The sequence below is a fragment of the Streptomyces sp. NPDC033165 genome (assembly GCF_055577965.1).
In genome coordinates this window covers 390447-447012 of record NZ_JBVIPK010000002.1, presented here as the reverse complement: position 1 = coordinate 447012, position 56566 = coordinate 390447, and the positions used below count along the sequence as shown (strand labels likewise).

Below are 56566 nucleotides of genomic sequence, written 5' to 3'. Positions count from 1 at the left end.
GCTGCGGTGCGGATTTCATGATGTCCGGACGTCCGGACGTCGAACGGGAGATCGCACCCGCAACGTGTCTGGGCGCGTCCGGTCTACGCCTGGCGGGAAGCGAGTTCCACGACGGTGATGTCGGCCGGGGCGCCGACCCGGACCGGCGGTCCCCAGGCGCCCGCGCCGCGCGAGACGAAGAGCTGGGTGTCTCCGTAGCGTTCGAGCCCGGCGACGGTGGGGTTGGCCAGCTCGGCGAGGTAGTTGCCGGGCCAGAGCTGGCCGCCGTGGGTGTGGCCGGAGAGCTGGAGGTCGACGCCGTGCTCGACGGCGTCGTGGATGACGACCGGCTGGTGGGCGAGGAGGACGGCGGCCCGGGCGCGGTCCCGGTCGCCCAGCGCACGGACGAAGTCGGGGCCCTGGCCCTCGGTCTCGCCCGCCACGTCGTTGACCCCGGCGAGATCGAAGCCGTCGATCTCGGTGCGGGCGTTCTCCAGGGGGATCAGCCCCAGTTCGCGGACGTGGTCGACCCACTGCTCGGCGCCGGAGAAGTACTCGTGGTTGCCGGTGACGAAGTAGCTGCCGTGCCGGGCCCGCAGGGCGGACAGCGGTTCGGCGGCGGTGCCCAGGTCCGCCACGGACCCGTCGACGAGGTCCCCGACGACGGCGACCAGATCGGGCGAGGTCGCGTTGATCGTGTCGACGATGCGACGGGTGTGGGCGCGGCCGAGGATCGGGCCGATGTGGATGTCGCTGACCACGGCGATGCGGAAGCCGTGGGCGGCGCGGGGCAGTTTGGCCAGCGGCACGGAGACCCGCTTGACGCTCGGCCCGCGCAGCACGTTGTGGGTCCCGTACCCGACGGTGGCGAGCCCGGCGGCGGCCGCCGCGCCGCCGACGACCCGGGAGACGAAGAGACGGCGGGAGGGGCCGGGGGCCGCCGGGCGCTCCGGTTCCGCTCCCGATTCCGGTACCCGTTCCGGTTTGGCTTCCGGTGCTGGTTCCGGTGCGGTCTCCGGGGTCGTACGTGCGGAGGCTTCCGATGAGGCGGGGGCGCCGGCGGATGCGACCGGGACGAGCTCTTCCGTACGGGGACGGGTCTCACCCGGGACCTCGGCAGTGGTTCCGGAAGGTGTTCCGATTTCCGGCGCCGGACGCGCGGTGACCGGCTTCGCCGCCGCCTTGTCACGCCGCGCGAGGACCCGCAGGAGCACCGGACGCACGAGCTCGCCCACGAACAGCGCCAGCGTCAGGTACAACAGGCAGGCCAGCCACAGGAAGCCCGGCCAGGCCAGCACCTGCTGGAGCCAGAAGGGCGCGCCGATCCGGCCGGAGGTCATGGCTCCGACACTCAGCAGCGGCAGCACGAACGCGGCGGCCGTGCCCGCCTTGCGCATCGTGCTGCCGGGTGCGGTCGTGTCGCCGACGAAGCGACGCCACACATAGCGGTGCACGGCGGCGAGCAGCGCCAGCACCACGAGCGCCACGAGCGCGAACACCACTGCGGCCATCCGTGCCTACCTACGCCTTCTCGTCCTCGTCAGTGCGTTCGTCGCGCAATGCCCGGACACCACGCAACCCGATCGCGCCGACCGCCGTCCCCAGAAGAAAGGACGTGATGGCGAGCAGCAGGTGCACCCAGAAGTACCCGGTCGGTTCGCCCGCGTCGTCGAAGGCGAGCCCGCTGCCGTCCTGCCACAGGTTCTTGACGAAAGTGATCCAGATGAACCAGCTCCACACCCCGAACACGAGCAGGAACCAGGAGGCGGGGCGGCTGAGCTTCATGGGTCCAGTATCGCCGCCGCTCTCCGGAACCCTCGCCCGGGGTGGTGTCCGGACACGGCCGTCCCGGCGGTCCCTGCGGCGGGTCAGCCGCTCCGGGTCCGCATCCACATCTTCGCCCTGTACGTTTCCGACCGTGCCTGCTCTGAAAAAGATCGCCCTGACGGTCACCTCCGCCGTTTTGCTGTCCGGTTTGGCCCTCAGTCCCGCGTCGGCGGCCGACAAGAACAAGAGTGACGACAAGCAGCCCAAGCCGCCGGGCACGATGTCGAGCCTCGGCGGCGAGCGGCTCGGCAAGCCCGGCACCCAGGTCGCCCTGGGTCCGGGTGCGCCGGTGCTGCCCAAGGGGCTGACCGGCCGGTCGTGGATCGTGGCGGACGCGGAGAAGGGGGATGTGCTGGCGGCGCACAACGCCCACTGGCGGCTGCCGCCCGCCTCCACGATGAAGATGCTGTTCGCCGACACGCTCCTTCCGGCGCTCCAGCCCACCACCCTGACCCACAAGGTGACGGACAGTGACCTGGCGGCGGTGGGTGAGGGCAGCAGCCTCGTCGGGATCAAGGAGGACCACACCTACACGGTCCACGACCTGTGGCTGGGTGTCTTCCTGCGCTCGGGCAACGACGCTGTGCACGTGCTGGCGCAGATGTACGGCGGCATGCCCCAGACGGTCTCCGCCATGCAGAAACACGCCGAAGAGCTCCAGGCGCTGGACACCAAGGTGGTCTCACCGGACGGGTACGACGCGCCCGGCCAGGTCTCCAGCGCCTACGACCTGACCCTGATCGCCCGCAGCGGGATGCAGAAGAAGGACTTCCGCGAGTACGCGGCGACGGCGTCGGCCGACTTCCCCGGCGAGAAGAAGAAGGGGAAGAAGCGCGAGACCTTCGAGATCCAGAACACCAACCGGCTGATCACCGGGGACACCGGCGTGGACCCGTACAAGGGCATCGCGGGCGTCAAGAACGGCTACACCACCCACGCGGGCAACACCTTCACCGGCATCGCCGAGCGCAATGGCAGGGTGCTCCTGGTGACGGTCATGAACCCGTCGCAGGAGGAGAGCCACGCCGTCTACAAGGAGGCCGCGAAGCTGCTCGACTGGGGCTTCGCCGCGAGCGGCAAGGTGACCCCGGTCGGCGAGCTGGTGCCCCCGAAGTCCATCGACACCGGGAGCGGGACCACGACCGGCGGCAAGGGCGCGCAGCCAGCCGCCGGGGCGGACCAGGGCTCCGGCGGCCAGGCGGAGGCCGCGCACGCGTCGGCGGCCGGCGGCTCCAGCGGCGTCGGGATCGCCCTGGCGGTCGTCGGCGGAGTGCTGGTGGTCCTGGCGGGCGGGGTGTTCCTGGTCAACCGGCGGTGGCCGCTGCGCCTGCCCCGCCGCTGACGCCCGGGCCGGGCCGCCCCGGGTGGGAGGCCCGGCCGGTCACCCCGTGCTGGGAGGCCCGGCCAGTCCGTCCCTCAGCCCGCCCGGGTCGAGCCTCCGGGCTCCGGCTCCTCGCGATGGCCCTCGTCCTCGGTCTCGCCTTCTCTCTCGCCCTCCCCCTCACTCCCGCCTTCGCTCCCGCCCTCGCTCCCGCCCTTGCTGCCGGTCGCTGTCCAGGCGGCGCAGAACAGCAGCAGCTTGGCGGTGAAGTTGATCCACAGGAGCAGCGCGATCGGGACGCCGAACGCGCCGTACATGCTCTTGCCCGCGACGCCCTTCATATAGCTGCCGAGCAGCAGCTTGAGCAGTTCGAAGCCGACCGCGCCGAGCAGGGCCGCGACCACCAGCCGCCGCCGGGGCGGCTGGACCCCGGGCAGCAGCGTCAGCAGGTAGAGCATCAGCAGGAAGTCGGCGACGACCGCGACCGCCAGGGCCGCCACCCGGAGCAGCACGCCGCCCGCCCCTCCCCCGGAGATGCCGAGCTGGTCGGCGGTCCAGCCGACGGCCGTCGAGCCGACCGTGGAGACCGCCAGGGTGGCGAGCGCCGCGCCGCCGAGGCCGACCAGCAGCACCGTGTCCTTCAGCTTGGCGACGACCGGGTTGGCCTCCTGGACGTCGTCCAGCTCCCAGACCGCGCGCAGGCACTCCCGCATCGAGCCGACCCAGCCGACACCGGTGAACAGCAGCAGCGCACCGGCCACCAGACCGACCGTGCCCGCGTTGGCGACCAGACCGTCGATGCCGAGCTGGTCGGAGATGCCGGGCACCTGCTCGGCGAGCTTGTCCTTGATGGTGGCGAGCTGCTTGTCGCTCAGCAGCGCGGCGGCGATCGCCGCGCCGACCGCGATCAGCGGGAAGAGGGCCAGAAAGCTGATGAAGGTGATCGCCGCCGCCAGCCTGGCCCAGTGGACCCGGTCCAGCGTCTCGTAGGAACGCCACGCGTGCGTCTCCATCAGCCGGGTGACCAGGGGCCCGATGACCGGGAGTTTCTTGAGCCAGTCCATGACCTACCGCGTACCCTCCTGGGCCCGGAACACCAGCGGCCCGCCCCGGACTCTTCCCGACGGGTGCGGGAGTTCCCCGGCACGTGGGGCTGACACTCCCTCCATCACCCGTTCCGGTGAGCATCACCCGTTCCGGTGAGCGAATTCACCAATGCCTCGAATGGGGTTTACCGGACGATACGGTCACCCCCATGTCCGTCGACACGGTGTCCTTGACCGGCTGGGGCCGCACCGCCCCGACGACCGCCGTGCGGTTCCGCCCGCGTACGTACGAGGAGGCGGCGGCCGTCGTCCGCGGCCGGGGCCCCCGGGGCGCCATCGCGCGCGGGCTCGGCCGGGCGCCCGGTGACGCGGCGCAGAACGCGGGCGGTTCGGTGCTCGACATGACGGGCCTGGCCCGGATCGGCGCGGTCGACCCGGTCGCCGGGACCGTGCGCTGCGAGGCGGGGGCGCGCCTGGACCGGCTGCTGCGGGTGCTGCTGCCGCTCGGCTGGTTCCCGCCGGTGCTGCCGGAGACCGGCAGGCTCACGGTGGGCGGGGCGATCGGCTCCGACGTACACGGCCGCGACCACCGGGAGGCCGGTTCCTTCGCCCGGCACGTCAGCGCCCTGGAGCTGCTCACGGCCGACGGCGAGGTGCGTACGGTGCTGCCGGGCACCGCTCTCTTCGACGCGACCGCCGGGGGCCTCGGCCTGACCGGCGTGATCCTCTCGGCCACGCTCCGCCTCCGGCGTGTCGCCTCTTCGCTGATGTCCGTCTCCACCGAGCGCGCCGGGGACCTGGACGAGCTGCTGGCCCGCTTCACGGCGGGCGGCGACCGGCTGCCGTACGCCTCCGCCTGGGTCGATCTGCTGGCCCGGGGCCGGGCGACAGGGCGCGGAATCATCACCCGAGGGGAGCACGCACCCCCGCATGTGCGCCCGGCGCACGACCGGCGCATTCTGCGTGCCCCGCGCACGGGCACGGCAGGGGGCCGGGGGCTCCCGGCCGCCGCCGGTCTGCTGTCGCTGCCCGACGGACCGCTCGGCCGCGCCTCCGCCGCCCTCTGCAACGAGGTCCGCTATCGGAGTGCGCCCCACGCGCGGACCGGGGAGCCGCGGCCGGTCCCGGCCTTCTTCCACGCCCTGGACGCCCTCCCGGGCGTCAACCGGCTGCACGGCCGGGGCGGCCTGGTGCGCTACCGGTTCGGTGTCGGGTACGGGCAGGAGGAGACCCTGCACCGGGTGGTGCGCCGGATCGCGGCGCACCGGGCCCCCGCGCTGCGGGCGGTGCTCCAGCGGTTCGGGGCGGCGGACCCGGGCCTCTTGTCGTTCCCCGCGCCCGGCTGGACGCTCGCCCTCGATCTGCCCGCCGCCCTGCCCTCGCTCGCCCGCCTCCTGGACGGACTCGACGAGGAGGTGGCGGCCGCCGGGGGCCGGGTCTGCCTGGCGGCCGATTCCCGGGTGCGGCCGGAGACCGCGGCCGCGATGTACCCGCGGCTGGCGGAGTTCCGGGAGCTGCGGGAGGCACTGGACCCGACGGGGGCGTTCCGCTCCGACCTGTCGCGCCGGCTCGGGCTGTGACCGCCGAACCCTCGACGTCCGCCCTGGCTCTGCGCCCTGCCCGCTCTTGACGTCCACCCCTCGCCCTCTGCGCCCTGCCCGCTCTTGAACTCTCAGCCACCCTGCCCCTCTTGAACAGGAGTGTTCCGTGAAGGACGCCTTCGGTGCCCCGCAGTCCCTGCTCGTCCTCGGCGGCACCTCCGAGATCGCCCTGGCCACCGCGCGCCGCCTGATCGCCCTGCGGACCCGGCGGGTGTGGCTGGCCGGGCGCCCCTCCCCCGCGCTGGACGCGGCCGCTGCCGAGCTGCGCGGGCGCGGGGCGGACGTCCGTACGGTCGGCTTCGACGCACTGGACCCCGCCTCGCACGAGGTGGCCCTCGGCAAGGTGTTCGCGGAGGGGGACATCGACGTGGTGCTGATGGCGTTCGGGGTCCTCGGCGACCAGGCGCGCGACGAGGAGGAGCCGATGGCGGCGGTCCGGGTCGCCCAGACCAACTACACGGGGGCGGTCTCCGCCGGACTGGTGTGCGCCGGCGCACTCCAGGCGCAGGGACACGGTTCGCTGGTGGTGCTGTCGTCGGTGGCCGGGGAGCGCGCCCGGCGCGCGGACTTCATCTACGGGTCGAGCAAGGCGGGCCTCGACGCGTTCGCGCAGGGGCTGGGCGACGCGCTCCAGGGCACCGGGGTGCAGGTGATGGTGGTCCGCCCCGGCTTCGTCCGGACGCGGGCCACGGCGGGGCGGCCCGAGCAGCCGCTCGCCACCGGCCCGGAGGAGGTGGCGCGGGCGATCGTCACGGGGCTGCGGAGGCGTTCGGAGACGGTCTGGGTGCCCGGGTCGCTCCGGATGGTGATGACAGCGCTGCGGCACGTCCCGCGGCCGCTGTTCCGGCGGCTGCCGGTCTGACCCGGGGCCGTACGGCTGAGTCGGTCAGGGGCGCAGGGACGCGGCGGACGGCGTGTCGACCACATAGCCGCCCTGGGCGGGGACGGCGGGCGTGCCGCCCCCGGCGCCGAACGGAAAGTCCTTGATCTTGCGCCACACGGCGTCCGGGCCCTGCTCGTACAGCGCGAAGGAGCCGCAGGTCCAGGCCGCCTCGTAGTCGGCGAGCTCCTCGTAGGCCCGGTCCATCGCCTCCTCGGCGATGCCGTGGGCGACGGTGACATGCGGGTGGTACGGGAACTGGAGCTCGCGCACCAGCGGCCCGGAGGCGTCCCGGACCCGCTTCTGGAGCCAGGAGCAGGCCGAGGCGCCCTCGACGACCTGGACGAAGACGACCGGCGACAGCGGGCGGAAGGTGCCGGTGCCGGAGAGCCGCATCGGGAACGGGCGGCCGGCCGTGGCGATCCGGTCGAGGTGCGCCTCGATCGCCGGGAGGTCGGCGGCCTGCGCCTCGGTCGGCGGGAGCAGGGTGACGTGGGTGGGAATGCCGAAGGCGGCAGGGTCCCCGAAGCTCGCGCGGCGCTCCTGGAGCAGGCTGCCGTAGGGCTCCGGGACCGCGATCGAAACGCCGAGCGTTACGGTCCCCACGTCGTTCTCCTCCACCGTCGATGGTCGATTCTCGGTCATGCCGCGCGGGCCGGGTGCCCGCCCCGCGCGTCCTGTCGCCGCAAGTGTGACCCCTGCGGCCGTGATCTCGCCAGGGCCCTTGGGCTCAGTGCTTCGCGGGCAGGAAGCCCATCCGGTCGTACGTCTGCGCCAGGGTCTCGGCGGCGACGGCCCTGGCCTTCTCCGCTCCCTTGGCCAGGATGGAGTCCAGCGTCTCCGGGTCGTCCAGATATTCCTGGGTGCGGGCCCGGAAGGGGGTGACGAATTCCACCATGGCCTCGGCCAGGTCGGTCTTCAGCGCGCCGTAGCCCTTGCCCTCGTACGCCCGTTCCAGATCCTCGACGGGGCTGCCGGAGAGGGTGGAGAGGATCGTGAGGAGGTTGCTGACGCCCGGCTTCTTCTCAGCGTCGAAGCGGATCACCGTGTCGGTGTCGGTGACGGCGCTCTTGACCTTCTTGGCCGTGGCCTTCGGGTCGTCGAGGAGGTTGATGAGGCCCTTCGGCGTGGAGGCCGACTTGCTCATCTTGACCGCCGGGTCCTGGAGGTCGAAGATCTTCGCCGTCTCCTTGAGGATGTACGGCGCCGGAATGGTGAACGTCTGCCCGAACCGGCCGTTGAACCGCTCCGCGAGGTCGCGGGTCAGCTCGATGTGCTGGCGCTGGTCCTCGCCCACCGGCACCTGGTTCGCCTGGTAGAGCAGGATGTCCGCGACCTGGAGCACCGGGTAGGTGAACAGGCCGACGGTCGCGCGGTCGGCGCCCTGCTTGGCGGACTTGTCCTTGAACTGCGTCATCCGGGAGGCCTCGCCGAAGCCGGTGAGGCAGTTCATCACCCAGCCGAGCTGGGCGTGCTCGGGAACATGGCTCTGGACGAAGAGCGTGCAGCGCTCCGGGTCCAGTCCTGCGGCGAGCAGCTGCGCCACGGCGAGGCGGGTGTTGGCCCGCAGCTCGGCGGGGTCCTGCGGCACCGTGATCGCGTGCAGGTCCACGACCATGTAGAACGCGTCGTGGGTCTCCTGCAACGCCACCCACTGGCGCACCGCGCCCAGGTAGTTGCCGAGGTGGAACGAGCCTGCGGTGGGCTGGATCCCGGAGAGCACACGCGGACGGGCGGCCGCACCGGTGCGGCCTGTCTGCGGCTGGTCGGCGGGGAGCGAGGGGCGATCAGAGGCCATGGCCCCATTGTCTCAGGTGCCCGGGCCATCTCCGGCAGCCGGTGCGGGGCATAGCGGGCGCGTCCCCGCACGATCCCGGGGCACAGGAGCGCACAGCTGAGACGAAGGGCACATTCCGGCCGCTGGGCGTGCGACGGCGGGCGCGCCGGGCGGCGAAGGTTTCCCGGCGCGGGATCCGACCGACGATACAAAGTGGGCACCACCCTCCGCCCACGCCGCACGACGAACGGAGATCCCGTGTCGACCACGGAAACCGCCATCGCCTCCGCCGAGGCGCACAGCGCGCACAACTACCACCCGCTGCCGGTCGTCGTCGCCTCGGCGGACGGCGCGTGGATGACCGATGTCGAGGGCCGCCGGTATCTGGACCTGCTGGCAGGGTATTCGGCGCTCAATTTCGGCCATGGCAACCGTCGGCTCATCGACGCGGCCAAAGCCCAGCTGGACCGGGTGACGCTGACCTCCCGGGCCTTCCACCACGACCGGTTCGCCGAGTTCTGTACGCGGCTGGCCGAGCTGTGCGGGATGGAGATGGTGCTGCCGATGAACACCGGGGCGGAGGCCGTGGAGACGGCGGTCAAGACCGCCCGCAAGTGGGGCTACCGGGTCAAGGGCGTGCCGGACGGGATGGCGAAGGTCATCGTGGCCTCGGACAACTTCCACGGCCGCACGACGACGATCGTCAGCTTCTCCACGGACCCGGAGGCGCGGGCCGACTTCGGCCCGTACACACCGGGGTTCGAGATCGTTCCGTACGGGGATCTCACCGCGATGCGGGAGGCGATGACGGAGAACACCGTGGCGGTGCTGATCGAGCCGATCCAGGGCGAGGCGGGGGTGCTGGTGCCGCCGGCCGGCTATCTGCCCGGGGTGCGGGAGCTGACCCGCGAGCGGAACGTGCTGTTCGTCGCGGACGAGATCCAGTCGGGCCTGGGCCGGACCGGGAAGACGTTCGCGCTGGAGCACGAGGGCGTGGTGCCGGACATGTACGTGCTGGGCAAGGCGCTGGGAGGCGGAGTGGTGCCGGTCTCCGCGGTCGTCTCCTCGGCGGACGTGCTCGGGGTCTTCAGGCCCGGCGAGCACGGCTCCACGTTCGGCGGGAACCCGCTGGCGTGCGCGGTGGCGCTGGAGGTGATCGCGATGCTGCGGACCGGTGAGTACCAGCAGCGGGCTGCCGAGCTGGGCGACCACCTCCACCGCGAGCTGGGGCTGCTCGTCGGCGGCGGCGCTGTGGAGGCGGTGCGCGGCCGGGGCCTGTGGGCGGGCGTCGACATCGCGCCCGCGCTGGGCACCGGCCGCGAGATCTCCGAGAGGCTGATGGAGCAGGGGGTGCTGGTGAAGGACACCCACGGCTCCACCGTCCGGATCGCCCCGCCGCTGGTGATCAGCAAGGAGGACCTGGACTGGGGCCTGGACAAGCTGCGTACGGTGCTGAGCGCCTGAGCCGGTCCCTCACGAGCCCCCCGGAGCCTCAGGGCCTCAGAGGATGACATGGGGCAGGAAGCGGGCGTACTCGTCCGTGACCGGCCCCGACGACTCCCGGATGCCGAGCCCCGCCGCCTCGTCCTCGACGACCCACGCGCCGAGCACCACCCGGTTGCCGTCGATGTCGGGCAGCGGGGCCAGCTCCTGGTAGCAGCACGGCTCGTCGCGCAGGACGGGCGGCGAGCCGGGGCCGTGCAGGTCGACGCCCGCGCCCTCGCGGCCGAGCAGCGGTTTGGAGACGTATCCCGCCCCGCCGGGCCCGGCCAGCTCGCGGGGGCCGTCGAGATAGGCGGGCAGCAGGTTGGGGTGGCCGGGGTAGAGCTCCCACAGGATCGCCAGCAGCGCCTTGTTGGAGAGCAGCATCTTCCAGGCGGGCTCGATCCAGCAGGTGGTACCGCTGCCGCCGCCGTTGTCGAGGGTGTCCAGCACCTGCGGCCCGAAGCGGTCCGTGGCCAGCCATTCCCACGGGTAGAGCTTGAAGCAGCTGCGGATGAAGCGCAGCCGGTCGTCGACGAACCGGCCCGACAGCCGGTCCCAGCCGATCTCCTCGACGGACAGCGCCTCGGTGTCGATCCCGGCCTGCTGGGCGGTCTCGCGCAGATACGCGACCGTCATCAGGTCCTCGCCCGCCTCGTCGCCGTCCGAGTGGACGAAGTGCAGCGGACCCGGCGGCAGCAGGGGCGCCTGCCGCTTCCAGGCGTCGACCAGCCGCTCGTGCAGGGAGTTCCACTGGTCGGCACCGGGGAAGCGGTCCTCCATCCAGAACCACTGCGCGCTCGCCGCCTCCACCAGCGAGGTCGGGGTGTCGGCGTTGTACTCCAGCATCTTCGCCGGGCCGCTCCCGTCGTGGCGCAGGTCGAACCGCCCGTACACCGAAGGCAGTTCGGCGCGGCGGCGCCAGGACTCGGCAACCAGCGAGGCGAGGCGCGGGTCGGTGATGCCGAGGTCGGCGAAGCGGTCCCGCTCGACGATGTGCGCGGCGGCGGCCAGGCACATCGTGTGCAGTTCCTCGACGGTCTCCTCCAGGGCCTCGACCTCGGGCAGCGAGAAGACGTAGTAGGCGCTCTCGTCCCAGTAGGGGCGCAGCGAGTCGTCCGGGTAGCGGGTCAGCGGATAGACGACGCCCTGGGACTCGACGGTCTCCTGCCAGCCGGGGCGCGGCTGCGTGGTGCGGCGCTCCATGGCGGTCAGCCCCCGCCGGACCGGGCGCAGCCGAAGCCGCCGCGGTCGACCGCGGACTTGTCGAAACTGCCGCCCTGCACTTTGCCGTCCGAGCTGTCGCCGCCGTAGTAGTACGAGCCGCGGCCGGTGCCGCCACCGGAGCCGCCGCTGCCTCCCGAACCGCCACCGCTGCCGCCGCGGCACTCGTAGCTGGGCAGGGTTTCACGGGTCGTCCGGTCGGCGCACCGCCGGTCCGGCTCCGATCCGCAGGACGAGATCGTCAGGGCGAGCAGCCCCATTCCGCCGAGCACGACCGTGCTCGACCTCAACCTCCGCTTGGACATGTTCTGTTCTCCCCCGTGGTGCGTGATCGAATCCGGCCCTTCTGCTTCCTTCTGCTTCCTCCTCGGCGCCGGATCTCTTGTCAGATTAGTTCGACAGGTGGCCAGTTCGGAACATGGGGGCGCCGGAGCGGCAACCTCCGCTCGGTAGATTCCCTTTGTGCCCTTCGGGATGACCTGTGCGCTCGGGGCGGCGGTCTGTTTCGGAACGGCGTCCGTCCTCCAGGCGGTCGCCGCGCGGGCAGCCGCCCGTCCCGGCTCGGGGGCGGGTGTCGCCCCGGCGCTGCTGCTGCGGGCGCTACGCCAGTGGCGTTACGTGGCCGGACTCGCCCTGGATGGCTGCGGTTTCGTCCTCCAGGTCCTCGCGCTGCGCTATCTGCCGATCTACGCGCTGGGCGCGGCGCTCGCCGCCTCGCTCACGGTCACCGCGGTCGTCGCGTCCCCGCTGCTGGCGGTCCGGCTCAGCGCAACGGAGTGGACGGCGGTGGCGGTGGTCTGCGCCGGTCCCACCCGGAACAGGGCGTCGGGTGCGGGGAATTCCTTATTTGGCGCAGAGTTCACGGGAGCGCTCGGAGGTTTGCCGCGCAATCGAGTTCGCTTGATAAGTCGAAAGCAAAGAGGCGATTCTAGCCACCTGCCCGTCAATTCGCCCTGAATGGATCGCCGGATACTCATCCAGGACTGCGTTCCAGGTGGCGCACGCTGCCTCTAGGTGACCAATTTCGAGTTTCCTTTCGGCAAGCAGAGAACTAAAGATCAGCTTACTTCGCTGCATATCCGTGGAATCCCTGAGTCGGAAATGATCCTGGAGGGATTCGATGCTTCCTTTCGTGTCACCCAAAGCATGACGGACTTCCGCCATGCAATACGCCAACGTCGCAGAGCTGAAACCGCCGAACGTTCCGGGCTGACTTTCCGCCTGATCCACGGCGCGCTCCGCCTCTCGCAGGCTGTTGAGTGCGTTTGTCTTTTCACCTGCCAGGGCGTACGAATGGGCTTGCTGACCTGCCATGAATGCGCGCATTCGGGGGCTGGACTCGGGGGATGCTTCTGCAGCGGCATTTGCAAGCCGTGCCGCTGGTGTACCGTGACCGAGATTTGCGGCTTGTACAGACATGCCGCGCAGAACGTGGCAGTAGGTTTTGTGGTCCCCGCCTGCGCCCGCTAGCTCCAGAGCTTTCACGTAATACTGCTGCGCTCTCCCGTGGGCACCCTCATCAACCGCCATCCATCCGGTCAGGTAGCAAAGGAATGCGGCAGAAGAAAGCATGGATTTTCGCGCTTCGCTGGACATGTTCGCTTTTAGGTATGGCGTGACAGTGTTGACCAGGAAGGCCGCAGCCATGGGCCGCGCGTAGCGCCCACCGAATTCATCATCGAGGCCCGAAAGGCGTTCAGTCATCGCCCTGACCGCCTGAACCTCCGATTGGCCGATACGTAGTCTCGGATTCTTCTTGACTGCTTCCATTCGCCCAACGACGTCTTGCCAACCTGGCACGGTCAGCGCGACAGAGAACAGTCCCGCGCCTAGGACGCTGCGGCGCGAAGGGTCCATGTCTTGCCTCCCGAGGTCGATTAGCCCCTCCACGACAGCCGGGCGACTGTTCGACTCTTCCGGGGGCGAGGGGAATCCCGCCTCGCCGTGCGTGACGGGGCGGAGCAGTCTCCGGGCGAACGCTTCCAGGACCAGAGGTCGAACGGATTCCTTCGGCAGGTGACCGCTTAACCACTGGTGCACCGACGGCTGTTGGTACTTGAGCGGGGTGCCGTGTTCGGTCCCGATGCGGTTGACCGCCTGGGCGAGCTGCCGCATGGTCCACCCGCTCTCACGGAACAACCGCTCAAGTCCGGCGTTCAGCTGTCGTGTCGCCATGGCCCAACTCTCGTGTTCAGACCGCTTAACGCTCTTATCTCTTGCCCGCTTCCCAACGGTACCGCTCTGCGTGACCGGACGGTTGCCTAGTGCGAGCACGGACCACCAAGGGATGACAGTGCAAGGAGGGCTCAGACATGGAACAAGAGCACAGCGACACTGGAGGGAGCCCGCTCGTTCCCCGCCGGCTCTCAGTGCCGCCGGGCGGCCAGGCTGAACGGCAACGCGAGCGCTGGGAGGCCGGTGCGGGCATGGTGACCCGCCAGGGCTTCCCCGACCGAGGTGAGCCGCCCGTCCGGTCGGCGTTCCTGTGGCCCCGGTGTACGTGTGGTTCCACGCAGTGCCCGGACACAGCGGGAGCGGTTGACGCAGCCAGCGACGACCGGTCGCAGAGTCCGACCATGCAGCGCCTTCGGCCCTTGATCGAGGCGGAGAACGGCCGCGCGCGGGAGGCGTCAGTGAGCGTCGAGATGTCCGCTGTGGGCCTCTTCACGGATACGGCGTAGAGGGGAGCCCCGAGGAGTGGTGGACGCCGTACGGGGCGCGCTGGACATGAAGTCGGGCGTGGTCCACCTGCCCGGCCCTCATCACCCCCGGCCTCGTTTCATGCCGACGACTTCCCCAACTGCGTTCAGCCGGAGGCAATTTCGTGAGACGCGTCTCCGTCTCCACCATTGCTTCGTCGGCTGGCTTGTCTGGGTCGGCCTGGTCGCTCTCGTGGTCGCCAGCCGCGAGGCGGCATGAATGGTGCGGCCCCCTGAACCCCTCTCTGCTGCACATAAGGAATGAACATGAAAAACGAAAGCCGCCCGGTCGGTTCCGATCACTTTGACGAGAGCGATCGTATCAAGGCAGTTGAAGCGGGCGTCGCACTCGTCAACGCGTTGATCCCGTATGACATCGACCTGGACGGAATCGGCGTATCGAAGGTTTGCCACACCTGTACTGCTGTGACCGCCTCTTACGTCATCGACCTCGGCAACCTGCGACCCGAAGAAGCCGAATCGATCGCAGCGAAACTCCAGGATCACACCAAGGAGTTTCAGCGGCTGCACAACCTCACTGCGAAAGTCCCAGGTCGATAGGCAGGCAGGTGAGAGTGATCACTACTCGATTCGCGCGGATGGCTACGGACGTAACGACATGCGAAGCGTGCTGGGTCACCCCCGTCGATTGCGTACGCCCCGCCAAGCCCACCCCCGACGGCACCGAAGAACCGGCGGGCGAACCGGCGACGCGTGACCTCCTGTGGTGGTTCTGCACGGCGGGCGGATACCTCGTGCGAGTGAAGCGGTTCCCACCGTTCGGCATTTGTGCGCTCGCCGGCCGCATAAGGGTGGCCCCCTAATCTCTCGTCCCTGCTGAACGTGGCCGTACTCAAGGCTCCCCCGTACTCGATTCGGCATCTCGGCAGGGGCGGGGCTCGACCCCCGTTCCGACCGTTCTCACCCCTGGACAGGACGCACGGCCGGAACGGGCCAACCCAACAAGGAAGGCAACACAGATGCGAAACGCACTCGCGTTACTCACCCCCGAAGGGCTTGGGGGTGTCGTCGCAACGGTCATCGACAACAACCCCGGCATGACCGAGGGTACGGCGCAACGGATCGTCGCGGAGGCGATCAAGTTCGTCGAAGCCGCAGCGCAGTTCCCCACCAGCAGGATCACCCCTTCCAAGGTCGTGGACGAGGGGTGGCACGCCCTGATCCTGCACACCGAGCTGTACGCCAAGTTGTGTGAGGGGCTGGGCCGGTTCGTGCACCACTACCCCGAACGCCCCGACCCCGAGCGCTTCGACGAGCACGTCATCACCCGCACCATGGCGACCATCGAACAGGCCGGGTACGAGACGGACTCGGACCTGTGGACGAGCCCCACAAAATCCCTGGTGTCCGTGGCGGCACAGTGCCAGCACACGCCGCCCGGTGGCTGCGGCCCGATCCGTCCGGGCAACTGTGCGACCACCGGCGAGTAGCTACGCTGCCCGCACACAACGGAAGGTGACCGCATGGACGCGGAACAGGGCCGACAGGTAGACCACGTGTTGCGGCAGTTGGGCATTCCGGGTGTCGTCGCGCCGGAGGACCCGGAGAACCCGACGGGCTCATGGCGCGTGTTCGACAAGGCCGATCCTGCGACCCGCAAGGACACCACTGCTGACGCGCTGGCAGCCCTGGCGGCGAAGTTCCGGCCGTCCACTCCCGACCCTGCCCCTCGGCGGCAGAGCGGGCCGACCAGGGGCTTCGTGCTGCCCCCGAAGAAGGACGACGAGTAGCAGCACCTCATACCGCCCCGGTCGGCGTCCCCCGGATGCCGACCGGGGCTACCGCGCGTCCTGGCCCTCGTCCGCGCTGCGGTCGCGCACGAAAGGGCACATGCGGGGTAGTGATGATCAAGCCCTCATCCCGCAGGGCCGCCGTCGCTTTACGGATCGTTGTTCGGGCTACGCCGAATTCGTTCTCCAGCTGCACTTCGGAAACCAGGTGCCGGGCGGGGTATTGGCCGCTGGCAATGCGCTGCCTCACCACCTCCGCGATCTGCTGCCACTTCGGTTGCGTTGGGTCGAACTCCATCACGGGGGGTGTCGACGCTATGCGTGACTCTATCGCCCGTGCACTCGTATGGGTCCTGCGTCTTCTGCTGCCCTCCGAGGGGCGGCACACCGCCGAACCCCCCGCCGCACCACCGCTTCCTGCCTCCCTTGTCGCCGTGGTCCCGCCCGCGGACCGCACCGTCACCGAGGGAGTACGCGCCCTCTTCAATGACGCGCACACGCGTGGACTGCCCTCCCCGCAGCGAGAACGAAGCCGCGCCGACGCATGGCCGCCGACGACCTGTTCCCGGTCGCCCTCGCCGGACGCGTCGCGCTCTGCATTGAGTACAAGACCAACACGCGCACCCCGATCCCCGTCCGCTGGATGCAGAGCAGCAGCAGCGGCCCCGGAACGACCCTCTACGCCTGCCCCGAACACGCCGTGACGCTCGGCGCGGGCCCGACCCCCGAAGACGTGCTACGCGCCCCGTGGGCGGGTGTGCAGACGGTTAAACGACCCCGTCCGGCTTCAATGCCGGGCGGGGCTCCTCTATGTCCCCCACCGCTGACAGGGCTTGCAACAGCGCTTCCAATGTCCCTGACCATGCCGAGTCCGAGGGTGTGCCGTACCCCACCACAAGCCCGCCCCAGGTCTCCGCCCTCGCGTCGGGATGCTGGTACGCCCCAACGCCTTGAACAGCAAGACCCTGCCAGTGCGCCGCTTGAACCACCGTTCGTTCATCAAGGCCCGGAGGCAGGCGAAGCACCACATGCAGACCTGCGGAAAGCCCGGTTACCCCGATGCGCGGTGCGCGCTCGGCGAGGGCCGCCACCAGCTCGTCACGGCGGTGCCGGTAGCGGAGGCGCATCCGGCGGATGTGGCGGTCATACGCACCGGACCCGATGAACTCGGCGAGAGTCAGTTGGTCAAAGGCCCCGCACGAGTCTGCGGGCCCCTTCGCGTCGGCTACCTCCGTAACAAGGGATTCCGGCACGACCAACCACCCCAAACGCAACCCCGGAGCAAGAGACTTGCTGGCAGTACCCATGTAGACGACCCGCTCGGGGTCGAGTCCCTGCAGCGCACCGACCTGCCCTTCCCGGTACCGGACCGGTGACTTGCCGAGTTCCCAGGGCGTAGGGTCCACCGGCTGCCTGTCGTACCTGAACTCCCCGTCGTAGTCGTCCTCCAGGATCAGCCCGCCGGTGGCCCGGGCCCAGTCGACGGCTGCGGCCCGCCGGTCCGGATGCAGGGGTACGCCGGTGGGGAACTGGTGCGCCGGGGTCAGGAGCACCGCCCCCGTGGCGCGCATCGCGGCCAGTTGCTCGGTCCGGGAGCCGCGTTCGTCCAGCGGCAGGCACGGGGTGCGCAGCCCGGCGTCGGTGAGGAGGTTCGTATGGAAGTCGAGGCCGTAGGACTCGACGGCGACCTCCCGGACCCGGCGCTGCCGCAGCACCCGGCCCAGGAGCGCCAGCCCGTGCACGAAGCCGGAACAGATCACGATGCGCTCCGGGTCGGCGTACACCCCGCGGGCCCGCGCCAGGTACTCCGCCAGGACCGTGCGCAGTTCGACGCGCCCGCGTGGATCGCCGTAGCCGAAGGCCTCGTCGGGTGCGGCGGTGAGCGCCTTGCGGGCGGCCCGGAGCCAGGCGGTGCGCGGGAAGGCGGACACGTCGGGGAAGCCGGGCTTCAAGGTGTACGCGGGCCCGGACCGCACCGGCCGGGCGGGGGCCGCCGGGGGCCGCGTCCGGCGTGGCGCGGCCCGCTGGGCGACCCGGGTGCCGGAGCCCTGGCGGGCGGTGAGCCAGCCCTCGGCGACCAGTTCGCCGTAGGCGTCGGCGACCGTGTTACGGGCGATGCCCAGGTCGGCGGCGAGCGCCCGGGAGGACGGCAGCCGGGTTCCGGGGGCCAGCCGCCCGCTGCGCACCGCTTCCCGCAGCGCCTCCATCAGCCCGCTGCGCACACCCGTGCCGACCGGCTCCAGATGCAGGTCGGCACCGAAAGTGGCCCAGGAATCGGTCATGGGAATGGACCATACCGCCGAGCCATCGGGCCCGTAGCGTCGTCCCCATGACCACCACGCCGCACGCACACCACGCCGCCCCCGCCGCCCCCGCCGACCGAGCCGCCGAGCACCCGTCGCGCCTCTCCGTCTCCGAGCTGCTCCCCGATGTCTACAAGGCGATGGTCCGCCTCGACATCGCGGCCCGGAAGGGGCTGGACCCCGTCCTGGTCGAGCTGGTGAAGATCCGGGCCTCGCAGCTCAACCGGTGCGCGTTCTGCCTGGACATGCACACGAAGGACGCGCTCGCCGCGGGCGAGTCGGTCGAGCGGATCGTCCAGCTCAGCGCCTGGGAGGAGTCGCGGCACTTCTACACCGGGAAGGAGCTGGCGGCGCTCGCCCTGACCGAGGCGGTCACCGTCCTCACCGACGGCTTCGTCCCGGACGAGGTGTACGCGGAGGCGGCGGAGCACTTCGAGGAGACGGAACTGGCCCAGCTGGTCGCGGCCATCACGGTGATCAACGCCTGGAACCGTTTCGGCGTCACCGGACGGCTCGCACCGGGCCACTACACGCCGGGCGACTTCCAGCACTGACGGCTCCGCACCCATGGCCAGGCCCACAGCCAGGCCCACAGCCAGGAGGAGATCCCATGGCCGATCCGGCCGCCGTGTTCCGTGCGCTGCACCACGGCCGCGCCCCCGACGATCCGCTGGTCCTGCCGGGGCCGTGGGATGCGGCGAGCGCGCGGGCGCTGGAGGAGGCCGGGTTCCCGGCGCTGGCGATTCCGAGCGCGGGCGTCGCCGCCTCGCTGGGCCACGAGGACGGGCGGACCCCGGCCGACGAGATGTTCGCCGCCGTGACCCGGATCGTCCGCGCGGTCTCCGTACCCGTCTCGGCGGACATCGAGGCCGGTTACGGGCTGGAGCCGGAGGAGCTGGTGGACCGGCTGCTGGCGGCGGGGGCCGTCGGCTGCAACCTGGAGGACTCGGTGGACGGCGTCCTGCTGGACCCGGACCGCCAGGCCGACCGGCTGGCCCGCTTCCGCGCGGCGGCGGGCGACCGGCTCTTCCTGAACGCCCGCGTGGACGTCCACCTCCACGCGGCGCCTTCCGGTACGGACCGGGCGTCGGCCGCGACCGGCCGGGCCCTGCGGTACGCGGCGGCGGGCGCCGACTGCGTCTACCCGATCGCCGCCCCGCCCGACGACCTGCCCCGGCTGGCCGCCGCCGTCCCCGTACCGCTGAACGCCATCGGCACGCCGGACTCCCCGGCCGCTGTGCGCCGGCTGGGCGAACTCGGCGCGTCCCGCGTCACGTTCGGCCCCGCCCTCCAGCGGCTCGCGGCGGCAGCGGTACGCGAGGCGGCACAGCGGCTGCGGTGAGGACGCCGACGGCCCCCGGCAGCGGATGCGCTGCCGGGGGCCGTCGGTGTGGTGCGGGCAGTGACCTCAGATCAGGCCGAGCTCGCGGACCGCGTCGCGCTCCTCGGTGAGCTCCTTGACCGACGCGTCGATGCGCGCACGGGAGAACTCGTTGATGTCCAGGCCCTGGACGATCTCGTACTTCCCGTCCTTCGTGGTGACCGGGAAGGAGGAGATGATGCCCTCGGGGACGCCGTAGGAGCCGTCCGACGGGATGCCCATCGAGGTCCAGTCGCCCTCGGCGGTGCCGTTGACCCAGGTGTGCACGTGGTCGATGGCGGCGTTGGCGGCGGAGGCGGCGGAGGACGCGCCACGGGCCTCGATGATCGCGGCGCCGCGCTTGGCGACGGTCGGGATGAAGGTGTCGGCCAGCCATGCCTCGTCGTTGACGACCTCGGCGGCGTTCTTGCCCGCGATCTCCGCGTGGAAGATGTCCGGGTACTGGGTGGCCGAGTGGTTGCCCCAGATCGTCAGCTTCTTGATGTCGGAGACGGCGGCACCGGTCCTGGCGGCCAGCTGCGAGATCGCGCGGTTGTGGTCCAGACGGGTCATCGCGGTGAAGCGCTCCGCCGGTACGTCCGGGGCGGCGGCCTGCGCGATGAGCGCGTTGGTGTTGGCCGGGTTGCCGACGACGAGGACCTTGATGTCGTCCGCGGCGTTGTCGTTGATGGCCTTGCCCTGCGGCTTGAAGATGCCGCCGTTGGCGGCGAGCAGGTCACCGCGCTCCATGCCCTTGGTGCGCGGGCGGGCGCCGACGAGCAGGGCGACGTTCGCACCGGCGAAGCCGACGTTCGGGTCGTCGGTGATCTCGATGCCGCGCAGCAGCGGGAAGGCGCAGTCGTCGAGCTCCATCGCGGTGCCCTCGGCGGCCTTGAGGCCCTGCGGGATCTCCAGGAGTCGCAGGTTGACCGGCACGTCCGGGCCGAGCAGGTGGCCGGAGGCGATGCGGAAGAGCAGCGCGTAGCCGATCTGGCCGGCTGCGCCGGTCACGGTGACATTCACGGGAGTGCGGGTCATGGCGGTCTCCGTTAGACAGCTGGCGGTGGGGGTCCCGGCCCCTGGTGCCGGACCCTGGTGCTGGACGTCTCCGCGCGCCGACCAATCTTGACGTGAAGAGATATCCAGCGGTCAGGCTATCGGACCCGGGCAGGGGGGACCGCCCGGCCCCCTGTTGCACCGCACACAACCGGTCACCTGCCCGGCCCCGGCGTCACGCGTCCGGGTCGGTGCAGCCCTTCGTGCCGGAGGTGAGCGTCGCGCAGGCGTTCGCGTCGCTCGCCTTCTTCACCGCGACCATCGGGGTGTACGCGTTCGTGTCCCCCATGACCTCGCCGTCCTGCGCGCCCTCGCCCGCGGTGATCCGTACGGTGTCGCCGATCGCCGCCTCGGTGAGCCGGGCCCAGGCGGCGGAGCAGACCTCGCTGTAGCGGACCTCGACCTTGCTGCCGCCGACCACGGCGGTCGACACCGTACGGGCGAACTCGCCGCCGCAGCCCATCGCCTCCGGGTCCTGCCCGGCGCAGTCGGTGCCGCTGCACTCGACGCCGACGGGCAGTTCGGGGGCGGCCGTGGTGGGGGCGGCCGACGGGGGCGGGGTGGCCTTGGCCGGGTCGTCGCCGCCCGGCGCGAGCAGCACCGCGCCGACCACGACGATCAGGGCGCCGACGGCCCCGACGGCGAGCATGGCCCCCTTGCGGCGGCCGCCGGGCGCCTTCCCTCCGGCGCTCGTTCCGGAGCCCTTGCCGGCGCTCCGTCCGGCGCCCTCTCCGGCGTACCGCTCCGGTCGCTGCCCGCCCTGGTGCTGCTGGGGGACGTGCGGCGCGGCTCCGCGCTGGGCGGGCACGGAGGGCGGGCGCGTGCTGTCGCGGCCGGTCCCGTAGGCGTCGCGGCCGTAGGGATCGCCGCTGTGGGCTTCGCTGCCGTAGGCGTCGTACGGAGGGGCGTCCGCGCCCGCCGCGGCCGGGACCCGGGCGCCGCCGGAGCCGGCCGCGCTGTGACGGCCGCCCGCGGAGGAACGGCCGGACCGGCCGCCCGCCGGGGCGTCGGGGCCGGTCGCGCCCAGCTCACCGAGCGCCTCACGGGCCTGGGTGATCCGGATGGCCTCCATCGTCATGTCGTGGCGCATCTCGGCCCGGCTCCAGGCGCGCTCGGCCAGCTCCCACATGGTCGTGAGGTGGTGCTGCGGGGTGCCCGTCACCTCGGCGAGGGCGACGACGGCCCTGCGCGGGGCGAGCAGCCGCCCGTTGAGGTACCGCTCCCAGGACGTCTTGCTGTAGCCCGTGCGGTCGGCCACCGCGTTGATGTTGAGCCCGCTGCGGTCGACGAGCCTGCGCAGCTGGCTGGCGAACTCCCTGATCTGCGGATCGAGCTCTTCGGGCAGTGCCTTCCAACGAGGCATCGCTTTCCCCCCTCATGTCCCCCGGACGTGCTTGCTGTGCCCCGCTGCGGCCGGTCCCCCCGACCCACGCAACCCCGCCGGACTACCCACGAGGATGCGCGAAGCCAGGGTGTCAGTTCCTGACGAGGGGGCGCACGGGAGCATTCGGGACGGGGTGCGCATCTTCGCGCGCCCCGATGACTGCCCCGATCACTGCTCTGTCTGCTCCGTGCTGCTCTGTGCGCCGGGCCAGTCTGCCATCGTTGCGCGACGATCACACCGTGCCGGAATGGTCACTTCCGTGCCACAGGCCCCAGGGAACCCTTGAAGCGGCTCTTCGTGTCCATGACGCTTGGAGCAGGACGGGGCAAGGATGCTCATTCCACCCCATACCAGGACTTGTTGTCCTGGTCGCTCCGATCCGAGGTGCCCGTCCCTTCTACGGGGGAGGGGACGGTCACCACGGGCGGGATCACGGGGCGGCCCTCAGCGGATCGTGAAGCGGACGGCGTCCTCCAGGATCGGCACGTCCAGCCACGGTTTCGGCTGCGCGACCAGCGCGAGCAGCACGATCAGGGTACCCATCAGCCCGTACGTCACCAGGTCGGTGAACCGGGAACGTACCGCCAGCATGCCGACCGACGGCACCACCCAGCGCAGCACGGCACCGGCGATCAGCGCACCGCCGATCAGGATGGTGCCGATGCGGAACGCCTGGTCGAACGGGTCCAGGGCCACGATCAGCAGCCCCGCGCCCGCCGCGCAGAGCACGGTGAGCAGCGGCCACTGCCGGGCCGGTGCGGGCGCGTCGCCGGACGCCGCCCGGCCGCCGCCCTCGGGGCGCGCGGTGTCCCGGGTGAGCTTCGGGAACCGCCGCGACCGGCGCCGGGGGGCGCTCCCTGTCCCGGGTTCGGTCACGGCACCGGCCCCGGCCACCGCGCCCTCGCCGCCCGACTCGCTCGACCCGTCCGGCTCGGCCGGACTCGTACCAGCACCCATGGGGTTCCCTCCGCCGTCCGGCCGTCAGCCCGCGGCGGCGGCGTCGGCGGCCTCGGCGGCGAGCCGCTCGGCCGCCTCGACCACGTTGACCAGCAGCTGCGCGCGGGTCATCGGGCCGACACCGCCGGGGTTCGGGGCGACCCAGGCGGCCACCTCGCGGACCCCCGGGTGCACATCGCCGACGATCTTGCCGTCCGCGTCCCGGCTGACGCCGACGTCGAGGACCGCGGCCCCCGGCTTCACGTCCTCGGGCTTGATCAGGTGCTGGACGCCCGCGGCGGCGACGATGATGTCGGCCTGACGCAGGTGGGAGGAGAGGTCCCGGGTGCCGGTGTGGCACTGGGTCACCGTGGCGTTCTCCGACTTACGGGTCAGCAGCAGCGGGATCGACCGGCCGATGGTGACACCGCGTCCGACGACCACGACATGTGCCCCGTTGATCTCCACACCGTGGGCGCGCAGCAGCTGGACGACGCCCTGCGGGGTGCAGGGCAGCGGGCCGGTCTCGTTGAGGACGAGGCGGCCGAGGCTCATCGGGTGCAGCCCGTCGGCGTCCTTCTCCGGGTCCATCAGCTCCAGGACCCGGTTGGTGTCGATGCCCTTGGGCAGCGGCAGCTGGACGATGTAACCGGTGCACTCGGGGTTGGCGTTGAGCTCCCGTACGACGTCCTCGATCTCCTCCTGCGTGGCGGTGTCGGGGAGTTCGCGCTGGATGGAGCCGATGCCGACCTGGGCGCAGTCACGGTGCTTGCCGTTGACGTACCACCGGCTGCCCGGGTCGTCCCCGACGAGCAGGGTTCCCAGGCCGGGGGTGATGCCCTGCGCCTTGAGGGCCGCCACACGGACGGTCAGATCGGATTTGATCGCGGCAGCGGTGGCCTTGCCGTCGAGAATCTGGGCAGTCATGGGCCCATCCTCGCGGATGACCCCGCCCGCATACCAATTGCCGGCGCCTCCCCCGTACACGAGATTGCACTTGCACAACGTCTGGGGCCCCGGACTGGACAAACGCGGGTCCCCCTTATAACGATGAAAGCCGCGGTTGTACGGGGGGCGGGCCGCTGAACGTCGTCCTTCCTCCGTGTGGCCATTTCGTCCCCACACGTCTGTTGAAGGAAACACCCCATATGAGCTTCGGCGACCCGAACAACCCGTACGGGCAGCAGCCCGGTCAGCCGCCCCAGGGGCCGCCGCAGGGCCAGCCCGGGTACGGCTACCCGCAGCAGGCTCCGCAGGGTGTCCCGCCGCAGGGCTACGGCTACCCCCAGCAGCCCGGTTACCCGCAGCAGCCCGGCCAGCCGTACGGGGCCTACCCGCAGGGCCAGCAGCCCGGGTACGGCGGCGGCATGCCGGAGCTGGCCCACTGGGGTCTGCGGTTCGGCGGGCTGATCATCGACGGACTCGTCCTGATGGTCCCGTACATCCTCGTCGTCATCGGCGGTGCGGTCGGCGATGCGTTCGGCGCGATCCTCGCCATCGTGGGCTTCCTCGGCCTCATCGGCGTCGCCATCTGGCAGCTGTACCAGGAGGGCACCACCGGCCAGACGGTCGGCAAGAAGGCCGTGGGCATCCGCCTGCTGCGCGAGGCCGACGGCCGTCCGCTGGGCTTCGGCATGGCCTTCGTGCGCCGCCTGGCCCACTTCCTCGACAGCCTCGCCTGCTACATCGGCTGGCTGTGGCCGCTGTGGGACGAGAAGAAGCAGACGTTCGCGGACAAGGTCTGCTCGTCGGTGGTCGTCAAGTCCAAGTGACCCACCCGCACACCCTGTGCGTGCGAAGGCCGCCCCGGCACGTCGGGGCGGCCTTCGCGCGTACGCGCGGGTCTCAGCGGCCCCCGCGCACGCCCGGGATCTCCGCCGGCTCCGGCGTCGTACGCTCCATCACCACGAAGCTGCCGCCCCGGTGCTTGAGGCGGTAGCGCGCCTCGGGGTGCAGCTGCTCGGCGTACGCCACGGGGTCCTGGATCGGCCGGGACCAGCCGAAGTCGAGGTTGATGGCGACGATGTCGGGCGCGGTGCCCGGGGCTCCGCCGACCCAGTAGACGGTGCGGTCGGAGGTGAGGTGGGCCATCAGCGTGATGTCCGTCTCGACGCGTGAGCCGGCCGGGATGGCGTCCAGCGCCGCCCGGGCCGCCTGGGCGCGGGCGTCGTCGGTGCGGTAGGTCTCCGGGCGCAGCAGGTCGCGCAGCGGCAGGTGCTGGGTCATCGCGATGGCGATCGCGGTGGCGACGGGGACGGCGACCCTCGCGTACGAGGCGAGCCAGGGGCGGTGCGAGTCGCGGCTGCGGCGGACGCCGTCGGCCATCGCGAGGAACAGCACCGGCATGAGAATCGCGCTGTAGTGCCAGACCATGCCCCAGTGGTTGCTGTCCTGCGAGAGCAGCCGCCAGCCGAGCGTGGGGATGATCAGCAGCGTCAGCGGCGAGCGCAGCGCCATGAACGCGGTGATCCCGATCAGGAAGACCAGCATCTCGATCTTGACGGAGGAGTTGAGGACGCCGAGGACGGAGTCCAGCATCGAGACGTCCTGCTCCCCCTTCTTGTCGATCTTCTGCCAGTAGTCGTACGTGCCCGCGCTGCTGGCCGCCGGGATGAGGACGACGAGGGTGAGGACGAAGGCCGCGACGCCGTAGGCGGCGAGCAGCGCACCCTGGAGGCGGCGGCCGTACACGAAGAGCAGGAAGCCGACGACCGCGACGGTCGCGCCGAGGTCCTCCTTGACCAGGACGAGCGGCAGCGACCAGAGCAGGGCGGCCGTCCACCGCTTCAGGAGCAGCGCCCGGCAGACGAGGGCCAGCAGCGGCACGGCGAAGGCGATCTCGTGGAAGTCGGACTTCACCGCTTCCTGGATGCCCCAGGACAGCCCGTACGCGACGGTGACGCACAGCCCGGAGCGGCCGCCGAGGAGCTGCTGGGTGGTGCGGCCGACCACGACCGCCCCCAGCGCGAACAGCGCGGCCTGGGCGAAGAGCAGGGCCGTCGCCGACGGCCAGACCCAGTAGAGCGGGGCGAGCAGCGCCACGATCGGGGAGAAGTGGTCGCCGAGGATCAGATAGCCGGGGCCCTTGATGTCGACGACCGGGGCCTCGAACGCCGCGTACGCCCTGACCTCCTGCTCGAAGATCCCGAGGTCCCAGGAGGGCGAGCCGAAGCGGGCGTACTGGAAGTACGAGTAGAGGAAGTAGAGCGCGCACAGGATCGCGGCGGCGATCAGGTACGGGCGCAGCGGGACGCGTTCGTCGCCGGTGGCCGCGCCCGGGGAACCGTCCGCCGGGCGGGCGTCCGGCCCGGTGCCCTGCGCGGGCAGCCGGCCCGGCTCCGACCGGTCCGTTCCACTCTTGTTCAGCTCAAGCACGGTGACTGCCCCCGCTAGGGATTACTACGGCCGTTCTTTGGATACGGCCGTTCATTAGAACAGAGCGGCGAGCGGATTCCGGACGTCGGACACGGCCGTGGCCGCACCCTTTGGGACGGATGCGGCCACGGAACGTACAGGTACCGGTCGGGAACGTACAGCTGCCGGTCAGTGGGAAACGTAGAGCTGCCGGTCAGTGGAAGAAGTGGCGCGTCCCGGTGAAGTACATGGTGACGCCCGCCTTCTGCGCGGCCTCGATCACCAGCTCGTCGCGGACGGAGCCGCCGGGCTGGACGACGGCCTTGATACCGGCGGCGGTGAGGATCTCCAGGCCGTCGGGGAACGGGAAGAACGCGTCGGAGGCGGCGTAGGCACCGGCCGCCCGCTCCTCGCCCGCCCGCTCGACGGCGAGCTTCGCGGAGTCGACTCGGTTGACCTGGCCCATGCCGACGCCGACCGAGGCGCCGTCCCTGGCGAGGAGGATCGCGTTGGACTTGACCGCGCGGCACGCCTTCCAGGCGAAGGCCAGCTCCTTCAGCTCCGCCTCGGAGAGCGCCTCGCCGGTGGCCAGCGTCCAGTTGGCCGGGTCGTCGCCCTCGGCCTGGAGGCGGTCGGTCACCTGGAGCAGGGCACCGCCGTCGATCGGCTTGACCTCGAACGCGGCGGCCGGGGCGTCCGGGGCACGCAGCACCCGGATGTTCTTCTTGCGGGCCAGCACCTCGACGGCGCCGTCCTCGTACGCCGGGGCGACGATGACCTCGGTGAAGATCTCCGCGACCTGCTCGGCCAGCTCGACGGTCACCGGCCGGTTGACGGCGATGACGCCGCCGAACGCGGAGAGCGGGTCGCAGGCGTGGGCCTTGCGGTGCGCCTCGGCGATGTCGTCGGCGATGGCGATGCCGCACGGGTTGGCGTGCTTGATGATCGCGACGCACGGCTCGGCGTGGTCGTAGGCGGCGCGGCGGGCGGCGTCGGTGTCCGTGTAGTTGTTGTAGGACATCTCCTTGCCGTGCAGCTGCTCGGCCTCGGCGAGACCGCCCTCGCCGGAGGTGTAGAGCGCGGCGGGCTGGTGCGGGTTCTCGCCGTAGCGCAGGACGTTCTTGCGGGCGAAGGTGTCACCGAGGAACTCGGGGAGGCCCGAGTCGTCGGCGGCCGCGTAGTCGTCCGCGAACCAGGAGGCGACGGCCACGTCGTAGGAGGCGGTGTGCTGGAACGCCTCGGCGGCCAGCCGCTTGCGGGCGGTCAGGTCGAAGCCGCCCGCCTTGACGGCCGCGAGGACGTCCGCGTACCGCTCCGGGCTGGTGACGACGGCCACCGAGGGGTGGTTCTTGGCGGCGGCGCGGACCATGGAGGGGCCGCCGATGTCGATCTGCTCCACGCACTCGTCGTCCGAGGCGCCCGAGGCGACGGTCGCCTTGAACGGGTAGAGGTTCACGACCACCAGGTCGAAGGGCTCGACGCCCAGCTCGGCCAGCTGCTCGCGGTGGGCGTCCAGGCGGAGGTCCGCGAGGATGCCCGCGTGGACGCGGGGGTGGAGGGTCTTGACGCGGCCGTCCAGGCACTCCGGGAAGCCGGTGAGCTCCTCGACCTTGGTGACCGGGACCCCGGCGGCGGCGATCTTCCCGGCGGTGGAGCCGGTGGAGACGAGCTCGACGCCCGCCTCGTGCAGACCGCGGGCGAGGTCTTCGAGCCCCGTCTTGTCGTAGACACTGACCAGGGCGCGGCGGATGGGCTTATTCACCGACATGACCGAGATGAACCTTTCGTCCCTCAATGCGATGACCGTCACGGGCGATCCGCCCCACGGCCTCGACGAGCAGCGTGCGCTCGACTTCCTTGATGCGTTCGTGGAGGGCGGCTTCGCCCTCCGGGGTGTCCTCTTCGGTCACCTCGACCACGCCCTGGGCGATGATCGGGCCGGTGTCGACACCGTCGTCGACGAAGTGGACGGTGCAGCCGGTGACCTTCACGCCGTACGCGAGTGCGTCACGCACTCCGTGCGCGCCGGGAAAGCTGGGCAGCAGGGCGGGGTGGGTGTTGACGGTCCGGCCGCCGAAGGCGGCGAGGAACGCCGGGCCGACGATCTTCATGAAACCCGCGGAGACGACGAGGTCCGGGCGGTGCGCGGCGACCTGCGCGGCGAGCGCCTCGTCCCACTCGGCACGGGTCGCGTGGTCCTTGAGCTTGCACACGAACGTGGGGATTCCGGCCCGCTCGGCGCGCTCAAGGCCCCCGGTCCCGTCACGGTCCGCGCCGACGGCGACGATCTGCGCTCCGTACGCCGCCGGGTCGTCGCCGATGGCGTCGAGCAGGGCCTGGAGATTCGTACCGGATCCGGAGACCAGCACGACCAGCCGGGCGGGAACGGAGGAGGGGGGCGGGGAGGCCACGTCGGGGCCCTTTCTCGCGTGATGACCACGTGGTGACACAGGCGCGGCGGCACCGGGGGATGCTCTTTGTAGGGTCGTACGAGAGAATCGCTTCGCCCGATACGGGGAACCCTACGAACGGGCCGACCGTCAGCAACGATACCGGCACACCCGACGGCCCCCACGGGACGGGGGCGTGACCGGGAGGTAGCGTCAGGGGACAGCTCACCGTCCACCGGGTCCTCCGGGCGGACGAACCGTCCTCCGGGCGGACATGACGAGATGGGGAAGACGTTCACCACATGCCGGACCGACGCCGCCGCACCGCCTTCCGCCTCCCGCTGCCCGAGCGGGCCGCCCTGCTGATGCGGGAACGCCAGTCCTCCTCGCCGGAGGCCGACAAGCCGGAGCGCGACAATCCGTTCGCCGCCCCGCCCGCGGACCGGCCGGACCAGCCCTGGCAGCCGCGCCACCCCTCCGGTCCGGGCAACGGGAACGGCGGCGAGGGCTCCGGCGACGGATCAGGGGAGGGCTCCGGCGACGGCTCCTCCGGCGACCGGCCGGCGTGGGGCAGCCAGTGGAGCAGCAAGCAGCCCGGCCGGGGCAGCGGCGGCTGGGGCGGCCGCCCCGGCGGGAACGGCTCCGGCGGCCCCGGGGGCAGGGGCGGACCCGACGGCGGTCCCGGCGGAATGCGCTGGGACCCCACCGACCCCGGGCAGCGGCGCGCCCGCTACGCGCTGCTCGGCGGTATGTGGGCCGTCTTCTTCGCCCTCTTCGACCTCCCGGAGATCGCCCTGCTTCTGGGCTCGCTCTCCGTCTACTGGGCGATCAGCGCGCTGCGCACGCCGCCGAAGAAGGACGCCGCCGCGGCGGACCGCGCGGCCGTCGTCAGCGGTACGGGAGCGACCGGTGCCGCTCCCGGGGGCGGCACGGGGACCGCGCCCACGGTCGCGCAGGGCGTCAGCAGCAAGCAGCAGACCACGGCGGCGATCAGCGGACTGGTGACGGCCCTGCTCGCCCTGCTCATCGTGCTGACGACGTTCACCGTGCAGCTCGTCTACCGCGACTACTACACGTGCGTGAACGACGCCCTGACCAAGACCGGCGCACTGTCCTGCAACGATCAGCTGCCGAAGCCGCTGGAGCCGTTCTTCGGCGTCAAGGAGTAGCGCCTTCCGGGCCGTCCGGACCGCCTGGGCCGTCCGGACCGGTCGGCTCCGTCGTGGTCGGCTTCCGCACCGCCTCCCCGGCGGGGAAGTCGGCCATCAGCCCGCCGGATTCCCGCTTGAGGGAGGCCCACCGGGCCTGCCGGGCCGCGTTCTCGTGCCAGGGGTCGGTCGGCAGGAAGTCGTAGGGCTGGAACGCCGCCGACGCCCGGAAGGCCGCTTCGGGGGCCGCACCGGGAGCCGCGCCGGAGGCCGGCACAGGGGCCTGTACGGAGGAAGCGGCCGGGACGGCCTCGTCCCCCGTCCCGTTGCCCCTGCGCCAGGACGCCCACCAGCGGCGCGGCCGGCCGATGACGGCGGCGGCCTCCTCCTCGTCGCCTTCCGCCGTCCCGGGTCCGCTCTTCCCAGCACCCTTTCCGGCGCCCTTCTCAGCACCCTTTCCGGCGCCTTCGTCTGCGGGTAGCGCAGCCTCAGGTGGAACGGAGGGAGCGGGCGGAGCGTCCGCTTCCGGGACCCGCCCCGCGCCCCCTTCCGGTACGTCCCGGCGCCAGGCCCACCCGGGTGTGCGCAGCCGCCACGCCCGCAGCAGCAACGCCGCCGGTACGCCGATGGCCGCCGTCCACACCAGCGCCGCCGGACCGGTCAGCCACCACACGGGCCCGAACGCACTGAGCGCCCCCGTGCCGAGCGGTCCGCCCGCGACCGCCGTGAGCAACGCCGTACCGGCACCGCACCCCAGCGCGCCGAGCAGGGTCACCAGCACCGTCTCGCGCGGGGTCCAGGCCCGGTCGCGCGGGGCGTCGGCGGGGGCCGCCCCGCGTACGGTGAACCAGGCGACGACCAGCGCGGCCGCCACCGGGACCGCCAGGGCCGCCGCGCTCAGCAGGGAGCCCGGGCCCTGTTCCGGCACCGCCACCAGCAGCGGGAAGCCGGGCACCGCCGGGGTGCCGTCGAGGCCCAGCGGGGTGGCGGTGGCTCCCGTACCGAGCGAGAAGCCGGGCCCGAGCCCGTACGCCGCTCCCCACAGCGCGGCGTTCGGCACGAGCGCGGCGGCCAGCAGGAAGACGGCGAACCGCCCCGGCCAGTCACCCGCGAGCGCCAGGAACGTGTCCTGCGCCGCCACCGCGTTCCGGCCGAGGGCCACCGCGACCAGCAGCGCCCCGCCGCCGAGCAGCACCATCACCCCCGCAGCGGCCGCCCGGCACGCCGCCTCGGCCCGGTTGCGGAAGAGCGTCCGCGCGACGGCCTCCTGAAGCACCAGGGGCGACCAGGACGGCAGCGGGCCCAGCGGCCGCCCGGCCGCCGTCCACACCCCGGCCACCGCCGAACCGGCCACCACGAACGCCACCGGGAACGCCAGCGTGTCCGGTTCGACGCGCAGCGAACCGGCCCGCGCATAGGCCGCCGCCCCCGCCACGACCAGGAGGTAACCCGCCGTAACCGCGCAGAACGCCCCCGCCCGTGAGGGCCGCGCCCGCCCCTCCTCCGGCTCCGCCGCGTCCCGCGCCGCCCGGTGCGCCAGCCAGACCGGACCCGCCACGAGCAGCAGCGGCACGACGCCGACGGGGGCGGGCACGCCGCTCAGGGTGTCGGGCCGCACGAGCCCGGCGCCGTGCGCGAGCAACCAGACCCCGACCCCGGCGCGCAGCGCCCCGCCGGGTCCGCTGTCCGGGTACGGGGAACTGATCCACATCACCATGACCAGCACGGTCAGCGACCCGAGGCCGAGGCCCGCGGCGACGGCGCCCCGCACCAGGGCGGAAGCCAGGGCGAGGGTGCGGTTCCGCTCGGCCGGGGCCTTCGGACTGCGTTGCGTCATTTGGGTCACGCGGCCCATGCTGCCAACGACACGCGCTTATTTCGCGTAACGCGCGAACAGCCGTTGTGTCGCTCAATATACGTTTATGTACTTTTTCTCCCAGTGCAGTGGTGCCGGGGGGCACCCATGACCCGGAGCACCACCGATCAGGCCGCTGCGCCGCCGCTGCCCTCCCCCAAGGAGCGCCGCAGACTGCGTGAGTCGAAGTCGTTGAGCGAGGATCAGGTGGCGGCGGCGGTCGGCGTCACGCGCGCCACCGTGCGCTCCTGGGAGACGGGGCGCACGAGCCCGCGCGGACGCAAGCGCGCGCTGTACGCCAAGCTGATCGCCCCGGAAACTCCGTCACCGCCCGAGGCAGCACCGGCGACGGCACGGCCGAAACCGCCGACCGAGCCGGAAACCGAAGTGAAAGCGGCAGCGGTAGCAGTAGCGGTAGCGGAGACGGCAGCGACAGCGACAGCAGAAACAGCGGAAGCGGCCGCAGCGGAAACCGAAACGGCAGGCGCGGCGGAAACGGCCCCTGGAGCGGTCGCGCCCGAGGAGCAGCCCGGCCCCGCGCCCGACCTCATGCCCGTCCGCTCCCCCGCTCTCTCCCCCGCCGAAGCGTTCGACGAGCTGTACGCCGGCACCGCGCCCGCCCTCGTCCGGCAGACTTTCCTGCTGACCGGGCGCCGCGGCCTGGCCCGCGAGTCCGTGGAGCGCGCCTTCCAACTGGCCTGGCACCGCTGGCCCGAGGTGGCCGTCGACCGCGATCCGGCCGGGTGGGTGCGCGCGGCGGCATACGAGTACGCGATGTCCCCCTGGCACCGGCTGCGCCGCGTCCACCGGCACCCCGACGCCCCGCCCACCGAGCCGGGCAAGCGGGCGTTGTTCGACGCGCTGCTCGACCTGCCCCCGGCCTACCGGCGCACGCTGCTCCTGTACGACGGGGTCGGCCTGGACCTCCCGGAGACCGCGGCCGAGACGGAGGCCAGCACCCCGGCTGCGGCGGGCCGCCTGATGACCGCCCGCGCCGCCGTCGCCGAACGGCTGCCCGAGCTGGCGGAGGCCGGATCGCCCGCCGAGCAGTCCGCCCTGCTGCACGACCGGCTCGGCGGTCTCGCCCGCGCCGAGCACGTCCCCGTACCACCGCCCGCCCGTGCCGTGCGCACCGGCAGCGAGAACAAGGCCAAGCTGTGGACGAAGGCCGCCATCGCGGGCGCCGTCCTCCTCATCAGCGTGACAGGGCTGACCCTGCACACCGCGCCGACCCACTACGAGCAGCCGATCTCCCCCGCCGAACGCGTCGGGGGCGTACCGCCGCGCGGTGGTCCGCAGAAGCTCACCGCACAGGACCTGAAGCTCCAGAAGTCACTGAGCGAGCAGCTGGCCCACGGTCCGGAACGGCTGGTCCCGCAGCCCAAGTGAGCCGTGCGACAGCTGTGTACGCGAACGGCGCGGGCCCGCACCCCTGGTGGAGAAGAAAAGGGGGGTGCGGGCCCGCGCCGTTCACGCGTGGCTGTGATGCCTCTGCCGCCTGAGTCAGGCGCCGAGGATCTCGCGCGCCAGCTTGGCGGTCTCGGTCGGCGTCTTGCCGACCTTGACGCCGGCGGCCTCAAGGGCCTCCTTCTTCGCCTGCGCGGTGCCCGAGGAGCCGGAGACGATGGCGCCCGCGTGGCCCATGGTCTTGCCCTCCGGAGCGGTGAAGCCCGCGACGTAGCCGACGACCGGCTTGGTGACGTTCTTCGCGATGAAGTCGGCGGCACGCTCCTCGGCGTCGCCGCCGATCTCGCCGATCATCACGATGAGGTCGGTCTCCGGGTCCGCCTCGAACGCCGCGAGGGCGTCGATGTGCGTCGTACCGATGATCGGGTCGCCACCGATGCCGACGGCGGAGGAGAAGCCGATGTCGCGGAGCTCGTACATCATCTGGTAGGTCAGCGTGCCGGACTTGGACACGAGACCGATGCGGCCGGGCTTGGTGATGTCGCCCGGGATGATGCCGGCGTTGGACTGGCCGGGGGTGATGAGACCCGGGCAGTTCGGACCGATGATCCGGGTCTTGTTGCCCTTCTCGCCCGCGTACGCCCAGAAGGCGGCGGAGTCGTGAACGGCGATGCCCTCGGTGATGACGACCGCGAGCGGGATCTCGGCGTCGATCGCCTCGACGACGGCGGCCTTGGAGAACGCCGGCGGCACGAAGAGGACGGACACGTTCGCGCCCGTCTTCTCCATCGCTTCCTTGACGGAGCCGAAGACCGGGACCTCGGTGCCGTCGAAGTCGACGGAGGTGCCGGCCTTGCGCGGGTTCACGCCGCCGACGATGTTGGTGCCGTCGGCCAGCATGAGCTTGGTGTGCTTCATGCCGGTGGCGCCGGTCATCCCCTGGACGATGACCTTGCTGTCCTTGGTGAGGAAGATAGCCATGGTGGTCTGAGTCCCTCTTCCTTACTTCGCAGCCGCGGCGAGCTCGGCGGCCTTGTCGGCCGCGCCGTCCATGGTGTCCACGCGCTGCACGAGCGGGTGGTTGGCGTCGGAGAGGATCTTGCGACCCAGCTCCGCGTTGTTGCCGTCGAGACGCACGACCAGCGGCTTCTCGACCTTCTCGCCCTTGGACTCAAGCAGCGCGAGCGCCTGCACGATGCCGTTGGCGACCTCGTCGCAGGCGGTGATGCCACCGAAGACGTTGACGAAGACGGACTTGACGTCCGAGTCGCCGAGGATGATCTCCAGGCCGTTCGCCATGACCTCGGCGGAGGCGCCGCCACCGATGTCGAGGAAGTTGGCGGGCTTCACGTTGCCGTGCTTCTCACCGGCGTACGCGACGACGTCCAGGGTCGACATGACCAGACCGGCACCGTTACCGATGATGCCGACCTCGCCGTCGAGCTTGACGTAGTTGAGGTTCTTGGCCTTGGCAGCAGCCTCGAGCGGGTTGGCTGCGTCCTTGTCCTCAAGAGCCTCGTGACCCGGCTGGCGGAAGTCGGCGTTCTCGTCGAGCGAGACCTTGCCGTCCAGCGCCAGGATGCGGCCGTCCTTGGTCTTCACCAGCGGGTTGACCTCGACGAGGAGGGCGTCCTCGGCGACGAAGGTCTCCCACAGGGTCACCAGGGCCTCGGCGACACCCTCGGCCACGTCCGCCGGGAACTTCGCCTGGGCCACGATCTCGCGGGCCTTGACGATGTCAACGCCGGAGTTGGAGTCGACCGGGACCTTCGCGAGGGCCTCGGGGGTCTTCTCCGCGACCTCCTCGATGTCCATGCCGCCCTGCACCGAGGCCATGGCCAGGAAGGTGCGGTTGGTGCGGTCGAGGAGGTACGAGACGTAGTACTCCGCCTCGATCTCCGGGGACAGCTCGGCGATCATCACCTTGTGGACCGTGTGGCCCTTGATGTCCATGCCGAGAATGTCGGTCGCCCGGGCGACCGCCTCGTCGGCGTCGGCGGCCAGCTTGACACCGCCGGCCTTGCCGCGGCCGCCGACCTTCACCTGCGCCTTGACGACAGACTTGCCGCCCAGCTTCTCGGTCGCCTCGCGGGCTGCCTCAGGCGTGTCGATGACTTCACCGGCCAGCACCGGTACACCGTGCTTGGCGAAGAGGTCCCTCGCCTGGTACTCGAACAGGTCCACGCGCGTCCGTCCCTTTTAGTGGTATCGCGGTTCGTTCTTCTGCGTGGGCGTGCCGCGAAGGGCAACGTGACTGCTCTGTCACTAGGGAGGCGTACACGGTGTCCGAGTACGCGGCATGTCCATCCGGCAGGTTATCCCCGCGCTCGGCGTGACCCTAAATCGCAGATCACACCTGAGCGGTGATAACGGTCACAGAGGGTGCCGGGGGCGCGTGACACCGCCGGGCCGCTCGGGCTCCGGCCGAGGCTGCCTTCCGGCCCTGTCCGGAACCTTGCCCGAGTCCTTGCGTGAGGCCGTGCCCGGCATCTCGCCCGGGATCTCGCCCGGGACCTCGCATGAGGCCTTGCGCGGGATCTGCCTGAGCCTTCCGGCCCCCCGGGGAGGGTGACGCCGGGAGCCGGAAGACCAGCGAGGGGCGGGAGGGACGGGGAGGGGCGAGGCGGGGCAGGAGAACCGGGAGGGGCCGGGAGGGGCCGGGTCAGCCGCCCTGTGCCGGGTACTGCGGAGCGGCGAACGACGGCACCGCGTCGGTCACGAAGGCCGGGGCGATCGAGGTGGCGGCCTGGGCACCGGAGGCCGCGTGTCCGACGGCGGGCCCGGCGTCCGCGCGGGCCGTGTCCGCCACACCGCCCGCGAACGGCCGGGCCTGCGCCCCGACGCCCTCGGCCAGCGGCTGCACCCGGGCGGTGACCCCCTGTGCGAACGGCGCGACCGCGTCGGACGGTGGCCGAGGGCAGCGGGACCCGGCGCAGCGGAATACCGCCCTCCGTGGCGATGGGCGATGCTTGCACGAGCCCGTGGGGGTCACGCAAGCCCCTGGCTACTCTTGGGTCTCCTTGTCCGGTATGGGCAGGGGCCTCTTCTCGATCGCCGCCGCCATGACGTCCGGGAAGAGATCCGGCGTACAGGCGAACGCGGGTGCGCCCAGCGCCCCGAGCGCCGCCGCGTGCTCGTGGTCGTACGCGGGCGCCCCCTCGTCGGAGAGCGCGAGCAGCGTCACGAACTGCACGCCGGAGGCCTTCATCGCGGCGACCCGCTTGAGCATCTCGTCGCGGATGCCGCCTTCGTAGAGGTCGCTGATGAGGACGACGACGGTGTCCGCGGGGCGGGTGATCTTCGACTGGCAGTAGGCGAGCGCCCGGTTGATGTCGGTGCCACCGCCGAGCTGGGTGCCGAAGAGGACGTCCACCGGGTCGTCGAGCTGGTCCGTGAGGTCGACGACCGCCGTGTCGAAGACGACGAGCCGGGTGGCGAGGCTGCGCATGGAGGCGAGCACCGCGCCGAACACGGAGGCGTAGACGACGGAGGCGGCCATCGAGCCCGACTGGTCGATGCACAGGACGATGTCCTTCTTGACGGCCCTGGAGGCACGTCCGTAGCCGATGAGGCGCTCCGGCACGACCGTGCCCGTCGCCGCCGTGCCGTCCGGTCCCGGGATCGTCAGATAGTTCTTCAGGTTGGCCCGGATCGTACGGTCCCAGTCGATGTCACGGTGGCGCGGCCGGCTGATCCGCGCCGAGCGGTCCAGGGCCCCGGTCAGGACGGCCCGGGTGCGGTGCTCCAGGCGCTTCTCCAGGTCCTCGACGACCTTGCGGACGACGGCCCGTGCGGTCTCCTTCGTCGTCTCGGGCATGGCCTTGTTGAGGGAGAGCAGGGTGCCGACGAGGTGGACGTCCGCCTCGACCGCCTCCAGCATCTCCGGCTCCAGCAGCAGCGCCGCCAGGCCGAGCCGGTCGATCGCGTCGCGCTGCATGACCTGGACCACGGAGCTGGGGAAGTACGTCCGGATGTCGCCGAGCCAGCGGGCGACGGAGGGGGCCGACGCGCCGAGCCCCGCCGAACGGCCGCCGCCCCTGCCTCGATTCCTCCCGGCGGCCTCGCCGTAGAGCGCGTTCAACGCACTGTCCATCGCGGCGTCCTGGCCGCTGAGGGTGCGGCCGGTGCTGTCGGCGCTGTCCGCCCCGAGCACCAACCGCCAGCGCCGCAGCCGCTCACTGTCGTCCGGGTGCCGTGCGCCCGGAGCCGTCCTGTCCATCGTCTCCTCCGCCCGTTCCTTCACCGTGGTCGTCGTGGTCGTCCCGATCGCCGCGTCCGTCCGGATCGCCGCGCTCGCCCCTACCGTGGTGGTCGTCGTCATCCGGCCGCTCCCGTCGGCTCGGGGTGCCGACCCAGCAGCAGACTCAGCACCGGCTCCACCGCGTCGGCCCTGGCCCGGTCGATCCCGGGGCCGAACCCTGCGGGCGCCCGGTCGACGCCCTCCCGGTGGGTGCTCCCGGGGACGGGCCCGCGCCGGACCAGCTCGCCCAGGGTGCGGCGTACGCCCGGTTCGTAGGCGGAGAACGTACGGCGCAGCAGCGGCAGCACATCGGTGAACATGTCGGCGGGCACACCGGTCAGCCAGGTGTCGATGAGGCCGAGCAGCCGCTCGTCGTGGACCAGCAGCATGCCGCCGCCCGACGCGCCGCCGACGAACCCCTCGATCCAGGCGGCGGCGTCGGCGGGCGGGGTGCCGGGCGAGAGCGCCAGGCCCATCAGCCGTGCCGCCTCGTCCTCCGCGAGCCGTCCCTCGTCCAGGAGCAGCCGGGCGGACCGGCCCCGGATGACCCCGGCGACCGTGTCGCGGCCCGCCAGCTTGTGCAGCACTGCGTCCCAGCGTTCCCGCAGCCCCGGGGCGGGCGCCGCCCCGGCGAGCAGCAGCCCGATCGCGCCGTGCACGGCCTCCACCTGGCGGCGCAGCGCCTCCGCCCCGTCCGCGTCGAGGCCGGTGCAGGCGGGTGGCAGTCCGACGCAGACGCGCTCGGCGAGACCGGCGGCGACCTCGGCGAGCGCCGCCGTGTCCGTGGCGCGCACGTCCCCGTACCGCAGGGAGCGAGCCAGGGCGGGCAGCGCGTCCGCGAGGTGGCCGACATCCGCGTCGAGTGCGGCGCGGTCGGCGAGGGCCTTCATCACGACGGGCAGCGCGTCGGGCAGTTCGGCCAGGAGGCAGTGCTCGGCGAGGGCGGTGACGTCGGCCAGGGCGGTCGCCTCGACGGCCTGCCACTCGGCCTTCGCGGTCGCGGCGGTGCGAACGGTGGTGCCCCACACACCGGCCTCCGCGACCCGGATGTGGAGCTCCGGTTCCCAGCGGAGGTGCCAGCTCTCCCGGAAGGTGCCGGTACTCCCCCGCCCCGCGACCGGGTCGCCCCAGCCGACGTCGAGGAGGCGCAGCCGGTGCAGGAGTCGGCTGCGGGCGGCATCGGTCTCCTTGCGCAGGTCGAGGTCCAGCTCGCGTTCCTGCGGTTCGGGCTTGAGGCGCAGGGTGCGCTGGCTGCGGGTCAGGTCCCGTTGCAGCGGGACGGCCGGGGCGGTGTCGGGCACCTCGCCGAGGGTCTCGCCGACGATCAGCCGGTCCTGGACGAGGGCGAGCGGGATGTCGGACCCCTCGCACATCACAGCCCGTACCGCGTCGGTCGTCTCGCCCAGTCCGGCCAGCGGGCGGCCGCGCAGGGCGGCGAGGGTCTCGGCGAGCCGGACGGCCTCGATGACATGGGCGGTGGAGACGGGCCGGTCCTCCGCGCGCAGCAGTCGGGCGACCTTGGTCATCCACCGTTCGACCGGGCGGTCGGCCGCGTCGAAGAGGTGGCCGTACCAGCCGGGGGCGTCGATACCCGCCCCGTATCCGCTGTGCCGGGCGAGCCTGCGGTGAGTCCAGGGGACCCAGGTCAGCTCGGTCTTGACCTTCGGGAGCCCCTTGAGCAGGGCGCGGTCGGCGGCGAGGGTGGTCCGCGCAGCGAGCGCGGGCACGTGCCAGGCTCCGCAGACGACCGCGACGGCGTCCCCGAACTCCTTACGTGCGCCTCGCAGTTGGATACGCATGTACGCCTCACGCACGGCGTCCCGGGGCTGCCCGCCGTCCCCGTACGCCTCGCGCAGTGCCGTCATGGCCTCCGCCAGCGCGACGAACGGGGCGAGCGCGTCGCCCGTACCGTCCGCGTCATCCGCGTCGCTGCCATTGCCGGCGCCACCGCTCGTGCTGGTGCTCGTGCTGGAGTCGGTGCCCGGGCCCGGTGAGCGGTGCTCGACGACGTCCTCCCACCAGCGCTCGGGGTCGTCGTATCCGGCGGTCTCGGCGAGCACGCGGATCGGGTCGACGACCGGCGTGACCTCTTCCGCCTCCGGCGTGGCCGCCTTCAGAGCCAGGGAGTGGGCGGCCGGAAGGTCGATGAAGCGCACCGGGACGTCGTGGTCGAGGGCCCAGCGGATCGCCACCCACTCGGGTGAGAACGCGGCCATCGGCCAGAAGGAGGCCCGCCCCGGATCGTCCACCGCGTGCGCGAGCAGCGCCACGGGCGGACGCATCTGCGGGTCGGCGGCGAGCGGCAGCAGCGCGTCGCCCTCGGGCGGCCCCTCGATGAGGACCGCGGACGGACGGGCCGCCGCGAGCGCCGCGAGAACAGCACGGGCCGACCCGGGACCGTGATGCCGCACCCCGAGCACCCACGGCCCGGCCCCCGCGAGCGCCCCGCTCCCCACCGCGCTCGTCATGCGGATACCTCGCGGCAGGCGCGGTAGAAGTCCTTCCAGCCGTCCCGCTCGCGGACCACGGTCTCCAGATACTCCTGCCAGACCACGCGGTCCGCCGCCGGGTCCCGGACGACGGCGCCGAGGATGCCCGCCGCGACATCGCCGGGGCGCAGGATGCCGTCGCCGAAGTGGGCGGCGAGGGCGAGGCCGTTCGTGACGACGGAGATCGCCTCGGCCGTGGAAAGCGTGCCGGAGGGGGACTTCAGCTTGGTACGCCCGTCGGTGGTCACCCCGTCGCGCAGCTCGCGGAAGACCGTGACCACACGCCGGATCTCGGCCAGTCCCTCCGGCGCCGCGGGCAGGTCGAGCGAGCGGCCGATCTGGTCGACGCGCCGGGACACGATGTCGACCTCGGCATCCGGGGTGGCGGGCAGCGGCAGGACGACGGTGTTGAACCGGCGGCGCAGCGCGCTGGACAGCTCGTTGACGCCGCGGTCCCGGTCGTTGGCCGTGGCGATGAGGTTGAATCCGCGCACGGCCTGGATCTCCTGTCCCAGCTCGGGGACGGGCAGGGTCTTCTCCGACAGGATCGTGATCAGCGAGTCCTGTACGTCGGCGGGGATGCGGGTCAGCTCCTCGACGCGGGCGGTCATGCCCTCGGACATGGCCCGCATGAGCGGGCTCGGCACCAGCGCGTCACGGCTGGGGCCGTGGGCGAGCAACTGGGCGTAGTTCCACCCGTAGCGGACGGCTTCCTCGGGGGTCCCCGCGGTGCCCTGCACCAGGAGCGTCGAGTCACCGCTGACGGCGGCGGCCAGATGCTCGGACACCCAGGTCTTGGCCGTCCCCGGAACTCCGAGCAGCAGCAGTGCGCGGTCCGTGGCGAGCGTGGTCACGGCGACCTCGACGAGCCGCCGAGGCCCCACGTACTTCGGCGTGATCACCGTCCCGTCGGGGAGCGTCCCGCCCTGTAGATAGGTGGCGACGGCCCAGGGTGAGAGCCTCCAGCGGGCGGGCCTGGGACGGTCGTCGGCGGCGGCCAGGGCCTTCAGCTCGTCGGCGAAGGCGTCCTCGGCATGCGGACGCAGGGCCTCGCCGCCGGCCTCCGGCGCGACGGACGCAGTGGTTGTGGGCATGGTCATGGCTCCCCCTCCAGATCGGTCGACCTGATGTGGTTCCCACCGTGCACCATGCCACTGACAACGAGCCCTGACCTGCGGTCATTTCCCGGGCAGCGGCCGCGTGAAGGGCAGGTCGGAGCGCAGGCGGGAGAGCAGGCGGGAGGGGACTGTCAGTGGTGCCGCCTACCGTCGTTCCCATGCTGCTATCTCACGGGGGAGAACCCTCACCCACCGGCGGACCGGTGGCGCGCCGGACGGTGGAACAGGTGCTGGCACTGGCCCCTGACGACGCCTCACGCAAGGCGGGCGCCAAGCTCGCAACAGCCGGCCCGTGGTCCGGCACGGGGTTCGACGACGCGGGTGCGGTGTGGGGGCTGTGCAAGGGAAGCGGGAGCACGCCGTATCGGACGGTTGTCGACACCACCGGCCCCGCGTACAAGTGCAGTTGCCCGAGCCGGAAGTTCCCGTGCAAGCACGCGCTCGGGCTGCTGCTGCTCCGGGCGGCCGACGACGGGGTGTTCCAGCGGGGCGAGCCCGCCGACTGGGCCGCCCCGTGGATCGAGGGCCGCCGGATACGCGCGGCCGCGAAGGGCCGAGCCGCCGGGGACGGCGAAGCCGCACCGGGGGCCGCCGACTCGGGTCACTCCGACCCCGCCGCCCGGAAGCGGGCGGAGCGCCGGGCCACCCGGATCACCGACGGGGCCCAGGAGCTGGAACAGCGCCTCGCCGACCTGCTGCGGGGCGGCCTCGCGGCGGCCGACCGCTCGGGCTACGCCCTGTGGGAGGAGACCGCGGCCCGCATGGTCGACGCCCAGGCCCCCGGCCTGGCCGCCCGGGTGCGGGAGCTGGGTGCGATCGCCGGGTCCGGTCCGGGCTGGCCGGTGCGGTTGCTGGAGGAGTGCGGCCTGCTCCACCTGCTGGCCAGGGCCTGGCTCGGCCGGGAGCGGCTGCCGGACGCGCTGGCCGCGACGGTACGGACGAGGGTCGGCCTGCCGTCCTCCGCCGAAGGCCCCCCGGCCCGCGACCACTGGCTGGTCCTCGCGCAGTACGACACCCCCGACGGCAGGATCGTCACCCGCCGGATCTGGCTGTACGGGCAGGGGTCGGGCCGCACGGCGCTGCTTCTCTCCTTCGGCGCGGCAGGCCGCTCCCCCGCCCAGACGCTGCCGGTGGGCGCGACGATCGACGCCGAGCTGACCCCGTATCCGGGCGGCGGGCGGCTCCGGGCCGAGCTGGGGCAGCAGTTCGGGACCCTCGCCCCGGCCACGACCCTGTCAAACACCGCCCTGTCCGCACCCCTGCCGGGCACCGCCCCGGCCACGCCCCCGCCCGGGATCACCGCGGCCGCCGCGCCCGCCGTCTACGGAGAGGCGCTGCGGGAGGACCCCTGGCTGGACGCCTGTCCGGTCACCCTGCGCGAGGTCATACCCGTGCCGTCCAAGAACGGCTGGCAGCTGGCGGACTCCCAGGCCGATTCCGCCCTGCCGATCAATCCGGCCGCACTGCGCCGGCCCGGCCTGTGGAAGCTCGTCTCGCTGTCCGGTGGTGGCCCGGTCACCGTGTTCGGTGAGATCGGCCACCGCGGCTTCGACCCGTTCGCGGCCTGGGACCCGGAGGGCGGGGCGGAGTCCGGTGCTGCTACGGGAGGGGCCCTGGTGCAACTGGTCTGATCCCGGGAGCCGTTCAGGCCGGGCGTCGCTGAGCCCTGGCGCCGTCGACGCCGGGCGCCGTTGAGACCGGGCTCCGCCATGCCCCGACGACAGCGACGACGACCGGGGAGCCGTCCTACCCGCCGCCCGCGTCAGACACCCGCGCACAGCCACCACGCGATCACCGCCACCGCCATCGCCATCGCCATCACCATCGCCACCGGAACTGGAGGGGAACGATGCCTCGTACGACCGCCGACCGCCCGACCGGAAACGCAACCACGGACCCGCACCGGAACACGCCCCCCGACGCAACCACCCCCACCGCCGCCTCCCCCGCCCCCGCCTCGGCCGTCGACGCGCTCCCCTGGGAGGAGCTGGTCACCTCGGCGCTGCTCGGCACCGACCGCCGACCGCCGGTGCCGCAGGGTGCCCCCGCACCGGCCGACGGCCCCGCCGCACTGCTGGACGCGGCCGCGCTGCACACCGTGCGACAGCGGGCGGGGCTGCTGCCCGCCGTACCCGAGGCCCGTCCGGAGCTCACCGCCCCCGATCCGCGCCCGCCGCTCCCCGAGGCCGCCCGGCAGCGACTCGCCCACCTGCTCGCCGACCGGGCCGCGCCCTCGGGCGGCGGGCGGCGCGGATCGGCGCCCGACCTCACCGAACTGATTCCCCAGTGGCTGGCCACCGCCAACCGGAGGGGCTTCCGGGCCCCGGCCGCCCTGGTGCCCGCGCTGCTGGACGCCGCTCGGGCCCGCACCGATCTGCGGCCGCAGGCGCTCGCGTTCGCGGGGCCGCGGGGGCTGTGGCTGGCCGGGCTGAACCCCGAATGGAAGTTCGCCCTGCGCGGTTCCGCGAACGGATCACCCCGGCCCGACACCACCGACCCGGAAGCGGTACGCGGCCTGTGGGATGAGGGGCTGTTCGCGGAGCGGATCGCGCTGCTCGACGCCGTACGGGCCCAGGATCCGCCGACCGCGCTGGCCCTCCTCGCCACGACCTGGTCCACTGAACGGGCCGAGGACCGGCTGATGTTCCTGGACTCACTGCGGACCGGGCTCAGCGGTGCCGACGAGCCCTTCCTGGAGCAGGCCCTGTCGGACCGCAGCCGCAATGTCCGCGCCACCGCCGCCGAGCTGCTGTCCGCCCTGCCCGGGTCGGCACTCGCCGGACGGATGGCGGCCCGTGCGACGTCCTGCGTGAACCCGGACCGTTCGGGAGGTGGCGCGTCCATCGCCGTGGAGGCGCCGCACGAGTGCGACGCGGACATGCAGCGCGACGGCGTCGTCGCCGCCCCGCCCACGGGCCGGGGCGAACGGTCCTGGTGGCTCGGGCAGTTGGTGGAGGCCACGCCGCTCGGCATCTGGGAGGAGCGGTTCGGCGGACGCCCGGCCGAGGACATCGTGGCCCTGCCCGTCGCCGACGAGTGGGCCGTCGAGCTGCACACCGCGTGGTGCCGGGCGGCGGTGCGCCAGCGCAATCCGCAGTGGGCGCGAGCCCTGCTCGGGGCCCCTTCGGCGCCTCCGGCAAGCGGCCCGGGGACGGCCTCGATCGCCGAGCGTTCGAAGCTGCTCGCGACCCTTCCCGATACCGAACGCGCCTCCTGGATAGCCGAGTTCGTCGCGGCACACGGCCTGTCGGAGGCGTTCCAGCCGCTCGGGGTCTGCGCGGTCCCCTGGGCCGGGCCGCTCGGGCGCGCGGTGGTGGACGCGCTCGACATCGCTCGGGACGGCGGGAGTTACCCGTGGAGCTTCAGCGGGGTGATGGGCCTGGCGGAACGCTGCCTGGACCCGGCCGAGGCCGATCGACTGGAAGTCCTCACGGCCGCGCAGGACGAGCAGGAGGGCGCGTCGCCCGGAGCCGGGGGGTACTGGTCGGAGGCCTTCCAGCGCCTGGTCTCCACCCTGCGGCTGCGCGCCGCGATGGAGGCGGAGCTGACGACCTGACGACCCCGCCCCGCCTCCTCGCACCTGGAACGCCCGGGCCCGCACCGCCACCCGCCGGCAACGACAGCGACACCGACACCGACATCCAAGTCCAGGCCAACGCCCACACCCCCGCCCAGGCCCGCACCCGTGTCCGGGCTCAGGTCTGCGCGGGCTGGCGGACGTTGGCGTTGACCCAGTCGACGATCTCGGTCGTCGTCGCCCCCGGCGTGAAGAGCTCAGCCACGCCCAGCTTCTTCAGCGGGGGGATGTCCGCCTCCGGGATGATCCCGCCGCCGAACACCTTGATGTCCTCCGCCTCCCGCTCCTTCAGCAGCTCGATCACCTTCGCGAACAGCGTGTTGTGCGCTCCGGAGAGGATCGAGAGGCCGATGGCGTCGGCGTCCTCCTGGATCGCCGTGTCGACGATCTGCTCGGGGGTCTGGTGCAGCCCCGTATAGATCACCTCCATACCGGCATCCCGCAACGCCCGTGCGATCACCTTGGCCCCGCGGTCATGGCCGTCGAGTCCCGGCTTGGCCACCACCACACGGATCGGACCGGTCACACCCATCACTGCCTCCACATGGTCTCCCGCGCCTGAAGGGCCGGGGATGTGAACGAACGTTATCCACAGCATCCCGCACGCCGCCGTTTCGCGGCAGGCGGGGAGGGGGAAATCACACGTGGGACATGTTCGCCAGGCGTCGTCCCCCGTCCACGCGGTGTTCCGGCCGCGCGGGGACCCGGCGCAAGGGGAGCCGCTACGAGGTCGCCGTACCACCGCGCCGCCAGCCGCACGGCACGGTGGTACGGCCATCTTCGCCCGCCCGGCCGCCCGGCTGACCGACCGGCCGGCTGACCGACCGGCCGACCCGGTCACGGCCTCGTGCCGACACCCCATGAGCGTCCACGGGGACGGGAGCCGCCTCCCCCGTGCACCAGTGCAGGAGGTCGGCCCGTGAAGGCCCTCCCTTTCCTCTCCCTACTGCTGAACCGCCCCCTACCGCTGAACCGCCCCGGGCTGCCGCGTCTCCCCGGACTGCTGCACCGCGCCGGAATACCGCATCGCGACGGACCGCTCGCCCGCCCCGGGCGTCCGGGCCCCCGCCTCTCCTCCGCGCTGCTCGGCGCCACCGCACTGGAGCTGGCCGTCCTCGCCGGGCACCTGGCCGTCTACCCCTTCGGCCTCACCCCGGAGCGCCGCCGGCCGGTTGCCTCGCCCGACCCGTCGCCCGACCCGCACCTCGCCCCGGCCTCCACCCCGCCGCCCGTCGTCCTGCTGCACGGGTTCATCGACAACCGCTCCGTCTTCCTCCTCCTGCGCCGGACGCTGGCCCGGCACGGCCGCCGTCACCTGGAGTCCCTCAACTACTCCCCGCTGACACGCGACATCCGTACCGCCGCCGAACTGCTCGGCCGACATGTGGAAGAGATCTGCGCGCGTACCGGGCGCCGCCGGGTCGACATCGTCGGGCACAGCCTCGGCGGACTGATCGCCCGGTACTACGTGCAGCGGCTCGGCGGTGACCACCGGGTCCGCACCCTGGTCACGCTCGGCACGCCGCACAGTGGCACCGCCGTCGCACCGGGGGCGGGAATTCACCCCATCGTGCGGCAGATGCGCGGCGGGTCCTCCGTGATCGAGGAGCTGCGCAGCCCCGCACCCGGCTGCCGGACGCGGTTCGTCAGTTTCTGGAGCGAGCTGGACCAGGTGATGGTCCCGGTCGGGACGGCGTGCGTCGACCACCCCGACCTCGACGCCGTGAACGTACGCGTCACCGGTATCGGGCACCTCGCGCTGCCCGTACATCCGACGGTGGCCGCCGCCGTCCGTGAGGCGCTTGATGCGTGCGAGGCGCGGGAGGACACATCCGCCTCCGACGGAACGACAGCTTCCGTGGCCTGAAATAGAACGTTTATCGAACGTAGGGCCAAGGCTGTGCCAGTCGTCCACCGAAAGACGGCCGATTGCCCGTTTCCTGCGGCCGTAAAACCTGTCGAAGATTGTCGTCCTCACATACTGCCGGGTACAGTCGCGGCCACTGCTTCCCCCTGGGGACCCGCTGACCGGGACCCAGAACAGTCCTGCTGCCGAGGCGAGAGAGAAGTTGGTGAACGACCAGCACCCCCACGCCGGGCCCGTCGGGTACGACAGTCAGTCGACCGGCAGCTTCGACACCGACCCGCTCTTCGGCTCCCTTCCGGGTGCGCACGAATCCGGCCAAGCAGCCGGCTACGACTCGGCCTATCAGGCCACCGCGACCGCCACCACCGGGTACGACGGCACCTACGTCGGTGACTCCTACGGCGGCGACTCCTACGGCGGCTACAGCGGCGCGTACGACTCCACCGCCTGGGACACGGGCGCTCACACGGACGCCCAGCAGACGGCCACGGCCGCCGCGACCGCCACGTACGACGGCTACACGGATCATTCGCAGGTCCACCAGCAGTGGGACACGACCGGGCAGCAGTGGGACGCCACCGGCGCCTGGCAGCAGACCGTCGACCAGGACGCGACCGGCCAGTGGACGGCCACCGAGACCGGCGCCTTCCCCACCACCGCGTTCAGTTCCGCCCCGTACGGCACGGACGCCTACGACACCGGGGCGTACCCGACCGGCACCGCCTACGCGGCCGACGGCGGCTACGGGACCGACGCGTACGACACCGGGGCCCACGACACCACCGCCTTCGCGACCGGCGCCTACACGGCCGACGGGTACGAAACCGGTGCGTACGGCACGAGCGCGTACGGCACCGGCACGTACGACACGGGCACGTACGACACGGGTGCCTATGACGCGACCGCCTGGAACTCCGGCGCCACGCCCGAGGAGTCCGCGTACGGACCCGAACAGACGTCGCATCCGCTGTACGAACAGCAGACGCACGAAGCGGCCGTGGAAGCGGACACGGACACAGCCCCGGCCTCCACCGCCGAGTTCGCCACCGAGGCAGCCCTCGCCACCGACGACGCCCCGGAGCCGGACGCCGAGGACCACGCCCCCGCCCCGCCCCCCGTGAACCGCGCCGCCGCCCGCCCGCCCGCCGCCCGCAACCGGGCCCGGCGCCGCAGCCCCGCCAAGCGCTCCGCGCTCCTGACCGTCGCGGTGCCCTCCGCCTGCGTGATGAGCGTCGCGGGCATCGCCGCCGCCTCGGTCAGCGGGATGTCCGGCGGCGAGGAGAAGCCGGAGGAGGCGACCGCCTCCATGGCGATCGCCGACCCCAGCACGGTCAAGACGGTCGCCGCCAACAACAAGCTCGACAACCAGCTGGAACAGCTCTCCGAGGGCAGCGCCGACTTCCGCGAGCGCGCGAGCCGCACCCAGGAACGCATCGACCTGCGGGAGCGGCAGGCAGCGGAGAAGAAGAAGCGCGAGGAGGAGGCCGCACGCCGCGAGGCGCTGCGCCCCAAGTTCGTCCTGCCGGTGAAGCAGCACGGGCTGAGCGCCTACTACGGCCAGGCGGGCATCAACTGGATGTCCGTGCACACGGGAATCGACTTCCCCGTCTCGTACGGCACTCCGGTGATGGCCGCGACCGACGGTACCGTGCGCACACAGCTGAACAGCGCGTACGGGGTCATGGCGATCGTGACCGCGGCCGACGGCACGGAGACCTGGTACTGCCACCTCAGCAGCACCAAGATCCGCTCGGGCCCGGTCAAGGCCGGTGACGTCATCGCGTACTCCGGGAACTCGGGCAACTCCACCGGCCCGCACCTGCACTTCGAGGTCCGGCCGGGCGGCGGCGCGGCGGTCGACCCGCTGGCGTGGCTGCGCAGCAAGGGCATCGACCCGACCTGACCTGCGAGCATGGTGAAGGGGGGCCCGGCCGGGCCCCCCTTCACCATGTTCTCCGCCGCTACAGCTTCTCGACCGGCGCGTACCGCAGCAGCAGCTTCTTGGGGCGCTCGTCCCCGAAGTCGACCGTCGCCTTGGCCTGGTCGCCCACGCCTTCGACGGCCGTCACCGTGCCGAGGCCGAACTGGTCGTGGGTGACCCGGTCCCCCACCACCAGGGTGACGACTGGCTTCTCCGTACCGCGCCGGGTCGCGAACCCCGAGGGACCGGAGCGGGAGCGGGAGGAGGAGAGCGAGGACGTGATGCCCGAGGTGGGTCCGGCCGGGGCGGCCATCGGACCCTTGCGCCTCCAGTCCAGGTGCTCGTCCGGGATCTCCTCCAGGAACCGCGAGGCCGGGTTGTACGAGGGCTGGCCCCAGGCACTGCGCATGGCGGCGCGGGTGAGGTAGAGGCGTTCGCGGGCGCGGGTGATGCCGACGTAGGCGAGGCGGCGCTCCTCCTCCAGCTCCTTGGTCTGGCCGAGGGCCCGCATGTGCGGGAAGACGCCGTCCTCCATGCCGGTGAGGAAGACGACCGGGAACTCCAGGCCCTTCGCCGTGTGCAGGGTCATCAGCGTGATGACGCCGGAGCCGTCCTCGTCCTCGTCGGGGATCTGGTCGGAGTCGGCGACGAGCGCGACCTTCTCCAGGAACTCCGCGAGGGTGCCCGCACCCTCCTCGTCGCCGCGCTCCTGCTCGAATTCGAGGGCGACGGCGGCGAGCTCCTGGAGGTTCTCGATGCGGGTCTCGTCCTGCGGGTCGGTGGAGGCCTGGAGTTCGGCGAGATAGCCCGTGCGCTCCAGGACGGCTTCCAGCACGACGGCGGGTCCGGCGCCGGACTCGACGATCGTGCGCAGCTCCTCCATCAGCGTGTTGAACCGCTTGACGGCGTTGGCCGAGCGGGCGGCCATGCCGTAGGCCTCGTCGACGCGGCGCAGCGCCTGCGGGAAGGAGATCTTCTCGCGCAGCGAGAGAGCGTCGATCATCGCTTCGGCGCGGTCGCCGATGCCGCGCTTGGGCACGTTGAGGATGCGGCGCAGCGGGACGGTGTCCTCGGGGTTGGCGAGGACACGGAGGTAGGCCAGGACGTCCCGGACCTCCTTGCGCTCGTAGAAGCGCACACCGCCGACGACCTTGTAGGGCAGGCCGACGCGGATGAAGATCTCTTCGAAGACACGGGACTGGGCGTTGGTCCGGTAGAACACGGCGACGTCGCCCGCCTTGGCGTCGCCCTTGTCGGTGAGGCGGTCGATCTCCTCGGCGACGAACTGGGCCTCGTCGTGCTCGGTGTCCGCGACATAGCCGGTGATGCGGGCGCCGCTGCCGGCGTTGGTCCAGAGGTTCTTGGGGCGGCGGCTCTCGTTGCGCTCGATGACGGCGTTGGCGGCGGAGAGGATCGTCTGCGTGGAGCGGTAGTTCTGCTCCAGGAGGATCGTCGTCGCGTCCGGGTAGTCCTCCTCGAACTGGAGGATGTTGCGGATCGTCGCACCGCGGAAGGCGTAGATCGACTGGTCCGCGTCGCCCACCACGCACAGCTCGGCGGGGGCGTCGTGCTCCCCGGCCGGGCCGACCAGCTCCCGTACCAGCGTGTACTGGGCGTGGTTGGTGTCCTGGTACTCGTCGACCAGGACGTGGCGGAAGCGGCGGCGGTAGTGCTCGGCGACATCCGGGAAGGCCTGGAGGAGATGGACCGTCGTCATGATGATGTCGTCGAAGTCCAGGGCGTTGGCCTCGCGCAGGCGGGCCTGGTAGAGCGTGTACGCCTGGGCGAGGGTCTTCTCGAAGCCGTCGGCAGCCTGCCCGGCGAAGGTCTCCTCGTCGATGAGCTCGTTCTTGAGGTTGGAGACCTTGGAGGTGAAGGACTTCGGCGGATAGCGCTTGGGGTCCAGGTCGAGGTCACGGCAGACCAGGGCCATCAGGCGCTTGGAGTCGGCGGCGTCGTAGATCGAGAACGACGAGGTGAAGCCGAGCTTCTTGGACTCGCGGCGCAGGATGCGGACGCACGCGCTGTGGAAGGTCATGACCCACATGGCGTTGGCGCGCGGGCCGACGAGCTGCTCGACGCGCTCCTTCATCTCGCCCGCGGCCTTGTTGGTGAACGTGATCGCGAGGATCTGTCCGGGGTGGACCCCGCGCTCGGCCAGCAGGTGGGCGATGCGGTGGGTGAGCACCCGGGTCTTGCCGGAGCCTGCCCCGGCGACGATGAGCAGCGGGGACCCGGCGTGCACGACAGCGGCGCGCTGTTCGGTGTTGAGCCCGTCGAGCAGCGCGGCGGAGTCGATCACCGGGCGCGGGTGACCGTCGCGGTAGTACCCGTCCCGGGGCGGCGGGGGCGCGTCGAAGACGCCCTCGAAGAGTCCCTCCGGCACCGCTTCGGGTGCGTGGTCCTCGGGGGGCGGCGGAGGACCGTCCTCCGCGGGCTGGAGGCCGGTCAGGAAGCTGTCGTCAAAGAGGCTGCTCATCGCCTCCCGAGTCTAGGCGGCCGCACTGACAACCTTCCGCCGAAGTCCGGAAGGGGCCGTACACACCGGTACGCACGGACAGCGGACGTCCACGTTCCGTGAAGGAGTGCCCGGTCGGAGGGGGTGCGGGGTCCCTGATCCGCAAAGGTCACGAAAATGTATCGGGCATATCGCTCATCGTCCTTCCCAGCGGCGGGGCCGGTTGGCTAGCGTGCTCGGTCAGGTGATCCGTACCTCCCTGAGGCGAACCGCGCCTGACGGACACCTCCGCCGAATCCGGCCTGCCCTCGCGGCAGTTCGGAACCGGGGACCCACACGCACAACCGGGGTGAATCGGTCCGTACCTCCCCCGTCCGGACCGTAGGACAGCCTTCCGTTCCCGTCCGAACCCGACAGCTGACCCGGTAGGCGGTCCACGGAAGGAGATGCCGGTCTTGGCATCGCATCGCAAGCCGCGCGCGAAAGTGCGCACCGCCACACCCGCCGTCGGGCTGACGACGGCCGCGCTGGCCTCCGTCACCCTGCTCTCCACACAGAGCGCGACGGCCGCGCCCACCGAGCCCAAGCCCGCCGTCGAGGAAGTCCGGAAGAAGGTCGACGCCCTCTACCGGCAGGCGGGCTCCGCGACCCAGGAGTACAACCGGGCCAAGGCCGCCTCCGCGGCCCAGCAGGCGAAGGTCGACACGCTGCTCTCCGACGTGGCGAAGCGGGCCGAGAAGATCAACGAGGCGCGCCGGGCGCTGGGCTCGTATGCGGCGGCGCAGTACCGCAGCGGCGGCATCGCGCCCACGGCGACGTTCTTCCTGGCGGACGACCCGCAGGGGTACTTCGACCAGAACCAGCTGATGAGCCGGGTGACGGAACGCCAGCAGAAGGCCGTCGTCGACTTCCGTACGCAGCAGGCCTCGGCGGCGAAGAAGCGCGCGGAGGCGGTGAAGAGCCTGGAGACCCTCACCGAGACGCAGGCCACGCTCGCCGCCAGCAAGAAGGACGTGCAGACCAAGCTCACCGAGGCCCGGTCCCTGCTCTCCCGGCTGACCGCCGAGGAGAAGGCGCGGCTGGCTGAGCTGGAGCGCAAGAAGGAGGCCGAGGCCAGGGAGAAGGCGGAGAAGCTGGCCCGCAAGCAGGCCGCCGAGGCGAAGCAGCGGGCCGAGGCCGAGGAGAAGGCCCGCAAGGAGGCCGCGAAAGAGTCGGGCGGCGGTACGGGGTCGGGCTCCGGTACGGGTACGGGTACGGGCTCCGGCACCGGCGCGGGCAGCGGTTACGCCGCCAAGGCGGAGAAGGTGCTGGCCTTCGCGCGCGCCCAGATCGGGAAGCCGTACGTGTGGGGGGCCTCGGGCCCGTCCTCGTACGACTGCTCGGGGCTGACGCAGTCGGCGTGGCGTGAGGCGGGCGTGGACCTGCCCCGGACGACCTGGGACCAGGTGAAGGTCGGCACCCGGGTCGCCACCGCCGACCTCCAGCCCGGTGACCTGGTCTTCTTCTACGACGACATCAGCCACGTCGGCATCTACAAGGGCGACGGGATGATGATCCACGCCCCGAAGCCGGGTGCGAACGTGCGCGAGGAGTCGATCTACTACATGCCGATCTACGGGAGCGTGCGCCCGGCGTAGTAGGGGGAAGCGGGGTGCCGGGTGCCCGGGGTGCCGGGAGCTGCCGCCACCGCCCGGGCCCCCGGTCGGTACCGACGCCCGGGTCAGTGACCGCCCTGGTTCCTGACACAGGGCCCCGTTCCGGGCTGGGGTTCGATGTAGGCCCCGTGCACGTTGCTCGTGATCCCGTCCTGCGACACGTTCCCGGAGACACAGGCGTTCCCCGTGTGGACGCTGTAGAAGCCGTGGCCGACGTAGACGCCGTGCTCCTCGCCGCAGCCGAGCTTCTTCAGCGCCTTCTTGAGCCGCTCGTCACTGAGGTCGCCCTCCCGCACGGCCTGTTCCAACTCGCCCCGGATGAGCTCGGCCGAGGCCTCTCCCCGGCCGCGGGCCTCCTCGGTCAGCTTCCCCGCCATGCGGTACGCGTGGTTGTCCCCGTAGTTGGGGGGCATGTCCGGGTGACCCTGGCCCGCATCCTGGCGGTCGCCGCCCTCGTCCGGGACGGGAGCGGAGGAGGCGGGGGGCTCCTCGGGCGTCCGGTCCGACCGCGCGCACAGCGGCCGGGGGCTGAAGGAGGGCTGGGGGCTCGCGGAGGACGCGGCGGCCGAGGCGGCCGATCGCACCTCGCCGCCCTGCTGGGTCCCGCACGCCGTCAGTGCGGCGGCGACGATGACAGCGGCGGCGGAACGTCTGAAGGGAATGTGTATGGGCATGAACACAGCATCCCGCCCAGGGGCGCGGGCGTTCCGAGCGGGGATGCTCGGGCTCAGGTCCAGATCGTGGCGATGAAGATATTGGCGGCCGTCAGCCCGCCGACCGCCGCGAACGCGCCCTTGTCGACCGTCTCGTCGTCCCGCTTGACGTAGACGAGGGCGAGGATCACGACCAGCAGCGCGAGCTTGATGCCGATCTTGACGTTGTTCACGGCCTGGTCGTCGGCCTGGTTGAGGCCGACCAGAACCATGCCGGTGACGAGCATGGTCAGCGCGCCGTGCAGCATGGCGGGGGTGAAGCGGGCGGTGCCCGCCCCCATGGCCTTCATCTGCGTCAGGAAGCCGCCCAGCAGGGAGGCGATGCCGATGATGTGCAGGGCGACGAAGACCTTGATGAGTACGTCCATGGCTCCGGAGCCTAGCCATGGCGAAGGTTCCACCTTCCAGTGAGGCGAGCCTTCCTTGCGTACTTCCCCCATGAGTGATCCCGATGGAATGAACCTGGTCATCTTGAATGACCCTGATCATCCGTGAACGGCGAAACGTCACATCAGGGCAATAGCTGTCATGCCGACTCTTTTCTCCGCGCCCGGATTAGCGTCCATCCCGGACCCCGTCGGCATCCCCCGGCGGGCAGCCGACAGGAAGGATGCCGCCCCCGTGGCAGCGCACCGCAGGTCAGCTCACCGAAAACCCAAGCAGCGCCCGCTCACCGGCCCTGCTGCCCGCACCGCGGCCACCCTGGCGCTCGCCGGGGCCGCCACCGCCGGATCGGTCACCGGGGCCGGGGCCACCCCCGCCGAACCGGCGGCCCCCACCGCCGCCCAGGTCCGAGCCAAGGTCGACCGGCTGTACCACGACGCCGAGGTCGCCACCGAGAAGTACAACGGGGCGAAGGAGAAGGCGGCTGCCGCCACCCGCAGCCTCGACGCCCTCACCGACGAGGCTGCCCGCCGCACCGGCCGCCTCAACACCGCCCGCAACGCGCTCGGTTCGCTGGCGACCGCCCAGTACCGCAGCGGGACGCTCGACCCGGCCGTACAGCTGGCGCTCTCCTCCGACCCCGACGCCTACCTGGAGCGTGCGGCCTTCCTCGACCGGGCGGGCGACCGCCGGCGGGGTGTGCTCAACGGCATCCGGCGGCAGATCTCCCAAATCTCCCAGGTGAAGGCCCGCGCCGACCGGGAGGCCGAGCAGCTCGCCGCCCGCCGCGCCGAGCTGCACGAACACCGCACCGCGATCCGCACCAAACTGGCCGACGCCCGCAGGCTCCTGGGCACCCTGACCGCCGACGAGCGCGCCGCGTACGAACGTTCCGCCGACGCCCGGCACGGCGGCGCCCCCGCCCACGCCGACCGCTCCACCGACCGCGCCCCTGCCGCCGCACCCGACTCCCGTGCCGCCCGGGCCATCGCCTTCGCCCACGGTGCGATCGGCAGGCCGTACGTCTGGGGCGCGACCGGCCCGAACGCCTTCGACTGCTCGGGCCTGACCCAGGCCGCGTGGAAGGCGGCGGGCGTCAGCCTGCCGCGGACCACCTACACCCAGATCAACGCCGGACAGCGAGTCCCCCGCTCCCAACTGGCCCCCGGAGACCTGGTCTTCTTCTACTCCGGGATCAGCCATGTCGGCCTCTACATCGGCGGCGGCCGCATGATCCACGCCCCGCGCCCCGGCGCCCCGGTCCGTATCGCGCCCATCGACCAGATGCCGTTCGCGGGCGCGACCCGGGTGGCGTAAGCCCGTGACAGGCAGCGGCGCCTCAGACCAGGCGTCGCGCCGTCGCCCACCTCGTCAGCTCGTGCCGGTTGGAGAGCTGGAGCTTGCGGAGCACCGCCGAGACGTGCGACTCGACCGTCTTCACCGAGATGAACAGCTGCTTGGCGATCTCCTTGTACGCGTAGCCACGCGCGATCAGCCTCAGCACCTCGCGCTCGCGCTGGGTGAGGCGGTCCAGGTCCTCGTCGACCGGCGGGGCGTCCGTGGAGGCGAAGGCGTCCAGGACGAAACCGGCCAGGCGGGGCGAGAAGACCGCGTCGCCCTCCTGGACCCGGAAGATGGAGTCGACCAGGTCGGTGCCGGTGATCGTCTTGGTGACGTAGCCCCGCGCCCCGCCCCGGATGACCCCGATGACGTCCTCCGCGGCGTCCGAGACGGACAGGGCGAGGAAGCGGACCGGGTTCTCGGCGGCACTCATCAGGGGGGCGCAGCGGCGCAGCACCTCGACCCCGCCGCCGCCCGGGAGGTGGACGTCGAGGAGGACGACTTCGGGGCGGGTCGCGGTGATGACGGTGACCGCCTGGTCGACGTCGGCGGCCTCGCCGACCACCTCGACGCCGGTCTCCTCGGTGCGGCCGATCTCGGCCTGCACCCCGGTGCGGAACATCCGGTGGTCGTCGACGAGCACGACCCGTACCCGCCGCTCCGGGCCCCCGGTGGCTTCGGTGTTCTCGGTCATTCGCTCGCCCTCTCCATCTCCAGCTCGACCTCGGTGCCCCCGCCGGGCACCGAACGCAGCCGGGCGCTGCCGCCGTTGCGCTGCATCCGGCCGATGATTGATTCTCGTACGCCCATGCGGTCCCCGGGAACCTCGTCCAGGTCGAAGCCCGGACCCCGGTCCCGCACGGACACGAAGACCGTACGGCCCTCGACCTCGGCGTAGACCTGCACGGCGCCGCCCTCGCCACCGTACTTGGCGGCATTCACCATCGCCTCGCGCGCTGCCTGCATCTGCGCGCTCAGCTTCTCGTCGAGCGGGCAGTCGCCGACCACGACGACTTCCAGGGGCACGCCGTGCTTGTCCTCGACCTCGGCGGCGGCCCGCTTGACCGCCTCGGCCAGGGTCTCCGGTTCGTCGTCCTCGTCCTTGCCGGTGCCCTCGGGGTTGTAGAGCCAGTTGCGCAGCTCGCGCTCCTGGGCGCGGGCGAGGCGTCTGACCTCGCCGCCGTCGTCCGCGTTGCGCTGGATCAGGGTGAGGGTGTGCAGCACCGAGTCGTGAACATGGGCGGCGACCTCGGCCCGCTCCTGGGCGCGGATGCGCATCAGGCGCTCCTCGGAGAGGTCCTGGGTCATCCGCACCAGGTAGGGGCCCGCGAGCAGGAAGATGCCGGTCAGCACGGCGATGGCGGCGGTGAGCACGTTGCCCAGCTGGGCCGCCGAGCCGCGTACGACGAGGAAGACGGCGAGGCCGAGGCCGACCAGGGCCACTCCGGCGAAGCCGCGGGCCAGGTGGAGCAGCTTGCGGTTGCGGCCGACCTCCATCCAGCGGGCGCGGCGGGCGTTGTCCGCCTGCCGCCAGACCAGGACGGAGCCCGCGCCGATCAGGAGGGTGGGCCAGATGTAGCGGTCGGCCTCGCTGCCCATGTCGACGTTGGCGACGAACGCGACGGCCCCGAAGGTGAGGGCGACCAGCGCGAAGACCTGGCCCCTGTCCGGCTTACGGAGCTTGCGGCGGCCGTCCGCGGCGGTCTCGAACACCGAGCGCGGGGCCTCGACGCCGCCGACGCCGAGCGGGACGACGATCCAGAACACCGCGTACAGCAGAGCGCCCAGGCCGTCGGTGAAGAACAGCCCGAGGAACACGAACCGGACCCAGGCGACCGGTAGCCCGAGGTGTCCGGCGAGCCCGCGCGCGACGCCGCCGAGCATCCGTCCGTCGGCGCTGCGGTACAGCTTGCGCTGCGGCGGCTCCTCCGGGTCGGCGGTGAGGGAGCTGGTGGCTCGGGCGGTGGCGGCTGGCATACCCCGATCGTCACACGCGCGGGTGCGGGGCGGCATCAGGGTCACC

General features: G+C 72.0%; 48 protein-coding genes, 1 pseudogene and 1 riboswitch. Of the genes and pseudogenes, 19 read left to right on the top strand and 30 right to left on the bottom strand.

Translation table 11 applies throughout. The features are described from left to right. Positions 1-83 precede the first annotated feature (83 nt). Together ACZ5WC_RS06410 and ACZ5WC_RS06405 are read right to left on the bottom strand one after the other, a co-directional pair. Positions 84-1481: a metallophosphoesterase gene (locus tag ACZ5WC_RS06410; protein WP_468539966.1), complete on the bottom strand. Its 1398-nt coding sequence runs from the start codon at positions 1479-1481 to the stop codon at positions 84-86. Between the two features lie 19 nt (positions 1482-1500). After that, positions 1501-1764, bottom strand: coding sequence for an SCO4848 family membrane protein (locus ACZ5WC_RS06405; RefSeq protein WP_096623458.1), 264 nt, complete (start codon positions 1762-1764; stop codon positions 1501-1503). Positions 1765-1897: 133 nt separating this feature from the next. Between ACZ5WC_RS06405 and ACZ5WC_RS06400 the strand changes: the two genes are divergently transcribed. Continuing rightward, complete coding sequence (locus ACZ5WC_RS06400; RefSeq protein ID WP_468539723.1) at positions 1898-3148, top strand: D-alanyl-D-alanine carboxypeptidase family protein; 1251 nt, start codon at positions 1898-1900, stop codon at positions 3146-3148. Positions 3149-3222: 74 nt separating this feature from the next. Here the strand turns inward: ACZ5WC_RS06400 and ACZ5WC_RS06395 are convergent, their stop codons facing one another. Continuing rightward, positions 3223-4191, bottom strand: a complete 969-nt coding sequence (locus ACZ5WC_RS06395; protein ID WP_468539722.1) for a YihY/virulence factor BrkB family protein — start codon at positions 4189-4191, stop codon at positions 3223-3225. A 191-nt stretch (positions 4192-4382) separates the two neighbouring features. Between ACZ5WC_RS06395 and ACZ5WC_RS06390 the strand changes: the two genes are divergently transcribed. After that, positions 4383-5753: an FAD-binding oxidoreductase gene (locus ACZ5WC_RS06390; protein WP_468539721.1), complete on the top strand. Its 1371-nt coding sequence runs from the start codon at positions 4383-4385 to the stop codon at positions 5751-5753. A gap of 127 nt (positions 5754-5880) precedes the next feature. After that, entirely contained in the window at positions 5881-6636 is a 756-nt protein-coding gene (locus ACZ5WC_RS06385; protein WP_468539720.1) for a decaprenylphospho-beta-D-erythro-pentofuranosid-2-ulose 2-reductase, read from the top strand. A gap of 24 nt (positions 6637-6660) precedes the next feature. Here the strand turns inward: ACZ5WC_RS06385 and ACZ5WC_RS06380 are convergent, their stop codons facing one another. Next, positions 6661-7260, bottom strand: a complete 600-nt coding sequence (locus tag ACZ5WC_RS06380; RefSeq protein ID WP_468539719.1) for a 2'-5' RNA ligase family protein — start codon at positions 7258-7260, stop codon at positions 6661-6663. A gap of 124 nt (positions 7261-7384) precedes the next feature. Next, the gene (trpS, locus tag ACZ5WC_RS06375) at positions 7385-8377 is read right to left on the bottom strand and encodes a tryptophan--tRNA ligase (protein WP_468539965.1); all 993 of its coding nucleotides are present in this window, start codon (positions 8375-8377) and stop codon (positions 7385-7387) included. Between the two features lie 312 nt (positions 8378-8689). On the opposite strand from trpS, the gene rocD reads away from it, so the two are divergent. Then, positions 8690-9895, top strand: a complete 1206-nt coding sequence (gene rocD, locus ACZ5WC_RS06370; RefSeq protein ID WP_468539718.1) for an ornithine--oxo-acid transaminase — start codon at positions 8690-8692, stop codon at positions 9893-9895. Positions 9896-9931: 36 nt separating this feature from the next. Here rocD and ACZ5WC_RS06365 read toward each other — a convergent pair whose 3' ends face one another. Further along, positions 9932-11119: a glutathionylspermidine synthase family protein gene (locus ACZ5WC_RS06365; protein WP_468539717.1), complete on the bottom strand. Its 1188-nt coding sequence runs from the start codon at positions 11117-11119 to the stop codon at positions 9932-9934. Positions 11120-11124: 5 nt separating this feature from the next. After that, complete coding sequence (locus tag ACZ5WC_RS06360; protein ID WP_468539716.1) at positions 11125-11442, bottom strand: hypothetical protein; 318 nt, start codon at positions 11440-11442, stop codon at positions 11125-11127. A gap of 169 nt (positions 11443-11611) precedes the next feature. Between ACZ5WC_RS06360 and ACZ5WC_RS06355 the strand changes: the two are divergent. After that, positions 11612-11944 (top strand): annotated as a pseudogene (locus ACZ5WC_RS06355) (hypothetical protein); the annotation flags it as partial. 36 nt (positions 11945-11980) lie between these two features. Here ACZ5WC_RS06355 and ACZ5WC_RS06350 read toward each other — a convergent pair. Then, positions 11981-13312: a tetratricopeptide repeat protein gene (locus ACZ5WC_RS06350; RefSeq protein ID WP_468539715.1), complete on the bottom strand. Its 1332-nt coding sequence runs from the start codon at positions 13310-13312 to the stop codon at positions 11981-11983. A 791-nt stretch (positions 13313-14103) separates the two neighbouring features. On the opposite strand from ACZ5WC_RS06350, the gene ACZ5WC_RS06345 reads away from it, so the two are divergent. The 3 genes from ACZ5WC_RS06345 (at position 14104) to ACZ5WC_RS06335 (ending at position 15587) form a co-directional block, all read left to right on the top strand. Then, positions 14104-14397, top strand: coding sequence for a hypothetical protein (locus ACZ5WC_RS06345; protein WP_468539714.1), 294 nt, complete (start codon positions 14104-14106; stop codon positions 14395-14397). A 419-nt stretch (positions 14398-14816) separates the two neighbouring features. Next, positions 14817-15287 (top strand): glycine-rich domain-containing protein, encoded by a 471-nt coding sequence (locus tag ACZ5WC_RS06340; protein ID WP_468539713.1) that lies wholly within the window; start codon positions 14817-14819, stop codon positions 15285-15287. A 33-nt stretch (positions 15288-15320) separates the two neighbouring features. After that, positions 15321-15587, top strand: coding sequence for a hypothetical protein (locus tag ACZ5WC_RS06335; RefSeq protein WP_468539712.1), 267 nt, complete (start codon positions 15321-15323; stop codon positions 15585-15587). 7 nt (positions 15588-15594) lie between these two features. Here ACZ5WC_RS06335 and ACZ5WC_RS06330 read toward each other — a convergent pair whose 3' ends face one another. After that, on the bottom strand, positions 15595-15885 hold the full coding sequence (locus ACZ5WC_RS06330; protein ID WP_468539964.1) for a GntR family transcriptional regulator: 291 nt from the start codon (positions 15883-15885) through the stop codon (positions 15595-15597). A gap of 469 nt (positions 15886-16354) precedes the next feature. After that, positions 16355-17869 carry an aminotransferase-like domain-containing protein gene (locus ACZ5WC_RS06325; protein ID WP_468539711.1) on the bottom strand — a complete coding sequence of 505 codons (1515 nt, stop codon included), beginning with the start codon at positions 17867-17869 and terminating at the stop codon, positions 16355-16357. A gap of 47 nt (positions 17870-17916) precedes the next feature. On the opposite strand from ACZ5WC_RS06325, the gene ACZ5WC_RS06320 reads away from it, so the two are divergent. Both ACZ5WC_RS06320 and ACZ5WC_RS06315 read left to right on the top strand, forming a co-directional pair. Next, the gene (locus tag ACZ5WC_RS06320) at positions 17917-18444 is read left to right on the top strand and encodes a carboxymuconolactone decarboxylase family protein (protein WP_468539710.1); all 528 of its coding nucleotides are present in this window, start codon (positions 17917-17919) and stop codon (positions 18442-18444) included. A gap of 56 nt (positions 18445-18500) precedes the next feature. Beyond that, positions 18501-19232, top strand: a complete 732-nt coding sequence (locus ACZ5WC_RS06315) for an isocitrate lyase/PEP mutase family protein (RefSeq protein WP_311121120.1) — start codon at positions 18501-18503, stop codon at positions 19230-19232. 66 nt (positions 19233-19298) lie between these two features. Here ACZ5WC_RS06315 and ACZ5WC_RS06310 read toward each other — a convergent pair whose 3' ends face one another. The 4 genes from ACZ5WC_RS06310 to ACZ5WC_RS06295 form a co-directional block, all read right to left on the bottom strand. Continuing rightward, complete coding sequence (locus tag ACZ5WC_RS06310; RefSeq protein ID WP_096623434.1) at positions 19299-20288, bottom strand: malate dehydrogenase; 990 nt, start codon at positions 20286-20288, stop codon at positions 19299-19301. Between the two features lie 193 nt (positions 20289-20481). Beyond that, a complete protein-coding gene (locus tag ACZ5WC_RS06305) occupies positions 20482-21669 on the bottom strand; it encodes an XRE family transcriptional regulator (RefSeq protein WP_468539709.1) in 1188 nt (395 codons plus the stop codon). A 465-nt stretch (positions 21670-22134) separates the two neighbouring features. Then, a complete protein-coding gene (locus ACZ5WC_RS06300; protein WP_468539708.1) occupies positions 22135-22647 on the bottom strand; it encodes a DUF3017 domain-containing protein in 513 nt (170 codons plus the stop codon). A gap of 24 nt (positions 22648-22671) precedes the next feature. Continuing rightward, on the bottom strand, positions 22672-23553 hold the full coding sequence (locus ACZ5WC_RS06295) for a bifunctional methylenetetrahydrofolate dehydrogenase/methenyltetrahydrofolate cyclohydrolase (RefSeq protein WP_096633118.1): 882 nt from the start codon (positions 23551-23553) through the stop codon (positions 22672-22674). A 221-nt stretch (positions 23554-23774) separates the two neighbouring features. Here ACZ5WC_RS06295 and ACZ5WC_RS06290 point away from each other — a divergent pair, with 221 nt between their 5' ends. Then, positions 23775-24398 (top strand): RDD family protein, encoded by a 624-nt coding sequence (locus ACZ5WC_RS06290; protein WP_468539707.1) that lies wholly within the window; start codon positions 23775-23777, stop codon positions 24396-24398. A gap of 73 nt (positions 24399-24471) precedes the next feature. Here ACZ5WC_RS06290 and ACZ5WC_RS06285 read toward each other — a convergent pair whose 3' ends face one another. From ACZ5WC_RS06285 to purN, 3 genes are all read right to left on the bottom strand, one after another. Further along, positions 24472-26001: a DUF2079 domain-containing protein gene (locus ACZ5WC_RS06285; RefSeq protein WP_468539706.1), complete on the bottom strand. Its 1530-nt coding sequence runs from the start codon at positions 25999-26001 to the stop codon at positions 24472-24474. 193 nt (positions 26002-26194) lie between these two features. After that, complete coding sequence (gene purH / locus ACZ5WC_RS06280) at positions 26195-27748, bottom strand: bifunctional phosphoribosylaminoimidazolecarboxamide formyltransferase/IMP cyclohydrolase (protein ID WP_468539705.1); 1554 nt, start codon at positions 27746-27748, stop codon at positions 26195-26197. Beyond that, positions 27735-28391: a phosphoribosylglycinamide formyltransferase gene (gene purN, locus ACZ5WC_RS06275; protein WP_468539704.1), complete on the bottom strand. Its 657-nt coding sequence runs from the start codon at positions 28389-28391 to the stop codon at positions 27735-27737. The genes purH and purN overlap by 14 nt, the downstream gene beginning before the upstream one ends. Positions 28392-28672: 281 nt before the next feature. On the opposite strand from purN, the gene ACZ5WC_RS06270 reads away from it, so the two are divergent. After that, the gene (locus tag ACZ5WC_RS06270; protein ID WP_468539703.1) at positions 28673-29539 is read left to right on the top strand and encodes a hypothetical protein; all 867 of its coding nucleotides are present in this window, start codon (positions 28673-28675) and stop codon (positions 29537-29539) included. Here ACZ5WC_RS06270 and ACZ5WC_RS06265 read toward each other — a convergent pair. Further along, on the bottom strand, positions 29529-31355 hold the full coding sequence (locus ACZ5WC_RS06265; RefSeq protein WP_468539702.1) for a cell division protein PerM: 1827 nt from the start codon (positions 31353-31355) through the stop codon (positions 29529-29531). The two genes, ACZ5WC_RS06270 and ACZ5WC_RS06265, sit on opposite strands and share 11 nt — an antisense overlap. A 126-nt stretch (positions 31356-31481) precedes the next feature. Between ACZ5WC_RS06265 and ACZ5WC_RS06260 the strand changes: the two genes are divergently transcribed. Beyond that, positions 31482-32762 carry a helix-turn-helix domain-containing protein gene (locus ACZ5WC_RS06260; protein ID WP_468539701.1) on the top strand — a complete coding sequence of 427 codons (1281 nt, stop codon included), beginning with the start codon at positions 31482-31484 and terminating at the stop codon, positions 32760-32762. 114 nt (positions 32763-32876) lie between these two features. Here the strand turns inward: ACZ5WC_RS06260 and sucD are convergent, their stop codons facing one another. The 6 genes from sucD to ACZ5WC_RS06230 form a co-directional block, all read right to left on the bottom strand. Next, positions 32877-33761, bottom strand: a complete 885-nt coding sequence (gene sucD / locus ACZ5WC_RS06255) for a succinate--CoA ligase subunit alpha (RefSeq protein ID WP_096632777.1) — start codon at positions 33759-33761, stop codon at positions 32877-32879. A 21-nt stretch (positions 33762-33782) separates the two neighbouring features. Next, complete coding sequence (gene sucC, locus ACZ5WC_RS06250) at positions 33783-34964, bottom strand: ADP-forming succinate--CoA ligase subunit beta (RefSeq protein WP_468539700.1); 1182 nt, start codon at positions 34962-34964, stop codon at positions 33783-33785. A gap of 478 nt (positions 34965-35442) precedes the next feature. Beyond that, positions 35443-35643: a hypothetical protein gene (locus ACZ5WC_RS06245; protein ID WP_468539699.1), complete on the bottom strand. Its 201-nt coding sequence runs from the start codon at positions 35641-35643 to the stop codon at positions 35443-35445. 141 nt (positions 35644-35784) lie between these two features. After that, positions 35785-36999: a VWA domain-containing protein gene (locus ACZ5WC_RS06240; protein ID WP_468539963.1), complete on the bottom strand. Its 1215-nt coding sequence runs from the start codon at positions 36997-36999 to the stop codon at positions 35785-35787. Positions 37000-37097: 98 nt separating this feature from the next. Further along, a complete protein-coding gene (locus ACZ5WC_RS06235) occupies positions 37098-39488 on the bottom strand; it encodes a DUF5682 family protein (RefSeq protein WP_468539698.1) in 2391 nt (796 codons plus the stop codon). Next, on the bottom strand, positions 39485-40609 hold the full coding sequence (locus ACZ5WC_RS06230) for an ATP-binding protein (RefSeq protein ID WP_468539697.1): 1125 nt from the start codon (positions 40607-40609) through the stop codon (positions 39485-39487). The genes ACZ5WC_RS06235 and ACZ5WC_RS06230 overlap by 4 nt, the downstream gene beginning before the upstream one ends. 176 nt (positions 40610-40785) lie before the next feature. Between ACZ5WC_RS06230 and ACZ5WC_RS06225 the strand changes: the two genes are divergently transcribed. Both ACZ5WC_RS06225 and ACZ5WC_RS06220 read left to right on the top strand, forming a co-directional pair. Then, complete coding sequence (locus ACZ5WC_RS06225; protein ID WP_468539696.1) at positions 40786-42258, top strand: SWIM zinc finger family protein; 1473 nt, start codon at positions 40786-40788, stop codon at positions 42256-42258. A gap of 218 nt (positions 42259-42476) precedes the next feature. Continuing rightward, positions 42477-44183: a DUF5691 domain-containing protein gene (locus ACZ5WC_RS06220; protein ID WP_468539695.1), complete on the top strand. Its 1707-nt coding sequence runs from the start codon at positions 42477-42479 to the stop codon at positions 44181-44183. A gap of 139 nt (positions 44184-44322) precedes the next feature. On the opposite strand, the gene ACZ5WC_RS06215 is transcribed toward ACZ5WC_RS06220, so the two are convergent. Then, complete coding sequence (locus tag ACZ5WC_RS06215) at positions 44323-44736, bottom strand: cobalamin B12-binding domain-containing protein (RefSeq protein WP_096631838.1); 414 nt, start codon at positions 44734-44736, stop codon at positions 44323-44325. Positions 44737-45222: 486 nt separating this feature from the next. Between ACZ5WC_RS06215 and ACZ5WC_RS06210 the strand changes: the two genes are divergently transcribed. Further along, on the top strand, positions 45223-46071 hold the full coding sequence (locus ACZ5WC_RS06210; RefSeq protein WP_468539962.1) for a lipase family alpha/beta hydrolase: 849 nt from the start codon (positions 45223-45225) through the stop codon (positions 46069-46071). 205 nt (positions 46072-46276) lie between these two features. Next, entirely contained in the window at positions 46277-47974 is a 1698-nt protein-coding gene (locus tag ACZ5WC_RS06205) for a M23 family metallopeptidase (protein ID WP_468539694.1), read from the top strand. 58 nt (positions 47975-48032) lie between these two features. Here ACZ5WC_RS06205 and pcrA read toward each other — a convergent pair whose 3' ends face one another. Then, entirely contained in the window at positions 48033-50471 is a 2439-nt protein-coding gene (gene pcrA / locus ACZ5WC_RS06200) for a DNA helicase PcrA (RefSeq protein ID WP_468539693.1), read from the bottom strand. A gap of 258 nt (positions 50472-50729) precedes the next feature. Next, positions 50730-50898, top strand: a riboswitch (cyclic di-AMP (ydaO/yuaA leader). Here pcrA and ACZ5WC_RS06195 point away from each other — a divergent pair. Next, entirely contained in the window at positions 50897-52087 is a 1191-nt protein-coding gene (locus tag ACZ5WC_RS06195) for a C40 family peptidase (RefSeq protein ID WP_468539692.1), read from the top strand. (Overlaps the previous riboswitch by 2 nt.) A gap of 83 nt (positions 52088-52170) precedes the next feature. Here the strand turns inward: ACZ5WC_RS06195 and ACZ5WC_RS06190 are convergent, their stop codons facing one another. Continuing rightward, positions 52171-52779 carry a hypothetical protein gene (locus ACZ5WC_RS06190; protein ID WP_468539691.1) on the bottom strand — a complete coding sequence of 203 codons (609 nt, stop codon included), beginning with the start codon at positions 52777-52779 and terminating at the stop codon, positions 52171-52173. 53 nt (positions 52780-52832) lie between these two features. Continuing rightward, a complete protein-coding gene (locus tag ACZ5WC_RS06185) occupies positions 52833-53186 on the bottom strand; it encodes a hypothetical protein (protein ID WP_468539690.1) in 354 nt (117 codons plus the stop codon). 253 nt (positions 53187-53439) lie between these two features. On the opposite strand from ACZ5WC_RS06185, the gene ACZ5WC_RS06180 reads away from it, so the two are divergent. After that, complete coding sequence (locus ACZ5WC_RS06180) at positions 53440-54519, top strand: C40 family peptidase (RefSeq protein WP_468539689.1); 1080 nt, start codon at positions 53440-53442, stop codon at positions 54517-54519. Between the two features lie 22 nt (positions 54520-54541). On the opposite strand, the gene ACZ5WC_RS06175 is transcribed toward ACZ5WC_RS06180, so the two are convergent. Then, complete coding sequence (locus ACZ5WC_RS06175; RefSeq protein WP_468539688.1) at positions 54542-55237, bottom strand: LuxR C-terminal-related transcriptional regulator; 696 nt, start codon at positions 55235-55237, stop codon at positions 54542-54544. Next, positions 55234-56520 carry a PspC domain-containing protein gene (locus ACZ5WC_RS06170; RefSeq protein ID WP_468539687.1) on the bottom strand — a complete coding sequence of 429 codons (1287 nt, stop codon included), beginning with the start codon at positions 56518-56520 and terminating at the stop codon, positions 55234-55236. The genes ACZ5WC_RS06175 and ACZ5WC_RS06170 overlap by 4 nt, the downstream gene beginning before the upstream one ends. Between the last annotated feature and the right edge of the window lie 46 nt (positions 56521-56566).

Bases quoted from the DNA above. Each gene is read 5' to 3' on its own strand.
- ACZ5WC_RS06405 (WP_096623458.1), bottom strand. From the start codon at position 1,764: ATGAAGCTCAGCCGCCCCGCCTCCTGGTTCCTGCTCGTGTTCGGGGTG.
- ACZ5WC_RS06395 (WP_468539722.1), bottom strand. From the start codon at position 4,191: ATGGACTGGCTCAAGAAACTCCCGGTCATCGGGCCCCTGGTCACCCGG.
- ACZ5WC_RS06390 (WP_468539721.1), top strand. From the start codon at position 4,383: ATGTCCGTCGACACGGTGTCCTTGACCGGCTGGGGCCGCACCGCCCCG.
- ACZ5WC_RS06365 (WP_468539717.1), bottom strand. From the start codon at position 11,119: ATGGAGCGCCGCACCACGCAGCCGCGCCCCGGCTGGCAGGAGACCGTC.
- ACZ5WC_RS06360 (WP_468539716.1), bottom strand. From the start codon at position 11,442: ATGTCCAAGCGGAGGTTGAGGTCGAGCACGGTCGTGCTCGGCGGAATG.
- ACZ5WC_RS06350 (WP_468539715.1), bottom strand. From the start codon at position 13,312: ATGGCGACACGACAGCTGAACGCCGGACTTGAGCGGTTGTTCCGTGAG.
- ACZ5WC_RS06345 (WP_468539714.1), top strand. From the start codon at position 14,104: ATGAAAAACGAAAGCCGCCCGGTCGGTTCCGATCACTTTGACGAGAGC.
- ACZ5WC_RS06340 (WP_468539713.1), top strand. From the start codon at position 14,817: ATGCGAAACGCACTCGCGTTACTCACCCCCGAAGGGCTTGGGGGTGTC.
- ACZ5WC_RS06335 (WP_468539712.1), top strand. From the start codon at position 15,321: ATGGACGCGGAACAGGGCCGACAGGTAGACCACGTGTTGCGGCAGTTG.
- ACZ5WC_RS06330 (WP_468539964.1), bottom strand. From the start codon at position 15,885: ATGGAGTTCGACCCAACGCAACCGAAGTGGCAGCAGATCGCGGAGGTG.
- ACZ5WC_RS06325 (WP_468539711.1), bottom strand. From the start codon at position 17,869: ATGACCGATTCCTGGGCCACTTTCGGTGCCGACCTGCATCTGGAGCCG.
- ACZ5WC_RS06320 (WP_468539710.1), top strand. From the start codon at position 17,917: ATGACCACCACGCCGCACGCACACCACGCCGCCCCCGCCGCCCCCGCC.
- ACZ5WC_RS06315 (WP_311121120.1), top strand. From the start codon at position 18,501: ATGGCCGATCCGGCCGCCGTGTTCCGTGCGCTGCACCACGGCCGCGCC.
- ACZ5WC_RS06310 (WP_096623434.1), bottom strand. From the start codon at position 20,288: ATGACCCGCACTCCCGTGAATGTCACCGTGACCGGCGCAGCCGGCCAG.
- ACZ5WC_RS06305 (WP_468539709.1), bottom strand. From the start codon at position 21,669: ATGCCTCGTTGGAAGGCACTGCCCGAAGAGCTCGATCCGCAGATCAGG.
- ACZ5WC_RS06300 (WP_468539708.1), bottom strand. From the start codon at position 22,647: ATGGGTGCTGGTACGAGTCCGGCCGAGCCGGACGGGTCGAGCGAGTCG.
- ACZ5WC_RS06295 (WP_096633118.1), bottom strand. From the start codon at position 23,553: ATGACTGCCCAGATTCTCGACGGCAAGGCCACCGCTGCCGCGATCAAA.
- ACZ5WC_RS06290 (WP_468539707.1), top strand. From the start codon at position 23,775: ATGAGCTTCGGCGACCCGAACAACCCGTACGGGCAGCAGCCCGGTCAG.
- purH (WP_468539705.1), bottom strand. From the start codon at position 27,748: ATGTCGGTGAATAAGCCCATCCGCCGCGCCCTGGTCAGTGTCTACGAC.
- ACZ5WC_RS06270 (WP_468539703.1), top strand. From the start codon at position 28,673: ATGCCGGACCGACGCCGCCGCACCGCCTTCCGCCTCCCGCTGCCCGAG.
- ACZ5WC_RS06265 (WP_468539702.1), bottom strand. From the start codon at position 31,355: ATGACGCAACGCAGTCCGAAGGCCCCGGCCGAGCGGAACCGCACCCTC.
- ACZ5WC_RS06260 (WP_468539701.1), top strand. From the start codon at position 31,482: ATGACCCGGAGCACCACCGATCAGGCCGCTGCGCCGCCGCTGCCCTCC.
- sucD (WP_096632777.1), bottom strand. From the start codon at position 33,761: ATGGCTATCTTCCTCACCAAGGACAGCAAGGTCATCGTCCAGGGGATG.
- ACZ5WC_RS06240 (WP_468539963.1), bottom strand. From the start codon at position 36,999: ATGGACAGGACGGCTCCGGGCGCACGGCACCCGGACGACAGTGAGCGG.
- ACZ5WC_RS06235 (WP_468539698.1), bottom strand. From the start codon at position 39,488: ATGACGAGCGCGGTGGGGAGCGGGGCGCTCGCGGGGGCCGGGCCGTGG.
- ACZ5WC_RS06230 (WP_468539697.1), bottom strand. From the start codon at position 40,609: ATGACCATGCCCACAACCACTGCGTCCGTCGCGCCGGAGGCCGGCGGC.
- ACZ5WC_RS06225 (WP_468539696.1), top strand. From the start codon at position 40,786: ATGCTGCTATCTCACGGGGGAGAACCCTCACCCACCGGCGGACCGGTG.
- ACZ5WC_RS06220 (WP_468539695.1), top strand. From the start codon at position 42,477: ATGCCTCGTACGACCGCCGACCGCCCGACCGGAAACGCAACCACGGAC.
- ACZ5WC_RS06215 (WP_096631838.1), bottom strand. From the start codon at position 44,736: ATGGGTGTGACCGGTCCGATCCGTGTGGTGGTGGCCAAGCCGGGACTC.
- pcrA (WP_468539693.1), bottom strand. From the start codon at position 50,471: ATGAGCAGCCTCTTTGACGACAGCTTCCTGACCGGCCTCCAGCCCGCG.
- ACZ5WC_RS06195 (WP_468539692.1), top strand. From the start codon at position 50,897: ATGCCGGTCTTGGCATCGCATCGCAAGCCGCGCGCGAAAGTGCGCACC.
- ACZ5WC_RS06190 (WP_468539691.1), bottom strand. From the start codon at position 52,779: ATGCCCATACACATTCCCTTCAGACGTTCCGCCGCCGCTGTCATCGTC.
- ACZ5WC_RS06185 (WP_468539690.1), bottom strand. From the start codon at position 53,186: ATGGACGTACTCATCAAGGTCTTCGTCGCCCTGCACATCATCGGCATC.
- ACZ5WC_RS06175 (WP_468539688.1), bottom strand. From the start codon at position 55,237: ATGACCGAGAACACCGAAGCCACCGGGGGCCCGGAGCGGCGGGTACGG.
- ACZ5WC_RS06170 (WP_468539687.1), bottom strand. From the start codon at position 56,520: ATGCCAGCCGCCACCGCCCGAGCCACCAGCTCCCTCACCGCCGACCCG.